At 74.5% G+C, this 56,155-nt stretch carries 50 protein-coding genes and 1 pseudogene (1 of these 51 cut by a window edge); 14 read left to right on the top strand and 37 right to left on the bottom strand.

From position 1 onward, the window contains the following. From KVS67_RS07595 to KVS67_RS07580, 4 genes are all read right to left on the bottom strand, one after another. A protein-coding gene (locus tag KVS67_RS07595; RefSeq protein ID WP_063190126.1) for a PPK2 family polyphosphate kinase crosses the window boundary here: on the bottom strand, positions 1-906 show its 5' portion. The gene continues 15 nt to the left of window position 1, outside the view; the window shows 906 of its 921 coding nt (coding positions 1-906); the start codon lies at positions 904-906; its stop codon lies off the left edge, out of view. Then, complete coding sequence (locus tag KVS67_RS07590) at positions 899-2,137, bottom strand: pyridoxal phosphate-dependent aminotransferase (protein ID WP_063190125.1); 1,239 nt, start codon at positions 2,135-2,137, stop codon at positions 899-901. The genes KVS67_RS07595 and KVS67_RS07590 overlap by 8 nt, the downstream gene beginning before the upstream one ends. A gap of 83 nt (positions 2,138-2,220) precedes the next feature. Continuing rightward, positions 2,221-3,342: a glycine betaine ABC transporter substrate-binding protein gene (locus KVS67_RS07585; RefSeq protein ID WP_063190124.1), complete on the bottom strand. Its 1,122-nt coding sequence runs from the start codon at positions 3,340-3,342 to the stop codon at positions 2,221-2,223. Then, on the bottom strand, positions 3,339-3,815 hold the full coding sequence (locus tag KVS67_RS07580) for an NUDIX hydrolase (RefSeq protein ID WP_063190123.1): 477 nt from the start codon (positions 3,813-3,815) through the stop codon (positions 3,339-3,341). Before KVS67_RS07580 ends, KVS67_RS07585 begins: the two co-directional genes overlap by 4 nt. Positions 3,816-3,974: 159 nt before the next feature. Here KVS67_RS07580 and KVS67_RS07575 point away from each other — a divergent pair, with 159 nt between their 5' ends. After that, positions 3,975-5,810 carry a hypothetical protein gene (locus tag KVS67_RS07575; protein WP_063190121.1) on the top strand — a complete coding sequence of 612 codons (1,836 nt, stop codon included), beginning with the start codon at positions 3,975-3,977 and terminating at the stop codon, positions 5,808-5,810. A gap of 51 nt (positions 5,811-5,861) precedes the next feature. On the opposite strand, the gene KVS67_RS07570 is transcribed toward KVS67_RS07575, so the two are convergent. From KVS67_RS07570 to KVS67_RS07560, 3 genes are all read right to left on the bottom strand, one after another. Beyond that, positions 5,862-7,097, bottom strand: coding sequence for a phosphotransferase (locus KVS67_RS07570; protein WP_063190120.1), 1,236 nt, complete (start codon positions 7,095-7,097; stop codon positions 5,862-5,864). Positions 7,098-7,119: 22 nt separating this feature from the next. Further along, complete coding sequence (locus tag KVS67_RS07565) at positions 7,120-8,028, bottom strand: hypothetical protein (RefSeq protein WP_217565198.1); 909 nt, start codon at positions 8,026-8,028, stop codon at positions 7,120-7,122. 76 nt (positions 8,029-8,104) lie between these two features. After that, positions 8,105-8,731: a GNAT family N-acetyltransferase gene (locus tag KVS67_RS07560; RefSeq protein WP_217565197.1), complete on the bottom strand. Its 627-nt coding sequence runs from the start codon at positions 8,729-8,731 to the stop codon at positions 8,105-8,107. A 57-nt stretch (positions 8,732-8,788) separates the two neighbouring features. On the opposite strand from KVS67_RS07560, the gene KVS67_RS07555 reads away from it, so the two are divergent. Both KVS67_RS07555 and KVS67_RS07550 read left to right on the top strand, forming a co-directional pair. After that, positions 8,789-9,454, top strand: a complete 666-nt coding sequence (locus KVS67_RS07555) for a 5-formyltetrahydrofolate cyclo-ligase (RefSeq protein WP_036384917.1) — start codon at positions 8,789-8,791, stop codon at positions 9,452-9,454. 87 nt (positions 9,455-9,541) lie between these two features. Further along, positions 9,542-9,820, top strand: a complete 279-nt coding sequence (locus tag KVS67_RS07550; RefSeq protein WP_036336931.1) for an FmdB family zinc ribbon protein — start codon at positions 9,542-9,544, stop codon at positions 9,818-9,820. A 20-nt stretch (positions 9,821-9,840) separates the two neighbouring features. Here the strand turns inward: KVS67_RS07550 and KVS67_RS07545 are convergent, their stop codons facing one another. The 7 genes from KVS67_RS07545 to guaB form a co-directional block, all read right to left on the bottom strand. Further along, positions 9,841-10,080, bottom strand: a complete 240-nt coding sequence (locus KVS67_RS07545; RefSeq protein ID WP_036336929.1) for a hypothetical protein — start codon at positions 10,078-10,080, stop codon at positions 9,841-9,843. Continuing rightward, positions 10,070-13,828, bottom strand: coding sequence for a hypothetical protein (locus tag KVS67_RS07540; protein ID WP_145951020.1), 3,759 nt, complete (start codon positions 13,826-13,828; stop codon positions 10,070-10,072). The genes KVS67_RS07545 and KVS67_RS07540 overlap by 11 nt, the downstream gene beginning before the upstream one ends. 98 nt (positions 13,829-13,926) lie before the next feature. Continuing rightward, the gene (gene guaA / locus KVS67_RS07535; protein WP_368669042.1) at positions 13,927-15,546 is read right to left on the bottom strand and encodes a glutamine-hydrolyzing GMP synthase; all 1,620 of its coding nucleotides are present in this window, start codon (positions 15,544-15,546) and stop codon (positions 13,927-13,929) included. Positions 15,547-15,568: 22 nt separating this feature from the next. Further along, entirely contained in the window at positions 15,569-16,117 is a 549-nt protein-coding gene (locus KVS67_RS07530; protein ID WP_010080440.1) for a DUF3817 domain-containing protein, read from the bottom strand. Beyond that, complete coding sequence (locus KVS67_RS07525) at positions 16,114-17,079, bottom strand: SURF1 family protein (RefSeq protein WP_144879440.1); 966 nt, start codon at positions 17,077-17,079, stop codon at positions 16,114-16,116. Before KVS67_RS07525 ends, KVS67_RS07530 begins: the two co-directional genes overlap by 4 nt. A 47-nt stretch (positions 17,080-17,126) precedes the next feature. After that, complete coding sequence (locus KVS67_RS07520; protein WP_036317609.1) at positions 17,127-18,263, bottom strand: GuaB3 family IMP dehydrogenase-related protein; 1,137 nt, start codon at positions 18,261-18,263, stop codon at positions 17,127-17,129. A 106-nt stretch (positions 18,264-18,369) separates the two neighbouring features. Continuing rightward, entirely contained in the window at positions 18,370-19,914 is a 1,545-nt protein-coding gene (guaB, locus tag KVS67_RS07515; protein ID WP_217565196.1) for an IMP dehydrogenase, read from the bottom strand. 184 nt (positions 19,915-20,098) lie between these two features. Between guaB and KVS67_RS07510 the strand changes: the two genes are divergently transcribed. Further along, positions 20,099-21,532 (top strand): dicarboxylate/amino acid:cation symporter, encoded by a 1,434-nt coding sequence (locus KVS67_RS07510; RefSeq protein WP_060973979.1) that lies wholly within the window; start codon positions 20,099-20,101, stop codon positions 21,530-21,532. Position 21,533: 1 nt separating this feature from the next. Here the strand turns inward: KVS67_RS07510 and KVS67_RS07505 are convergent, their stop codons facing one another. The 3 genes from KVS67_RS07505 to groES form a co-directional block, all read right to left on the bottom strand. After that, entirely contained in the window at positions 21,534-23,489 is a 1,956-nt protein-coding gene (locus tag KVS67_RS07505) for a BCCT family transporter (protein ID WP_081097746.1), read from the bottom strand. Between the two features lie 121 nt (positions 23,490-23,610). Beyond that, positions 23,611-25,218, bottom strand: a complete 1,608-nt coding sequence (gene groL / locus KVS67_RS07500; RefSeq protein WP_145951021.1) for a chaperonin GroEL — start codon at positions 25,216-25,218, stop codon at positions 23,611-23,613. 108 nt (positions 25,219-25,326) lie between these two features. Beyond that, entirely contained in the window at positions 25,327-25,623 is a 297-nt protein-coding gene (groES, locus tag KVS67_RS07495; protein WP_002857590.1) for a co-chaperone GroES, read from the bottom strand. 666 nt (positions 25,624-26,289) lie between these two features. Here groES and KVS67_RS07490 point away from each other — a divergent pair. Then, complete coding sequence (locus KVS67_RS07490; RefSeq protein WP_070708754.1) at positions 26,290-27,267, top strand: hypothetical protein; 978 nt, start codon at positions 26,290-26,292, stop codon at positions 27,265-27,267. 205 nt (positions 27,268-27,472) lie between these two features. Here the strand turns inward: KVS67_RS07490 and KVS67_RS07485 are convergent, their stop codons facing one another. The 5 genes from KVS67_RS07485 to KVS67_RS07465 all read right to left on the bottom strand — a co-directional run bounded on the left by KVS67_RS07485 (position 27,473) and on the right by KVS67_RS07465 (position 32,927). Next, on the bottom strand, positions 27,473-28,228 hold the full coding sequence (locus KVS67_RS07485; protein ID WP_044659446.1) for an ABC transporter ATP-binding protein: 756 nt from the start codon (positions 28,226-28,228) through the stop codon (positions 27,473-27,475). Next, positions 28,225-29,313, bottom strand: a complete 1,089-nt coding sequence (locus tag KVS67_RS07480) for an iron chelate uptake ABC transporter family permease subunit (RefSeq protein WP_044659445.1) — start codon at positions 29,311-29,313, stop codon at positions 28,225-28,227. The genes KVS67_RS07485 and KVS67_RS07480 overlap by 4 nt, the downstream gene beginning before the upstream one ends. Further along, positions 29,306-30,364 (bottom strand): ABC transporter permease, encoded by a 1,059-nt coding sequence (locus tag KVS67_RS07475; RefSeq protein ID WP_080695885.1) that lies wholly within the window; start codon positions 30,362-30,364, stop codon positions 29,306-29,308. The genes KVS67_RS07480 and KVS67_RS07475 overlap by 8 nt, the downstream gene beginning before the upstream one ends. Next, a complete protein-coding gene (locus KVS67_RS07470) occupies positions 30,361-31,425 on the bottom strand; it encodes a siderophore ABC transporter substrate-binding protein (protein WP_044659444.1) in 1,065 nt (354 codons plus the stop codon). The genes KVS67_RS07475 and KVS67_RS07470 overlap by 4 nt, the downstream gene beginning before the upstream one ends. Positions 31,426-31,595: 170 nt before the next feature. Then, positions 31,596-32,927: a methyltransferase gene (locus tag KVS67_RS07465; protein ID WP_217565195.1), complete on the bottom strand. Its 1,332-nt coding sequence runs from the start codon at positions 32,925-32,927 to the stop codon at positions 31,596-31,598. A gap of 69 nt (positions 32,928-32,996) precedes the next feature. Between KVS67_RS07465 and KVS67_RS07460 the strand changes: the two genes are divergently transcribed. From KVS67_RS07460 to KVS67_RS07440, 5 genes are all read left to right on the top strand, one after another. Next, a complete protein-coding gene (locus tag KVS67_RS07460) occupies positions 32,997-34,193 on the top strand; it encodes a glutamate--cysteine ligase (protein WP_217565194.1) in 1,197 nt (398 codons plus the stop codon). Between the two features lie 82 nt (positions 34,194-34,275). Further along, complete coding sequence (locus KVS67_RS07455; protein WP_217565193.1) at positions 34,276-35,451, top strand: alcohol dehydrogenase catalytic domain-containing protein; 1,176 nt, start codon at positions 34,276-34,278, stop codon at positions 35,449-35,451. Continuing rightward, positions 35,448-36,479 carry an NAD-dependent epimerase/dehydratase family protein gene (locus KVS67_RS07450; protein ID WP_060973710.1) on the top strand — a complete coding sequence of 344 codons (1,032 nt, stop codon included), beginning with the start codon at positions 35,448-35,450 and terminating at the stop codon, positions 36,477-36,479. Before KVS67_RS07455 ends, KVS67_RS07450 begins: the two co-directional genes overlap by 4 nt. A 5-nt stretch (positions 36,480-36,484) precedes the next feature. Then, positions 36,485-36,979: an ABC transporter substrate-binding protein gene (locus KVS67_RS07445; RefSeq protein ID WP_145951026.1), complete on the top strand. Its 495-nt coding sequence runs from the start codon at positions 36,485-36,487 to the stop codon at positions 36,977-36,979. Next, a complete protein-coding gene (locus tag KVS67_RS07440) occupies positions 36,976-38,007 on the top strand; it encodes a cation diffusion facilitator family transporter (protein WP_217565192.1) in 1,032 nt (343 codons plus the stop codon). Before KVS67_RS07445 ends, KVS67_RS07440 begins: the two co-directional genes overlap by 4 nt. A gap of 8 nt (positions 38,008-38,015) precedes the next feature. Here the strand turns inward: KVS67_RS07440 and KVS67_RS07435 are convergent, their stop codons facing one another. The 12 genes from KVS67_RS07435 to galE all read right to left on the bottom strand — a co-directional run bounded on the left by KVS67_RS07435 (position 38,016) and on the right by galE (position 50,754). After that, positions 38,016-38,546 carry a hypothetical protein gene (locus tag KVS67_RS07435; RefSeq protein ID WP_217565191.1) on the bottom strand — a complete coding sequence of 177 codons (531 nt, stop codon included), beginning with the start codon at positions 38,544-38,546 and terminating at the stop codon, positions 38,016-38,018. A 49-nt stretch (positions 38,547-38,595) separates the two neighbouring features. After that, on the bottom strand, positions 38,596-39,687 hold the full coding sequence (gene tsaD / locus KVS67_RS07430; RefSeq protein WP_155932650.1) for a tRNA (adenosine(37)-N6)-threonylcarbamoyltransferase complex transferase subunit TsaD: 1,092 nt from the start codon (positions 39,685-39,687) through the stop codon (positions 38,596-38,598). A gap of 26 nt (positions 39,688-39,713) precedes the next feature. Beyond that, a complete protein-coding gene (locus KVS67_RS07425; protein WP_217565190.1) occupies positions 39,714-40,307 on the bottom strand; it encodes a GNAT family N-acetyltransferase in 594 nt (197 codons plus the stop codon). Beyond that, positions 40,304-40,975, bottom strand: coding sequence for a tRNA (adenosine(37)-N6)-threonylcarbamoyltransferase complex dimerization subunit type 1 TsaB (tsaB, locus tag KVS67_RS07420; protein WP_155932646.1), 672 nt, complete (start codon positions 40,973-40,975; stop codon positions 40,304-40,306). Before tsaB ends, KVS67_RS07425 begins: the two co-directional genes overlap by 4 nt. Before the next feature lie 10 nt (positions 40,976-40,985). Beyond that, a complete protein-coding gene (gene tsaE / locus KVS67_RS07415; RefSeq protein WP_217565189.1) occupies positions 40,986-41,612 on the bottom strand; it encodes a tRNA (adenosine(37)-N6)-threonylcarbamoyltransferase complex ATPase subunit type 1 TsaE in 627 nt (208 codons plus the stop codon). Next, a complete protein-coding gene (gene alr / locus KVS67_RS07410) occupies positions 41,609-42,814 on the bottom strand; it encodes an alanine racemase (protein ID WP_217565188.1) in 1,206 nt (401 codons plus the stop codon). Before alr ends, tsaE begins: the two co-directional genes overlap by 4 nt. After that, the gene (locus tag KVS67_RS07405) at positions 42,811-44,388 is read right to left on the bottom strand and encodes an NAD(P)H-hydrate dehydratase (protein ID WP_217565187.1); all 1,578 of its coding nucleotides are present in this window, start codon (positions 44,386-44,388) and stop codon (positions 42,811-42,813) included. Before KVS67_RS07405 ends, alr begins: the two co-directional genes overlap by 4 nt. After that, positions 44,385-44,765, bottom strand: coding sequence for a holo-ACP synthase (locus KVS67_RS07400; protein WP_010080417.1), 381 nt, complete (start codon positions 44,763-44,765; stop codon positions 44,385-44,387). Before KVS67_RS07400 ends, KVS67_RS07405 begins: the two co-directional genes overlap by 4 nt. Beyond that, positions 44,762-45,493, bottom strand: a complete 732-nt coding sequence (locus KVS67_RS07395; RefSeq protein WP_063190077.1) for a hypothetical protein — start codon at positions 45,491-45,493, stop codon at positions 44,762-44,764. The genes KVS67_RS07400 and KVS67_RS07395 overlap by 4 nt, the downstream gene beginning before the upstream one ends. Further along, positions 45,490-47,619 carry a glycogen debranching protein GlgX gene (glgX, locus tag KVS67_RS07390; protein WP_036315853.1) on the bottom strand — a complete coding sequence of 710 codons (2,130 nt, stop codon included), beginning with the start codon at positions 47,617-47,619 and terminating at the stop codon, positions 45,490-45,492. Before glgX ends, KVS67_RS07395 begins: the two co-directional genes overlap by 4 nt. Before the next feature lie 157 nt (positions 47,620-47,776). Then, positions 47,777-49,648, bottom strand: a complete 1,872-nt coding sequence (gene glmS, locus KVS67_RS07385; protein WP_166437509.1) for a glutamine--fructose-6-phosphate transaminase (isomerizing) — start codon at positions 49,646-49,648, stop codon at positions 47,777-47,779. A gap of 50 nt (positions 49,649-49,698) precedes the next feature. Then, entirely contained in the window at positions 49,699-50,754 is a 1,056-nt protein-coding gene (galE, locus tag KVS67_RS07380; RefSeq protein WP_049146067.1) for a UDP-glucose 4-epimerase GalE, read from the bottom strand. Positions 50,755-50,864: 110 nt separating this feature from the next. Here galE and coaA point away from each other — a divergent pair, with 110 nt between their 5' ends. The 3 genes from coaA to mscL are packed head-to-tail and all read left to right on the top strand — an operon-like array spanning position 50,865 to position 53,068. Then, a complete protein-coding gene (gene coaA, locus KVS67_RS07375; protein ID WP_227717996.1) occupies positions 50,865-51,839 on the top strand; it encodes a type I pantothenate kinase in 975 nt (324 codons plus the stop codon). A gap of 3 nt (positions 51,840-51,842) precedes the next feature. Continuing rightward, entirely contained in the window at positions 51,843-52,586 is a 744-nt protein-coding gene (locus KVS67_RS07370) for a M15 family metallopeptidase (RefSeq protein ID WP_036337981.1), read from the top strand. A 59-nt stretch (positions 52,587-52,645) separates the two neighbouring features. Beyond that, a complete protein-coding gene (gene mscL, locus KVS67_RS07365; protein ID WP_036337978.1) occupies positions 52,646-53,068 on the top strand; it encodes a large conductance mechanosensitive channel protein MscL in 423 nt (140 codons plus the stop codon). A gap of 94 nt (positions 53,069-53,162) precedes the next feature. Here mscL and KVS67_RS07360 read toward each other — a convergent pair whose 3' ends face one another. Continuing rightward, on the bottom strand, positions 53,163-53,390 hold the full coding sequence (locus tag KVS67_RS07360) for a hypothetical protein (protein ID WP_010080407.1): 228 nt from the start codon (positions 53,388-53,390) through the stop codon (positions 53,163-53,165). An 8-nt stretch (positions 53,391-53,398) separates the two neighbouring features. Next, positions 53,399-54,754 (bottom strand): phosphoglucosamine mutase, encoded by a 1,356-nt coding sequence (glmM, locus tag KVS67_RS07355; RefSeq protein ID WP_029248315.1) that lies wholly within the window; start codon positions 54,752-54,754, stop codon positions 53,399-53,401. A gap of 160 nt (positions 54,755-54,914) precedes the next feature. Here glmM and KVS67_RS07350 point away from each other — a divergent pair, with 160 nt between their 5' ends. Further along, a complete protein-coding gene (locus KVS67_RS07350) occupies positions 54,915-55,715 on the top strand; it encodes a peptidoglycan recognition family protein (RefSeq protein ID WP_166437508.1) in 801 nt (266 codons plus the stop codon). Positions 55,716-55,780: 65 nt separating this feature from the next. On the opposite strand, the pseudogene KVS67_RS07345 reads toward KVS67_RS07350, so the two are convergent. Further along, positions 55,781-56,077: pseudogene (locus KVS67_RS07345) on the bottom strand (polyphosphate kinase 2); the annotation flags it as partial. Positions 56,078-56,155 lie beyond the last annotated feature (78 nt).

Below are 56,155 nucleotides of genomic sequence, written 5' to 3'. Positions count from 1 at the left end.
GCGACGGCGGGCGGCCGCGACGTCGAAGTCGGCCTTCGGCCAGTCCAGCCCCATCTCCTGCAGGGTCTCGATGATCAGCTGCTGCACCGCCAGCCGGGCGAACCACTTGCGGTCCGCCGGCACGATGAACCACGGCGCGTCCTCGGTGTCCGTCCGCTCGATCGCGATCCGGTACGCGTCCGTGTACTGGTCCCAGTACGCGCGGTCGTCGAGATCGCTCTCGCTGAACTTCCAGTGCTTCGTGGGGTCGTCCAGGCGGGCCAGCAGGCGCTCGGCCTGCTCCTCCGGCGAGATCCGCAGCATCACCTTGACGATCCGTGTCCCCGCGGCGCGCACGGCCGCCTCGAACTCGCGGATCGCCCCGTAGCGCTCCTCCACCTCGGCCAGCGGGGAGAGCCCGCGCACGCGGTGCACGAGCACGTCCTCGTAGTGGGAGCGGTCGAACACGGAGACCAGGCCGGGCCGCGGCAGATGCGGTCGGATGCGCCACAGGAAGTCGTGGGCGCGCTCCTCCGGGGTCGGCACCTTGAACGCGTGCAGGTGGACGCCCTGCGGGTCCATCGCCCCGATCACGTGGCGCATGATCCCGCCCTTGCCGGCGGTGTCCATGCCCTGCAGGATCACCAGCAGGGACGGCACCTCTCCCACGGGCGCGTCGCGCACCGACTGGGCGAACAGCAGCTCCTGCAGGTCGGCGAGCGCCCGGCCGCGCGCGGCCAGGTCCTTCTTGCCCTTCGCCTTGTCCCCGCCGTAGCCGGGCGTCGCGGCGGCGTCGACGTCGGCCGGGCCCCGGACCTCGTCCCCGCGGCGGGCGGCGAACAGCTCCCGCGCGGGGGCGTCGAAGACGCCGTCGTCGTCGGTGGCGCGGGCGGGCCGGCCCGCCGCGGTGGCCGGGGTGTCAGCCATGGCGCTCCCTCCAGTCCTCGAGGAAGTCCTCGAGGCGGTCCAGGGCCACGTCCAGGTCCTTCACGCTGGGCAGCGTGACGAGCCGGAAGTGGTCGCTGTGCGGGTAGTTGAACGCCCCGCCGTGCGAGACGAGGATCTTCTTCGCCCGCAGCAGCTCGATGACGAACGCCTCGTCGTCGTCGATCGCGTAGACCTCCGGGTCCAGCCGCGGGAACAGGTAGAGGGCGCCGTGGGCCGGCTGCACGGACACGCCGGGGATGGCGTTCAGGCGGTCCTGGGCGAGGTTGCGCTGCTCGAGCAGCCGGCCGCCGGGCAGGACGAGGTCGTCGATGGACTGGTAGCCGCCCAGTGCCACCTGGATGGCGTGCTGCGCGGGCACGTTGGCGCACATCCGCATGTTGGCCAGCAGGGTCAGGCCCTCGAGGAAGTCCGCGGCCCGGTGCTTCGGCCCGGACACGGCCACCCAGCCGGAGCGGTAGCCCGCCACCCGGTACGCCTTGGACAGGCCGGAGAACGTCAGGGTGAGCACGTCGTCGGACAGGCCGGCGGCGTTGATGTGGCGGGCGCCGTCGTAGGTGATCTTCTCGTAGATCTCGTCCGCCATGAGGACGAGGTGGTGGCGGCGGGCCACGTCCACGATGCCCTGCAGCACGGCGCGGGAGTAGACCGCGCCGGTGGGGTTGTTCGGGTTGATCAGGACGATGCCCTTGGTGCGCTCCGTGACGAGGGACTCGATGTGCTCGAGGTCGGGCTCCCAGCCCTCCTCCTCGACGCAGCGGTAGTGCACCGCCCGGCCCCCGGCCAGGGTGGTGGCGCCGGTCCACAGCGGGTAGTCGGGCGAGGGGACGAGGATCTCGTCGCCGTCGTCGACCAGGGCCTGCAGGACCATCGTGATCATCTCGGACACGCCGTTGCCGATGAACACGTCGTCCACGCCGATGTCCCGGATGCCCCGGGACTCGTAGTACTGCGAGACGGCGGTGCGCGCCGAGTAGATGCCCTTGGAGTCCGAGTAGCCCTGCGCGTGCGGCAGGTGCTGGTGCATCGCCGCCAGGACGGCGTCCGGCGCCTCGAAGCCGAACGGGGCCGGGTTGCCGATGTTCAGCTTCATGATCCGGTGGCCCGCGGCCTCCATCCGCTGCGCCTCCTCCAGGATGGGGCCGCGCACGTCGTAGCGGACGTTCAGCAGCTTGGCGGACTGGCGGATCTGGCGGGGACGCGGGGTGGGCATGCCCCCATCATGGCACCCCCCGGGCGGTGTGCATCACAGTGGCGGTCATGCGACGAGGGCCGGCGCCCCTCCCTCGCGCGAGCTCAGAACCAGGAGCCGCGGGGCACGAACCAGTCCTCGGGCGCGTCCTCCAGGCCATGGTCCACCAGCCAGTACTGCGCGGCCTCGGCGGGCGGGAGCGGGTCGTCGCCCGTGGTGAGCCGTTCGAGTTCCCGCAGGCCGTCGCCGTCGAGGGCGGACATCACCTCGGCGATGCGCCGTTCGGCGTCGTCGTCCAGCGTCGCGGCGGAGCCGACGGCGGTCAGCCGCCCCTCGGGGAGCACGCGGCCGTCGTCCTCGAGCGGGACGAGCGTGCTCGCGTCGATCTCCGGATCCGTGCCGGTCAGCAGCGCGACCTGGGCCTCGTCCGCGACGACGGCGGCGGTCGGGTCCTCGGTGTCGGCCAGCCAGGTCTCGGGGCGGCAGCCGGCGAGCCGGTCCAGGCGGGTGCGCAGGGCCGCGTCCGCGTCCGCCGCGGCGGTCAGGGCCGGGGGTGCGACGGCGGTGAGCGACTCGCACCGGCCGTTGAGGTCCGTGATCGACTCGAGCTCGAGCCGGGCCGCGGTGGTCTGGGTGACGGCCGCGGTCAGGCGCAGCACGCCCGCCGACGAGGACAGCGCCGTCGGGGCCTCGGCCTGCGGCGTCCCCGCCGCGGCCGTCTCCTCGGCGAGCAGCGTCTCGAGGACGCGCCCGGCCGCCGGGGCGTCCGCCGCGGGGTCGCCGACGGGCAGCGCGGTGGGGCTCGGGGCGGCGGTGGAGGCGGTGGCCGAGGGGGTGGGCACGGTGCCCGTGGACGTGCCGGCCTCCGTCCCGGTCGGCGTCGGCGTGGGCGTCGGCGTGGGCGGGGACGGCAGCGCCGCTGCGGGGTCGGCGGCGGCGGCCAGGGCCAGGGTGTCCACGACGGCGACCGTGTCCCCGCCGGCGGCGGACCACGCGGGCTGTTCCACGGCGACGCCGTCCTCGTCCGCCACGGCGTGGCCGTGCAGGCGCAGGTGACGGGCCAGGACCGCCGCGACGGCGGCCTCCAGGCCCTCGCCGCCGTGCACGACCGTGATCGGCGCGCCTGACGCCGAGGGCGTCGGCGGGGCGTCCGCCTGCGGCGCGCACGCCCCCAGGGCCAGCGACAGCACGAGGGCGGAGGCGGCGAGGGCCGCGGGGCGGCTCACGCGGCCACCCCGGCACGGGCGAGCGCCTCGGTGACCCAGGAGGCGGTGCGCAGCCCGCTGAGCTCCGCGAGGTCGAACCAGCGCGCGTCCGTCGAGGATCCCCCGACCTCAGGGCGCAGGACGCCGCCCGTGATGCGGGCGGTGTAGAGGACCTGCACGGTGAGCAGCGGCAGCGGCTCGCCCCGCAGGCGCTTCTCCGCCGGGATCGTCCCGGTCGTGACGCCCAGCAGGCCCGTGAGCTCGGCGGTGTGGCCGGTCTCCTCCCAGACCTCGCGCAGGCACGCCTCCTCCGGGCTCTCGCCGAGCTCGATGCCGCCACCGGGCAGCGTCCACTGCAGGAACTCGGGCCCCTGCCACGAGCTGAGCAGGACGCGGCCGCCGTCCACGATCAGGGCGTAGGCGCCGGCGCGCGTCTGGAACGGGCCGGCGGGGTGCACTCCGGCGGCATCCGGGGCGGCGGGGGTGGTGCTCATGGCTGCGGGCTCCTGGCGGCGGTGGGACGGCCCGCGGCGGGCGACGCCGGGGCCCGGCCAGTCTACGAGCACCGCCCACCGCGAACAGCGGCACGCTCCACCGACCCGCGCCCTAGGCTGGAGGACCACCCCCGTCCCACCCCGGAAGGAGCAGCGCCCGTGGACACCCCGCAGGACCCGCCCCGCCGGGACGGCCCCTCCGGCGGCCCCGTGGAGCCGACCGTCGACGCCGCCCTGGACCGGGTGCGCGCCCTGCTCCGGCAGGCCCGCGGCACCGCCGCGCCGGACGCCCCGACCGCCCTGGACGCCCGCGGCTGGTGGGAGCTCTCCCTCGAGGCCGCGCTGCGCGACGAGCCCCGGGAGTCCGCCCGCCTCGCCGACTCCGGACTCGCCGCGCTCGTGCCCGGTCAGGACGACGTCCGCCTCGCCCTGCTGCGGGCGCTCGCCGTCGCCGCGGGCCAGGTCGGGGACGAGGCCGCCCTGACCCGCTGGGTGGAGGCCCGGGCGGCGCTGCTGCGCCACCTCGGCAGGCCCCGGCAGGCCGGGCTCGAGTCCCAGCTCGGCGCCGCCCTCGTGCGCGATCCGGACACGGTCGAGGCGGCGGTGCTGGCCGGCGTCGTGGAGGACGAGCCGGGCACTCCCGGCGAGGACCCCGGGGACACCGTCCTGCCCGAGGCCGCCCTGGCCCTGGCCGTGCACCGCGTGCACACCGGGGACCTGGACGCCGCGCTCGAGCTGACCCGCCGCGTCATCGCCGTCCTGGGCGGGCTGCGCGCGGCCGGTGCCCTGCTGCCCACCGGCTCGTGGTCCAGCGCACATCTGCTGCTCGCCCGGCTGCACCTGTGGCGGGGCGAGCACGCCGAGGCGGACGCGGCGGCCGCCGTCGTCACCGCGCTGCCCGCCGCCCGGGCCGTCCTGGCCTCCGCCACCACGGTGCGGGCGATCGCCGCCCACGAACTGGACCGTCCGACGGCGGCCCTCGACCTGGCACTCGAGGCCGCGGAGCGGATGGCCTCGGTCGGGCTGCGGCGCGGCGCCGCCTCCGCGGCGGCCCTGGCCGGGCGCGTGGCCGGCGACCTCGACGGGTACGAGGAGGTCGCCGTGGCCGCGTGGGAGCTGGCCTCCGTGCACGCGGAGAAGGCCGAGGCGCCGGAGGCCTCGAGCCTGAGCTACTGGTGGGCGCACCAGCTCGTGCTCGCCGGCCGCGCCGACGAGGCCGAGCCCCTGCTCGCCCGGCTGGTGCGCCGCGAGGCCACCCACGGCCGGGACGTCGAGCAGGCCCGTGCCCTCGTGGACCTCGGCCACGCCCACCACGACCAGGACCGCGCCGAGAACGCGCTGCCCCTGTGGCGGGAGGCGGCCGGCCTGTTCGAGGCCCACGGCCAGTGGGAGGACGCCGCGCGCACGCTCCTGGCCGCCGGCGCCCTCGTGAACCGCGAGCGCGACGAACGCACCCGGCCCGCCGCCCTCGACCTGTTCGAGCGGGCGGTCGCGGCCGCGCGCCAGGCGGTGGACGAGGACCCGGCGGTGCTGCCGGCCGCGCTGCACGCGCACGGGTACCTGCTGTGCGAGTCCGGCCAGGCGGAGGGCCTCGACCTCCTCGAGGAGGCGCTCGCCCTCGTGCGGGACGCCGGCGCCGACTGGCAGGTGGCCGACTACACGGACACCCGCGCCCGGGCCCTGTGGTCGCTCGAGCGGGGGCCGGAGGCGATCGCCACCGCGCTGCAGGCCGCCGACCTGTTCACCGCCGCCGGGGACCGCGAGGGCGCCGCGCAGGCCGAGCTCTTCGCCGCCTACGTGGTGGCCGAGGACGGCAGCCCCGAGCAGGCCGCGACGCTCTTCCGCCTGGTGTGCGACTCCACCGACTCCCCGCTCGTGCGCCTCGGCGCGCTCACGGGCCTGCACCAGTGCCTGTCCACCCTCGGTGACCACGACGGCGCCGCGCGCGTCCGGGACGAGCTCGACGCGCTCCGGGAGGGGCTCGGCGCGGACTGACCGCCGCTCGAGGCGGCGGCCCGGCCCGACGGTGGCGGCCGCCGACGCGGGTCAGAGGCCGACGCGGGCCAGGGCGGCGTCGGCGGCGGCCCGGCGGGCGGCCCGCACGGCGCGGGGCGCGGTCGGCTGCGCCGCGAGGGCGGCGAGGACGATCGCGACGCGGGCGGCCAGCGCCACCTCGTCGACCTGGGTGCGGACGTGGCGTCGGAACCGTTCGGCCACAGCCCGCAGCGCGGCGCCGCCGACGCCGAGGTCCGCGGCGCCCGCCTCGAGGTGGGCGATCAGGACGGCCCAGTCGTCCACGCGGTGTCCCATGCCCAGGTCGTCGGCGTCCAGCACGCCGGTGATCCGCTCCCCCGCCGCGTCCACGTGCAGGTTCCCCGGGTGCAGGTCGCCGTGCACGGGCACGCGTGGGCCGGGGTCCCCGGCCGCGAGCGCCGCACGGAGCCGGTCGGCGCGGGCGGCGGCCTCGTCCTGGGCCTCGGGGTCCAGCACGACGGCGGCCCACGTGGCGTGCTCGAGCAGGACGGCGGGTCGGCCGGCGTCCGCGCCGGCGCCCCCGGCCGCCCCGGCCGTGCGGCCCGCCGGGCCGGGGGGCTCCTCGGGCACCGGCGGGAGCCGGTCCAGCAGCGCGGCGACCCGCGCGGGGTCGAGTGCGGCGGCCTCGGGCCCGGCCAGCAGCGCCCGCCAGGGCAGGCCCGGCACGCTCGCGAGCGGGAGCACCCCGTGCTCCGGCTCCGCGAGGACGGCGGGCACCGACACCCCGGCCGCCCCCGCCGCGGCCATGCGCCGGGCGACCCGTGCGGCGCGCGCGGGCGGGAGCACCTTCAGGAACGTGCGGGCCACGACGCCGTCGTCGCCGGTCGCCTCGACGGCCAGGACCGCCCGGTCCCGCGGCCGGTAGCCGCGCCACGTGAGGCGGGCCCGGCCCGGCGCCGTGCCGAGCAGGTCCCCGAGCGCATCCGGGTCGACGGTCAGCGCGAGGCCCGGCAGGGCGGGGTCGGCGGGGGCCCACCACCACAGGGTGCCGTCCTCCAGGATTCCGCGCTCGCCCAGGACGGGCGGGCACGCCGCGGCAGGGGTGGCGGGGTGTCGGGGGTCGCAGGCGAGGACGAGGGTGCGGGATCGCACGCGGGCGTCGCCGGCGCGTCCGGTCATCACGTCCAGGTCCAGGACGCGCGCGAGCCGACGTCCCCGCTGCAGGTGCAGGGCGTCGGCTCGGGTGCGCAGCCAGCGCTCGCCCGACGCGCGGACGGCCTGGCGCGCGGCGGCTCGGTCGATGCTCACGGGCGCGCCCGCCCGGCCGGGCTCAGCCGGCCCGGCGCCGCGCCAGGACGTTGTCCAGGTCCAGGGCGGCGATGTCCTGCTCGGCGGCGGCGCTGATCTGGTCGTCCGCCGTGCGCGCGGCGTCCTGCAGCCGGGTGTCCGCGCCGGTGGGGGCGGGGGTCTCGAGCGGCGCCGGCAGGGGGCGGGCCATCTCCGGGGCGTCCAGGTAGGTGGGGCGCGGCACCGCGGGGATGGTCACGGCGCGGTCCGCTGCGGGGGCGGCGGAGGAGGCGGTCACCACCACGGGCTCGACCCGGGGTGCGGCGGGCGCGGCCGGACGCGGCGCCTCGGTCTCGAAGGCCAGCACGGTCTCCAGCACGCGGCGGTCCCGCTCGGGGTCAGCCGCCGGGGCCTGCCGCTCCTCGGCCACCGGGGCGGTGGAGCGCGCCGGGACGACGACGGCGGCGGGCCGGGCACGACGGGTGCGGTCGCGGACCGCGAGGGCCCGCAGGCCGGCCAGCCCGGCCACGGCGAACAGGAGCGACCAGCCGGCCAGGGACAGCGTGCCCGCGCCGAACGCCGCGGCGAGACCGGCCACGAGGAACACAAGCAGGGCCACGAGGGCGGCGAGGAACAGCGCCGTGCGCCCCCACCGGATGTGCAGGCCGGCCCGGCCGCGAGCGGTGCGCGCCGCGTCCGCGGCGGCGCTCAGGCGGCCCGAGAACCGGGCGGTCAGGGCACGGACGGCGGGCGAGCTCTGCAGGCGGTGCATGAAGGACCTCGGCATCGACGGGCGGGCGGGGGCGGACGCGAGACGATGGCGGCGCAGCACGAGCCGCCAGGCCAGGAAGGCCACGAGGGCCACGATGACCAGCGACGCGCTCACCCGGGCGTCGGCCAGCGCGTCGAGCGCGGCCTGCACGGCCCTCGTCGGCGCGGTGGTCTCGTCCATGCGGTCAGCCTAGCGCCGGGGGCGGACCGGTCCGGCCATCGCGGCGTGTCCGCACGCGGCGTGTCCCGTCGGCCCCTCAGGGGCGCGGCCGCGAGGCCAGCCACCGGGCCAGCAGGCCGTCGGGGACCTCCTCGGCGGTCACCGCGAACGTCCGGTGGTCCCGCCAGGCGCCGTCCACGTGCAGGTACGCGCGCCGCAGGCCCTCGTCGCGCAGGCCGAGCTTCGCCACGACCCGCAGGCTGGCCGCGTTCTCCGGGCGGATGTTGACCTCGACCCGGTGCAGACCGGCGCTGCGGAACGCCCAGTCCGTCGCCATGGCCACGGCCGTCGGCGTCAGCCCCCGGCCGGCCTCGCGACGGTCGATCCAGTAGCCGATCGAGCCGGAGCGCACCGAGCCGTACTGGATCCCGCCCAGGGACAGCAGCCCCACCAGGCGGTCCCGGTCCGGGCGGTCGTCGTCGAGGGCCATGCCCCACGTGTAGGCGCTGCCGTCCCGGCCCTGGCGGCCGTGCCAGCGGACCATCTGCCCGAACGACGCCGGACCCGCGCCCGGCACGGGGCTCGTGGCGTCCCACGGCGTCAGCCACTCGCGGTTGTGCGCCCGCTGCTCCTCCCACGCCTCCCGGTCCCGCCTCCGCAGCGGCCGCAGGGCGAGGGTGCCGTGCCGCAGGGTCACGGGCCAGGGGGAACGCTGCCAGGACATGGCGTCGATCCTATGCGCGGCCGGGCGCGGCTCCGGTGCGGCGGGCATCATGGGGGCATGCGCACTCCCCCTCCCGAGCCCGAGCCCGCCGCCACGGGCCCCGTCGCCGGCGTCGACGACGTCGTGGACGCCAAGGCCGCCCTGCGTGCCCGCCTGCGCACCGCCCGCCGCGAGCGCTCCCCCGCGCGCCGCGCCGCCGAGTCCGCGGCCGCCGTCGAGCACCTGTGGGCGTGGCTGGGTCCGCGCGTGGCCGCGGCGACCACGGACGGGACCGCCCCGGTGGTGGCCACCGTGCTGCCGATGGCCACCGAGCCGGACACCGGTGTGCTCCGCGCCCGCCTGCTGGCCGCGGGGGCGCGGGTGCTCGTCCCCGTGATCGAGCCGGAACGACGCCTGAGCTGGGCTCCGTGGCACCCGGAGGCCGCGACGGCGCGCGCCGCGAACGCACCCGTGGACGAGCCCGTGGGCGAACGACTCGGGACCGACGCGCTGGCGGCGGCAGCCGCGGTGGTCATGCCGGCGCTCGCGGTGGCCGAGGACGGGATGCGCCTGGGCCAGGGCGGGGGCTACTACGACCGCTTCCTCGCCGAGCTGCCGCGGAGCGTGCCCACCGTGGCCCTCGTGTTCGAGGACGAGCTGCTGCCGGCGGGCGCCATCCCCGCCGAGCCCACGGACCGGCCCGTGGACGGCGTCGTCACCGCGGTCGGGCTGCGCTGGGTCTGAGCCCGGCCCGCGGCGCGGAGTAGCATCGGGGGTCGGATCCCCCAGAACCGCGCGCCCCGGCGCGCCCCGAGCGAGCTGGAGCTGAGCATGCCCACCTACGCCTACCGCTGCAAGGACTGCGGCCACGCCTTCGACGTCGTCCAGGCCTTCACCGACGACGCCCTCACCGAGTGCCCCGCGTGCGGCGGCGTCCTGCGCAAGCAGTACGGCTCGGTCGGCGTGAGCTTCAAGGGCTCCGGGTTCTACCGGACCGACTCGCGCTCCGGCACCGGGGGCACCGGCTCGTCCGGCGGCTCGACCTCGGACTCGGCCGCCGGGTCCTCGACGTCCTCGACGTCGTCCTCGTCCTCCGCCGCCGCGGACTGACCCGGCCGCATCGGGCCGGCTCAGCCCCAGTGGGGCGGGCGCTGCTCGCGCAGCCAGCGGTCGCGCTCGGCCTCGGCCGCACCGGTCTCGACCCCGGCCCTGTCCCCGGTCGGTGCGGTCGCCGGCGACGTCTCGGCCTGCCCGGTCAGCCGGGGCATCCCGGGCAGGCGCGGCTCGCGGCCGTCGGCGGCTGCCGGGCCGGTGCCCGGGGCGTCCGCCCGGCGCGGGCCGCGGCGGCGCGCCGCGCCGTCAGCGGGCATCGTCGTCGGCCTCGTCCGTCTCGTCCGCCGGCTCCACGCCCAGCCGGTCGGCCAGCCCGCGGGCCACGGACTCCGGGTCCGCGAACACGTCGATCGCCCACAGGGTCCGGGGCTCCCAGCCGCGGGCCTCGAGCCCCTCGGGCAGGGTCCGCGAGCGCTGCCGCACCGTGAGGGCGCGGTACACCTCGCCGCCGTCGCCGGCCAGGGCCAGCGGACGGGGCGCCTCGTCCGCGCGCGGATCGAGCACGGCCAGGTCCATGACGCCGGCGTAGCGGGGCAGGACGCGGGCGCGGTGCTCCTCGAGCCGGTCGCGCAGATCGGCCAGCAGCGGATCGCCCACCGTGCCCACCGGGTCCGCGGCGTCGTCGCCCAGGTAGGCCTCGAGCAGCCGCAGGAACCAGAGGGCGCCGCCGTCGAGCCGGTCCTCGTCCAGGTCCGCGGCGCGCAGCGCGGAAACGAGGTGCAGGCGCCGGCGGGCGCGGGTGAGCGCGACCGTGACCATGCGCTCGCCGTCCGGGTCGGAGAAGGCGCCGAAGTGGTGCACCACGCGCCCGTGCGGGGTGCGGCCGTAGCCGGGGGTGAGGATCACGGCGTCGCGCACCACGGAGGCGGCGCGCACGACCGGCACGATCACGAACGGCTCGGCCTCGGCGGCGTCCTCGCCGCGGCCGCGGGCGAGGAACTCGTGGGCCCACGGCGCCTGCGCGGCCGTGGCCTGCACGGCGGCGGCCACGCGGCGGGCGTGCTGCTCGGACACCGTGACCACGGCCAGGGACTGCTCGGGCCGGTCGCGGATGTGCTCGAACACGCGCTCCACGGTGCGGGCGACCTCGGCGTTCGTGGACTCGACCACGTCGCCGCCGGTCATCGGGATGCCGGTGCCCTCGGGCAGGTACTCGGCCGTGACGGCACGATCCCGGCCGGTGGCCTCGCCCGCGGTGGGCAGCGCGTCCAGGGCGCCGTCATAGGCGAGCGCGGAGAGCAGGCGCACCAGGCGCCGCTCGAGGGGACGGTGCACGGTGCGCAGCGGCAGGGTGGGCAGCACCTCGTCCAGCGCGTCGTGGGCCGAGCGCAGCGGGCGCAGGGGCCCGGCGGTCGCCGTCGGGTCCACGGAGACCTGGAACGACTGCGGGCGCCCGATCACCGGGTCGCCGAGGGCCACCACCTGGGGGGCGCGGGTGAGCGCGCCCATCGCGGTGGCCAGGGCGGTCGCGTCGGCCTCCAGCAGCACGACGACGTCGGCGCGCCACTCCGGGGGGAACTCGGACAGGGCCATGGGCGAGGTGGTGACCACCGGCACGAGCGGCTGCAGGAGCTCGGGGGTGATCGTGGCCAGGGACTCGACCGTGGGGCTGCCCTGCTTGAGCAGGGTGCGCAGCACGGCCGCGTCCGCGCGATAGGTGCGCAGCGCCTCCCGCCAGCGCGCGGCCAGCGCGGCGGAGAGCCGGGCGCCGCCGCGCTCGAGATGGGCGCGGTCCAGGTCGCGGAACCCGCGCTCGACCTCCGCCAGGTCCGTGCCGCTCATCATGGCCAGGAAGTCGTCCCCGGAGATCATCGCCTCGAGCGCGGACTGCCACCACGCCAACTCGAGCTCGGCGGTCAGGGCCTCGGTGGGCACCTCGCGGTCGCGCAGGTCCTCGAGCAGCTCCGCCAGGCCGTGGTCGCGCAGGCTGTCCAGCACGAGGGTGCGCTCGGGCAGCGTGGCCAGGGTGTCGCGGTCCGCCACGAGCCCGTCGACGGCGGCCACGAGGTCGTCCACGTCCCGCTCCTCCAAGGGCGCCTCGGCCACGGCCTCCGGGGCGAGGACGCCCTCGAGCCGGCGCAGGCGCTCGCGCACCTGGCCGACCTGGCCCATCACGTGCTCGCCCTGGTCCGGCACCTGCGGGGGCGTGCCCGGCTCGGCGGCGTGGCGGTTCCAGTCCTCCAGGACGGCGGCGGCGTCCACGAGGGCGCCGTGCAGGTCCGTGGGCTGCACGCCCGGGCGGACCGCGTCCTTCGCCGCGCGGCGCAGGCGGGACCGGGCCACCGAGGACATCTCGACCAGGTGGAGGCGCCGCCACGAGCTGGTGGCGGTCGCCGCGACCAGCTGCGGCACGTCGAGGGAGAACACCTCGGGGGTGAACTCGGTGAGGGTGCGGGCCACACGGCGGTAGAGGTCCGCCTGCTCCGCCCAGCCGGCCACCGTGCGCTCAGGGCGCAGGCCGGCCTGGGCGGCGGCGGTGTCCACGGCACGCCGGGTGGTGTGCAGGGCCGCCGCCAGCTCGTCGGCCAGCTCCGAGGCGGCCTCGGTCTCCTGCACGTTGCGCACGCGGGCGCCGAACCAGCGGCTCTCGGTGGCGGCGGCCGAGAACGCGCCGAGCTCCCCGGCGCGCACGAGCTGCTCGCCCACGGCCTGCCGGTTCACGGTGGAGTCCAGCACGGAGCGCTTGAGGCGCACGGTGGTGGCCGGCGGCGTCTCGAGCCCGGTCAGGGCGGCCAGGGCCTGCATCGCCTGGAACGGCGAGCAGCCCCAGCGGGGGCGGACGTGGTGCAGCGAGCCGACGTGCTCCTGCAGCCGGCGCCGCCGTTCGGCCAGCGCGGCCTCGTCCCGGGCGGTGTCGGGGTCCACGGCCCGCTCGGAGCGCAGGACGGCCTGCACGAGCTGGCGGCGGAGCAGCTCGGGGTCCGCGTTGGCGGGCACATCCAGCGCGATCGAGCGCAGGTCCGCCTCCTCGAGGCGGTCGAGCACGTCGGCCAGGGCGGCGGAGCGCTCGGCCACGACCAGCACGCGCCGACCCTCCCAGGCCAGGCGCGCGGCCAGGGCGGCGGCGGTCTGGGTCTGCCCGGTGCCGGGGGCGGCCGCCACCACGAGGGACTCCCCCGCCGCGGCGTGCTCGAGCACGCGCGCCTGGGCGGCGTCGACGTCGACGACGAGGCGCTCGTCCGCCGGGGCGACGTCGTCCTCCGCGGGCGCGCCCGTGGGCTGCAGCGCCGCCGGGCGCGGCACCATGCCGGTGCCGGCGTCGTACAGGGCCTGCACGACCGGCAGATCCTCGAGGGAGGCGGGCAGCGAGGCGGTCTCGCCGAGGTCCGCGAACGTGGAGACGAGCAGGCAATCCTCGATGTGCAGGTCCGCGATCGCGGCGGTCTCCTCGCGCAGGCGGGCGAACGCAGGGGCGGGCTCGAGGCGCGCCGTGGCGTAGGCGGCCTGCTGGTACGCCTCGGGGTCCAGGGCGATGCCGTGGTGCCGGCGCAGGTTCCGCACGAACGCCGGGTTCAGGCGGGCCGGCTCGGTGATCTGGACCTCCAGCTCGTCCCGGCCCCGGGCGCCGCGGCGCACCGTCAGGGCCACGCGGGCCAGCAGCACGGGGGCGGAGCGGCGCTCCCGCCGGCCGTCCTCCTCGGCCGTCCACGTGGCCACGCCCACGGCGAGCGCGCCGACGTCGATGCCGCGCTCCTCCGCCAACTCGCGGACCTTGGCGCGCAGGCCGAGGGAGACCTCGTGTGCCGCGTCCAGCTCCGGGCCGGCCGGCAGCAGGGTGGACAGGCGGGTGCGCCGCCCCAGCAGCAGCTGCGAGACGCCGGAGGAGTTCGCCTCCGTGAGGTCGATGCTGTTGGCCGCCGAGGGCGCGAACCGCAGCATCGTGTCGTTCTCGGCGCCCGATCCCAGGGAGGACACCCAGGCGGCCGGGTCGGGGCGGGTCTGCCCCTCGTCGGGGCGTGCGGCGGCGCGGGCGCGGGCCAGGCGCGGGAACTCCTGCTCGGTCACGTGCGTGCGGTCCTTCCTCCGTCGCCTGGGTCCAGGCGGTCTTCGTGCGGACGGCCGCCCCGGTCAGGGGCGGCCGGATGCGGCGCCGGACGCGCCGCTCACTCCCACTCGATGGTGCCCGGCGGCTTGCTGGTCACGTCGAGCACGACGCGGTTGACGCCGTCGACCTCGTTGGTGATGCGGTTCGAGATGCGGGACAGGACGTCGTCCGGGATCCGCGCCCAGTCCGCGGTCATGGCGTCCTCGCTGGTGACGGGGCGCAGGACGACCGGGTGGCCGTAGGTGCGACCGTCGCCCTGGACGCCCACGGAGCGCACGTCCGCGAGCAGCACCACCGGGCACTGCCAGATCTGGCGGTCCAGCCCGGCCGCGGTGAGCTCGGCGCGCACGATCGCGTCCGCGCGGCGCAGCAGGTCCAGGCGCTCCTGGGTGACCTCGCCGATGATGCGGATGCCCAGACCCGGGCCCGGGAACGGCTGGCGGTGCACGATGCCCTCGGGCAGGCCGAGCTCGGCGCCCACGGCGCGGACCTCGTCCTTGAACAGTTCGCGCAGCGGCTCGCACAGCTCGAACTCGATGTCGTCCGGCAGGCCGCCCACGTTGTGGTGGGACTTGATGTTGGCCGCCCCGTCCCCGCCGCCGGACTCGACGACGTCCGGGTAGAGCGTGCCCTGCACGAGGAAGCGGACCTCGGTGGCGTCCGGGTCGTGCTCGGACTCGAGGACGATGTCCGCCTGCGCCTTCTCGAAGGTGCGGATGAACCGCTCGCCGATGATCTTGCGCTTGGCCTCGGGGTCGGTGACGCCGGCCAGCGCGGACAGGAAGTCCTCGCGCGCGTCCACCATCACGAGGCGGGCGCCGCCGTGGGCCTCGCCGAAGGCCTGCTCGATCTCGGCGGACTCGCCCTCGCGCATGAGGCCGTGGTCCACGTAGACGCAGGTGAGGCGGTCGCCGATGGCGCGCTGCACGAGGGCCGCGGCCACGGCGGAGTCCACGCCGCCGGACAGGCCGCAGATGGCCCGCTTGTCCCCGATCTGCTCGCGGATGCGCTCGACCTGCTCCTCGATCACGCCGCTGGCCGTCCAGTCCGCGCCCAGGCCCGCACCCACGTGCAGGAACTGTTCGAGCACCCGCTGGCCGTGGGAGGAGTGGCCCACCTCGGGATGCCACTGCACGCCGTAGATGCGGCGCTCGCGGTCCTCGAACGCGGCGACGGGGGCGCCCGCGGTGGAGGCCGTCACGGCGAAGCCCTCGGGCGCCTGCGTCACGGCGTCCCCGTGGGACATCCACACGACCTGCTTGAGGTCCTGGTCCGCGAACAGCACGGAGTCGGCGTCCACCGAGTCCAGGCGGGTGGAGCCGTACTCCCGGGTGCCGGTCTTGGCCACGGTGCCGCCGAGGGCGTGCGCGATCGACTGGAAGCCGTAGCACAGGCCCAGCACGGACACCCCGGCCTCGAGCAGCGCCGGGTCCAGCTGCGGGGCGCCGGGCTCGTACACCGACGACGGCCCGCCCGAGAGGATCAGCGCCGCGGGTTCGCGCTCCAGGATCTGCGCCGCCGGGGTGGAGGCGGGCACGACCTCGGAGTAGACGTTGGCCTCGCGCACACGACGCGCGATGAGCTGCGCGTACTGGGCGCCGAAGTCCAGCACCAGCACCGTGGGCATCACGTCGCTGAGCGGGGCGGGGGTGTCGGGGTGGGGGGCGTTCTGCGTCACCCGTCCAGGATAGTCGAGGCGCTCAGTAGCGCCGCGCGGCGTCCGGGAAGCGGTGCAGCTCGTCCCGGACCACGCGGGTCATGCGCTTCTCCACCACGAAGGACAGGAACGGCACGACGCCGCCGCCGGCCATCGCCAGCAGGCGCAGCGGCTCCCAGCGCATCAGAGACCACAGGCGGAACGAGGCGAGCAGGTACACCACGTACATCCAGCCGTGGGCGATGAGGATGAACAGGGACAGGTTCACTCCCCCGGTCACGCTGTCCGTGGGGTGCAGCCCCAGGCCGTTGGCGTCCCCGTCCAGGGTGGTGCCGCCCGCGTAGAGCTCCACGTGCATGCCGTACTTCAGCACCATCTCCGCCACGAGCAGCAGGAGCATGATGCCGGTGATCCACGCGCACACGACGTAGAGGCGGGTGGCGGAGCGGATCTGCTGCTGGGTGCCGGCGAAACGGCGCTGCTCCCGGCCCGGCCGCGGGGGCGGCTCGGGCAGGTCGGCCTCGGTGATGTCCTCGGGATCCGGCAGGCTCGCCGGGTCCACCGGCTGGGGGCCGGGGTGCTGGGTGCTCATCGGCTCTGCTCCTCTCGGGGCCCACGGGGGCCCGGGTCGCGGGGGTCGGGGCGCGCGGCCCCGTCGTCGTCCTGGTCCTGGCGTGGGTGCGCCGCGGCCTGCGCCGCGAAGGCCCGCTCCTTGGCCTCGCGCGCGGCCGCCCGACGCCGCTCGAGCTCCTCGGCGCGCCACTGTGCGGCCCACTCCTCGTCGAGCCGGCGCTCGTGCTCGTCCCGGACGTGGTCGTCGCGGACGAACCGCCACCACAGGAACAGGGCGAAGCCGGCGAAGAGCATCCACTCCACGGCGTAGAAGACGTTGAGCCAGATGATCTGGGTCTCCTCCGGCTGCGGGGCCACCCACACCGGCTCGAGCCCGCCGGGGCCGGCCGCGCCCGTCTCGGCGCCCGCGGCGTCGACCATCTCGAACGCCGCCACGAACGCCGCGTAGGACGGCTCGTCCCACACGTTCACCAGCTGGGCCGGGGCCAGGCTGCGGTACAGGAGCCGGTCGGCGGTGTCCTCGGCCGCGGCCTCACGCGGCAGCGGCCCGTCCGGGGGCAGCAGGCGCCCGGTGACGGTGACCTGCCCGGCGGGCGCGGGGTCCACGACGTCGGCGTCGGCCGACCAACCGCGGACCACCGGGACGACCTCGCCGTCCGGGGCGCCGGCCACCCGCAGGGCCGTGACCGTCCAGTAGCCGTCGCGGCCGTTCAGCAGGCGCGGGCCGACCAGGACGTCCGTGCCGGGCACGAACTCCCCCTCGACCGTGACCACCTGGTCGGCCTGCGAGCCCAGCAGGGCCTCGTAGGGGCGCACGTGCTCCAGGAACGGCACGGCGTTCTCGGTCTGGGTGCGCGGCGGCGGCGCATTCGTCTCCGCGGACTCGAACTGCCACTTGGACAGCGCCACGAAGACCGCGGCCGCCACGAGGGCCAGCACCAGGGTGGCCAGCCAGACGGGCTTGAGGGCGGTGCGCAGCACGCCGTATCAACTCTTCCGGTCGGGGTGCCGCCACGCGGCGGCGGGGATCAGACGGTCTGGGTGGGGGTCACGAGGACCTCCACCTTCTGGAAGTCCTTGAGCTCGGTGTAGCCGCAGGTGGCCATGGCACGCTTCAGACCGCCCATCAGGTTGGACGTGCCGTCCGCGTGGCGGCCGGGCCCCCACAGGACCTCCTCGAGCGGAGCCACCTGGCCCACGTGGGTGCGGTGCCCGCGCGGCAGCTCCGGGTGGACGGCCTCGAGGCCCCAGTGCCAGCCGCCGCCGGGGGCGTCGGTGGCGCGGGCCAGGGCGGCGCCCAGGACGACCGCGTCCGCGCCCATGGCGATCGCCTTGACGATCTCCCCCGAGGTGGAGACGCCGCCGTCGGCGATCACGTGCACGTAGCGGCCGCCGGACTCGTCCATGTAGTCGCGGCGCGCCTCGGCGATGTCCGAGATGGCCGTGGCCATCGGCACGCGGATGCCCATGGCGCGGCGCGTGGTGGTGGACGCGCCGCCGCCGAAGCCGACGAGCACGCCGGCCGCGCCGGTGCGCATCAGGTGCAGGGCCGGCGTGTAGCCGGCCGCCCCGCCCACGATCACGGGCACGTCCAGCTCGTAGATGAACTGCTTGAGGTCCAGCGGCTCCTGGGTGGAGGAGACGTGCTCGGCCGAGACGGTGGTGCCGCGGATGACGAACAGGTCCACGCCCGCCGCCACGACGGTGCGGTAGAACTCCTGCGTGTTCTGCGGGGTCAGCGAGCCCGCGACGACGACGCCGGCCTCGCGGATCTGCGCGAGGCGCTCGGTGATCAGATCGGGGCGGATGGGGGCCGCGTAGGCCTCCTGCAGCATGCGGGTGGCCTCGGTCCCGGCCGGGCCGGCCTCGAGGGCGGCGATCTCCTCGAGCAGCGGGCGCGGGTCCTCGTGGCGGGTCCACAGGCCCTCGAGGTTGAGGACGCCGAGACCGCCCAGCCGCCCCATCGCGATGGCGGTCTCCGGGCTCATCACGGAGTCCATGGGCGCACCGATCACGGGCATGTCGAACGTGTAGGCGTCGATGCGCCACGTGAGGCTGACATCCTGGGGATCCCGGGTGCGCCGCGCGGGCACCACGGACACGTCGTCGAGGGAGAAGGCCCGGCGGCCGCGCTTGCCGCGGCCGATCTCAATCTGGTTCGTCACCGGGCCAGCCTAGCCCAGGCGCCACGGGGGCGGCTCCGACCGTGTCGTCGGCGCCGCCCCGTCCGGGGGCTCCCCCCCCCTCCCCCCCCCGGAACCGACGTGCGGGTCAGCGCGAACGGTAGTTCGGGGCCTCGACGGTCATCATGATGTCGTGCGGGTGGGACTCCTTCAGGCCCGCCGCGGTGATGCGCACGAAGCGGCCGTTCTCCTTGAGATCGGCCACCGTGGACGCGCCCGTGTAGAACATCGTCTGGCGCAGGCCGCCCACGAGCTGGTGGACCACCGAGGCGACCGGCCCGCGGAAGGGCACCTGGCCCTCGATGCCCTCGGGGATCAGCTTGTCCTCGTCCGGCACGTCCGCCTGGAAGTAGCGGTCCTTGGAGAAGGAGCGCGTGCCGTTGCGGGTCTGCATGGCGCCCAGGGAGCCCATGCCGCGGTAGGTCTTGAACTGCTTGCCCTGGTAGAAGACGAGATCGCCCGGGGACTCGGCCGTGCCGGCCAGCAGGGAGCCGAGCATCACCGAGTCGGCGCCGGCCACGAGGGCCTTGCCGATGTCACCGGAGTGCTGCAGGCCGCCGTCGGCGATCAGCGGGACGCCCGCGGGGCGCGTGGCCTTGGCCGCCTCGTAGATGGCGGTGATCTGTGGGACGCCGACGCCGGCCACCACACGGGTCGTGCAGATCGAGCCCGGGCCCACGCCCACCTTCACGGCGTCCGCGCCGGCGTCGACGATCGCCTTGGCGCCCGCGTAGGTCGCGGCCTGACCGCCGATGACGTCGACGTGCGCGGCCGCCTTCTCCTTCTTCAGGCGCGCGATCATGTCCAGCACGCCGTGCGTGTGGCCGTTCGCGGTGTCCACGACGAGGGCGTCCACGCCCGCCTCGACGAGCGCCATGGCGCGCTCCCAGCCGTCGCCGAAGAAGCCGACGGCACCGCCGACGCGCAGCCGGCCCTCGTCGTCCTTCGCGGCGTCCGGGTACTGCTCCGCCTTGTCGAAGTCCTTGATGGTGATCAGGCCGGTCAGGCGGCCCGCATCGTCCACGAGCGGCAGCTTCTCCACGCGGTTCTGGGAGAACAGGCGGATGGTCTCGGCGCGCGAGACGCCCTCCTGCGCGGTGATCAGCGGCATGCGGGTCATGGCGGTGTCCACCGTGCGGGTGGCCCACTCCTCGCGCGGGATGAAGCGGGTGTCGCGGTTGGTGATGATGCCCAGCAGCGTCATGTCCTCGGCCACCACCGGCAGGCCCGAGACGCGGTACTGGGCGCACAGCTCGTCCAGGTCGGCGAGCGTGGCGTCGGGGCCGATGGTCACGGGGTCCTTGATCATCCCCGACTCGGAGCGCTTCACGGTGTCCACGTGGCGGGCTTGGTCCTCGATGGACAGGTTGCGGTGGATGATGCCCATGCCGCCCTGGCGGGCCATGGCGATGGCCAGCGGGGCCTCCGTCACGGTGTCCATCGCCGCGGAGACGATGGGGATGTTCAAGCGGATGTTGCGGGTCAGCCGGGTGCCCGGGTCCGCGTCCGCGGGGATCACGTCCGTGGCGTTGGGCAGCAGCAGGACGTCGTCATAGGTGAGGCCGAAGAAGCCGAAGGGATCCGAGGAGGAGCGGACGGGCTCGGGGCTGGGACCGGTGCTGGTGGTGGTCACGAAGGCGCCTTTCGGGACGGGTGTTTCCGCGATTCTATGCCCGGGGCCAAACCGGCGACCCGGGTGCGGGCCACATCACAGGACCCCCGCGCTGGGCCACGCGGGGGCGAGACGGACGTCACCACGACGTCACATGGAGCAATCCGTTTCGGCGTCATGGTATTGGACCGCCTAACCTCCCCGGATGAGCACCGCACAGTCCTCCCCCGCACCGGCGCCCCGACGCCGGCTCCCCGCCTGGACGTCGAACTTCGGCTGGCAGATCGCCGCCGCCCTCGTCCTCGGCCTCGTCCTGGGCCTGATCGCCCGCGCGACGGGGCACACCTCCGAGCACCCGACCTGGCTCGGCGAGACGCTGGCCACCGTCGGCAGCATCTACATCAGCCTGCTGAAGGCCGCGGTCGTCCCGCTGGTCTTCTTCGCCGTCGTCGCCTCCATCGCCAACCTGGCCCAGGTGACCAACGCGGCCCGCCTGGCCGCCAAGACCCTGCTGTGGTTCGCCATCACGAGCCTGATCGCGGTGCTCATCGGCCTCGCCGTCGGCGTCGTGCTGCAGCCGGGCGTGGGCACCGGCCAGACCGCGCCGGCGTCGTACCAGGCCAAGGACGTCGGCTGGCTCGACTTCCTGACCTCCCTGGTGCCGGCGAACTTCCTCGGCCTGACCGTCAAGACCACGGCGGGCGAGGACGGCGCGCTGGCCTCCTCCCCCACGTTCAACGTGCTGCAGATCCTCGTGATCGCGATCGTCGTGGGCGTGGCCGCGCTCAAGGTCGGCGAGAAGGCCGCCCCGTTCCTCACGTTCTCCCGCTCGGTGCTCGCGATCATCCAGAAGCTGCTGTGGTGGATCATCCGCCTGGCCCCGATCGGCACCATCGGCCTGCTGGGCAACGCCGTGGCCTCGTACGGCTGGTCCACGATGGGCACGCTGGCCAAGTTCGTGGTGGCGATCTACGTGGGCCTGGCCCTCGTGATGCTCGTGGTGTACCCGGTGCTGGCGCGCTTGCACGGGCTCTCCGTCAAGCAGTTCTTCACCGGCGTGTGGCCGGCGTTCCAGCTCGGCTTCGTCTCCCGCTCCTCCCTCGGCACGCTGCCCGTCACCCAGCGGGTGGCCGAGCGCAACTTCGGCGTGCCCACCGGCTACGCCTCCTTCGCCGTCCCGCTGGGCGCCACCACCAAGATGGACGGCTGCGCCGCGATCTACCCGGCCGTGGCCGCGGTGTTCATCGCGCAGTTCTACGGGATCGACATGAGCCTGAGCCAGTACGCCCTCGTGGCACTCGTGTCCGTGCTGGGCTCGGCCGCGACCGCCGGCACCACCGGCGCCACCGTGATGCTCACGCTCACGCTGTCCACCGCCGGGCTGCCCCTCGAGGGCATGGCCCTGCTCCTGGCCGTCGACCCGATCGTGGACATGGGCCGCACCGCCCTCAACGTGTCCGGCCAGGCCCTCATCCCCGCGCTCGTGGCCTCCCAGGAGGGCATCCTCGACCGGGACCGCTACGACGCCCCACGCGGCGACATCTTCGGCGAGGACGAGGAGGAGATCGTCGAAGCCCGCGCCCACGCGACCGCCGACTCCCGCGCCCAGCTCGTCGGCACCCCGGAGCCGCGCGCCTGAGTCAGCGGCCGGACGGGCCTGCTCCGGCGGGCCCGTCCGCGCCGTCCCCGTCCCCCTCGTCCAGGTACTCGCCCAGCACGTAGTCGTAGTCCACGGGGTTCCCGTCCTCGTCCGTGCGGCGGTACCAGTCGGTGATCTCCGCGGCGGTGGAGTCGAACCCCTCGCCGGCCGCGTACCAGCTGCCCGGCGGGGTGCGCTCCACCGTGAACGCGAAGTCGTCCCCGTACTCCACCAGGCCCCGCACCGTCGCCTTCTCGACGGCGGCCCGCTGGTACCGGTCACGGATCGCGAAGGGGTCGTTGGCCAGTTCGCGCTGGAGCGCGACCGCCATGAGGACGAGCACCACGGTGAACGGCAGCGCCGTGATGGTGATGAGGTTCTGCAGGCCGGTGAGCGCGGTGTCGCCGCCGGTCAGCAGCATCACGACCGCGATGCCCGCCATGCACAGTGCCCAGAACACCGTGATCGTGCGGCGCGGGGCCGGGGCGCCGCGCTGCGAGAGCTGCGAATTCACGATCGAGGCGGAGTCCGCCGTCGTGATGAAGAAGACCGCCAGCATGACGATCACGACCGGGGCCACCAGCCCGCCGCCGGGCAGCTGGTCCAGGACCACCCAGAAGATCTCCGCCGGCGCGGGCAGCGACGCGGCTGTGCCGTCCGGCGCCACGGAGCCCTGGGTCCGCTGCAGCCAGATGGTGGTGCCGCCGATGATCGTGAACGCGCCGACGATCACCGCGGCCGGGATGAACAGGGCCCCGAGGACGTACTGGCGGATGGTCCGACCCTTCGAGATCTTCGCCATGAACACGCCCACGAACGGGGCCCAGCTGACCCACCACGCCCAGTAGAAGATCGTCCAGCTGGAGAGGAACTCCTGCATGTCCTCCCCCTGGGCCATCGAGGCGCCGAGGGCGTCCGGGGCGGAGGAGACGTAGTCCATCAGGACGCCGGGCACGATGTTCAGCAGGAACGCCGTCGGGCCGACGACGAAGAAGAACAGCGCCAGGCCGAGGGCGAGCAGCATGTTGATGTTGGACAGCCACCGGATGCCGCGGGCCACACCGGACACCGCCGAGAAGATGGTGCCGATCGTGAGCACCACGATGATCCCCAGCGCCACCGTGTTCCCCGGCGCCGACCAGCCCGAGACGATCTCCACGCCGCGGCCGATCTGCAGGGCGCCGATGCCCAGCGAGGCCGCCGTGCCGAACAGTGTGGCGATGATCGCGAGCCCGTCGATCAGGCGCGCGCCGACCGAGTCGCTGCGCTGGGAGTCGCCGAACAGCGGCGCGATGATCGAGCTCATCAGCGGCACCCGGCCCCGGCGGTAGGACACGTAGCCGACCGACAGACCGACGATCGCGTAGATCGCCCACGCGTTCACGCCCCAGTGCAGCGCGGCCTGGGCCAGCGCGCCCGTCACCGCCTCCTCGCTCCCCGCCTCGTACGCCCCCGGGCGCGGGGCCAGGTAGTAGGTCAGCGGCTCGTACGGGCCGAAGAAGATGATGCCGATGCCGATGCCGGCCGCGAAGAGCATGGCCGACCAGCTCGCCGTGGAGTACTCCGGCTTCTCCCCGTCCAGTCCCAGCGGGATCTCGCCGTACCGGGAGAACGCCAGGACGAGCAGGAACACCACCATCCCGATGGCCAGCAGGGCGAACAGCCAGCCGGCGTGGAGCATCACCCAGTCGAGGGCCGCGCTCGAGACGGCCAGCACGGCGTCCGGCTGCAGCACGCCCCACACCACGAAGCCGACCACCAGCAGGCCGACGACGGCGAGGATCACCCGGTCCACGCCGTAGCGCACCCGGCGGTCCTCCACGGACACGCCCGGCACGAGGGCCGGGTGGATGCCGTGCGGATAGGAGAACTCGCGGACGAAGCGGCGCAGCCGTGGCCGGGCCGGGGCCCGGGTCGGGTGGGACCCGGTGGGACGGGGCGGCGTGGGTGTGTCCATGGGCACACCATAGGGGGCGCCCCGGACGGCGGTCGTCTCCCGCCCGCACGACGACGGCCCCTCACCCGGGCGGGCGAGGGGCCGTCGTCGTCGACCGGCCGCGTCAGGGCCGACGGAGGGGTCAGTGCTGGTGGTCGGCCTCGTCCTCCTCGGCGGGCTTGTCCGCCACGAGGGTCTCGGTGGTCAACACGAGGGCCGCGATGGAGGCGGCGTTGGCGAGCGCGGAGCGGGTCACCTTGACCGGGTCGATCACGCCGTCGGCGATCAGGTCGCCGTAGACGCCGGTCTTCGCGTTGAAGCCGTGGTTCGGCTCCAGCTCGGCGACCTTGGAGACCACCACGTAGCCGTCCTCGCCCGCGTTCTGGGCGATCCAGCGCAGCGGCTGCTTCAGGGCCTTGCGGACGATGTCCACGCCCACGGCGGCGTCGCCGGTCAGGGCCTGGACGTCGGCGTCGGTGTCGAGCGCGGTCAGCGCATTGATGAGCGCGGTGCCGCCGCCGGCCACGATGCCCTCCTCGAGGGCGGCGCGGGTCGAGGACACGGCGTCCTCGATGCGCTGCTTGCGCTCCTTGAGCTCCACCTCGGTGGCGGCGCCCACGCGGATCACGCCGATGCCGCCGGAGAGCTTGGCGAGGCGCTCCTGGAGCTTCTCGCGGTCCCAGTCGGAGTCGGTCGCGGCGGACTCGGCCTTGATCTGGGCGACCCGGGCCTCGACGTCCTCGGCCGCACCGCCGCCGTCGACGATGGTGGTCTCGTCCTTGGTGACGGTGATGCGGCGGGCGGAGCCGAGCACGTCCAGGTCGGCCTGCTCGAGCTTCATGCCGAGGTCCGGGGAGACGACCTGGGCGCCGGTGAGGATCGCGATGTCCTGCATCATGGCCTTGCGGCGGTCGCCGAAGCCCGGGGCCTTGACGGCCACGACGTTCAGGGTGCCGCGGATCTTGTTCACCACGAGGGTGGACAGGGCCTCGCCCTCGATGTCCTCGGCGATCACGAACAGCGGCTTGTTGGCCTGCAGGACCTTCTCGAGCAGGGGCAGCAGCTCCTGCACGTTGGAGATCTTGCCCGAGTTGATCAGGACGTAGGCGTCCTCGAGCACGGCCTCCTGACGCTCGGCGTCGGTGACCATGTACGGGGACAGGAAGCCCTTGTCGAACTGCATGCCCTCGGTGACGTCCAGCTCGGTGGAGGTCGTGGAGGACTCCTCGATGGTGATGACGCCGTCGGTGCCGACCGTGTCGAACGCGCGGGCCAGCAGCTCGCCGACCTCGTCGTTCTGGGCCGAGATGGCGGCCACGTGGGCCACCTCCTGGCCCTCGACCGGGCGGGCGTTCTCCTGCAGGCGCCGCTCGACGGCGGCCACGGCCACCTCGATGCCCTTCTTGACCTCGCCCGGCGCGGCGCCGGCGGCGACCTGGCGCATGCCCTCGTTCACGAGGGCCTGGGCCAGCACGGTGGCGGTGGTGGTGCCGTCGCCCGCGATGTCGTTGGTCTTGGTGGCGACCTCCTTGGCGAGCTGGGCGCCCATGTTCTCGTACGGGTCCTCCAGCTCCACCTCACGGGCGATCGTGACGCCGTCGTTGGTGATGGTGGGGGCGCCCCACGCCTTGTCGAGCACCACGTTGCGGCCCTTGGGGCCGAGGGTGACCTTGACGGTGTCGGCGAGCTTGTCGATGCCGGCCTGGAGGGCGCGGCGTGCGTCGTCGTTGAAAGCCAGCTGCTTGGCCATGACGGACGCTCCTTTCGTTCAGGGAGTCAGGGGGTGCGGGGACGCGAGGGGCCCGGGGCGCGCGCACCGGTGCGGTGCGCGCCGCTCACCGGGCCCGTCGCGGCGGGGTCACTTGGTGACGACGGCCAGCACGTCGCGGGCGGAGAGCACCAGGTACTCCTCGCCGCCGACCTTGACCTCGGTGCCGCCGTACTTGGAGTACAGCACCACGTCACCCTCGGCGACGTCGACCGGCACGCGGTTGCCGTTCTCGGCGACCCGGCCCGGGCCCACGGCCACGACCTGGCCCTCCTGCGGCTTCTCCTTGGCGGTGTCCGGGATCACGAGGCCCGACGCGGTGGTCTGCTCGGCCTCCAGGGGGCGGACAACGATGCGATCCTCGAGGGGCTTGATGGAGACAGACATGCTGCACACTCCTTCTTCGTCGACGTGCGGCTCCGGCGGGCTCGCCGGTCCGCTGATGCTGTGGTCTGCGGGTGCGCCACGGGCGTCAGACCCTCCGTCGTCGCGGTGCCGGACGGTCCACCTCGGGCATTGGCACCCGGTACCCCCGAGTGCCAGTCCTGACTCTACTCCGGGTTCTGGCACTCCTTCAACATGAGTGCCAGCCGTGTCCCCGCCGTCCGCCGCGGGCGGAGGCGTGGGGCGCGGTGCGGTGGGGCACCGTGGGGCGGCGGGCGGGGCGGGTTCCGGGCCCGGGAGCACGCGGAGTGGTCACGACTGCGGCCGGGATCCTGTCCCTCCCCCACTCCCCACCCTGCCCCCCGCCACCCTCCGTGGGCAGAAACCGCACCCCCGCCACCCTCCGTGGGCAGAAACCGCACCCCCGCCCACCGCGTGGGCAGCATCCGCAGGTTTTCGATCTCCGTGGGCAGAAGCGCCCTCTCTTCTGCCCACGGATGTTGCGTGGGCGGAACTCCTCGCAGTTCTGCCCACCGAGCCATGACGACGTCGTCCCGACGGGACAACCGGCCGCCGCCGAGTCCTGCACAGCCGGCCCACCCCGCGCCGGTGTGCACAGACACGCGGCCCGTCCGGCCGCCGCCGGGCCGACCGCGTCAAGGTCGACCCATGTCCTTCGCCCCCGACCTCCCCCTCGTCCCCGTCTTCACCACCCGCGACGTGCTCGAACGCGGTCTACCGCCCAGCCGGGTGCGGCGGTCCGACGTCCTCCGCCTCGCCCGCGGCATCCACCGTCGCCGTGACATGCCGCTGCGCACCTGGGAGTCGGCCGGGCTCCCGCCGCCGCACCACGGGGTCGGCCTCGACCTGCTGACCGCCCTCCTGCGGTCCCGTCCCGACGCCGTCCTCTCCCACGAGACGGCGGCGCACCTCCACGGCCTCCCGCTTCCCCCGGGCGGGGCCACGCGACGCGCCGCCGTCGAGATCACGTTGCACCGCGGCACCGCACGGGCGCGGATCCCCGGCGTCATGGAGCACCGCAGACCCCTGCCCGCCGGCCACGTCACCTCCGTGCTCGGGCTACGGGTGACGACGCCGGAACGGACCTGGCTCGATCTGTGCTCGATCGGCCACCCCTGGGACGAGGCATCCCTCGTGTCGGCGGGTGACCACCTGGTCCGTCACCCCTGGTCCCCGCGCGGCCGGCGGCCTCCCATCACCACGGTCACCGCGCTGCACGAGGCGATGCGGCCGCTCGGGCGGTTCGTCGGAAGACCGCGGGCGACGGCGGCGCTCGAGCGCGTACGGGTGGGTGCCGACTCGCCGCAGGAGACCCGGCTGAGGCTGGCGCTCGTCGAGGCGGGGCTGGGCGAGCCGACGCTGCAGCACGTGTTCGACCCCGGGCGGCGGGACGCCCCCGAGGCCGATCTGTGGTTCGAGGACTGCCGGCTCGTCCTCCAGTACGACGGCGAGGTGCACCGGAGTGCCGAGCAACACGCCCGGGACGCCCGGCGAGACCAGTACTACGCGGAGCGTGGGCAGATGACCCTGCACGTCACGGGCCGGGACGTCGGCGAGGGATACGCGCGGGTGATCGAGGCCGTCCTCAGACGACGGGCACAGGTCTCGAACGGCTGGGATGCCTGACGTCGTCGTCGCGTATGGCCCTGCCGTCCATGCGCAGGGGTTCCGTGGGCAGAAGCGAGGGTGCTTCTGCCCACGGAACCTGGAAACACGCGGGTTCTGCCCCCGGAAGGCGAGACCCGGCGGGTTCTGCCCACGGAACGCTCGCGTCGGCCGGGCACCCGACCCCCGCCCGGACCGACCCGGGCCGGCCTCACCGTCGCCCCGCTCAGTAGTACACGGCCAGCGGCCCGTGCGGTCCGTCCACCACGCTGCAGGGGGTCTTGAAGATTCGCTCCAGCACCTCAGGGCGCAGGATCTCGGCCGGGGTGCCGGTCTCCACCACCTGGCCGTCGCCCATGGCCACGATCCGGTCGGCGTAGTGGGCGGCGAAGTTGATGTCGTGCAGCACGATCACCACGGTCCGGCCCAGCTCGTCGGCGGCCCGGCGCAACTGCTGCATCATCTGCACCGAGTGCTGCATGTCCAGGTTGTTCAGCGGCTCGTCCAGCAGCACGTACTCGGTGTTCTGCGCCAGCACCATCGCCACGTACGCGCGCTGCCGCTGGCCGCCCGAGAGCTGGTCGAGGTACCGGTTCTCGAACGGGCCGAGGTTGAGGAAGTCGATCGCGTCGGACACGTGCCGCTCGTCCTCCAGGGTCAGCCGGCCGCGCGTGTACGGGTAGCGCCCGAACCCCACGAGCTGTCGCACGGTCAGCCGCGTCACGAAGTGGTTCTCCTGCCGCAGGATGGACAGGGTCTGCGCGATCTTCCGGGACGGCGTCGTGGTGATGTCGTGCCTGCCCACGGCGATCGTCCCGGCGTCGGCGTCCTGCAGCCGGCCGATCATCGTCAGCAGCGTGGACTTGCCCGCCCCGTTGGGCCCCACGAGCGCGGTCACTCCCCCGGCCTGGATGTCCAGGTCCACGGGTCCGATGCACACCTCATCGCTGTGGCGCTTCACCACGCCGCGCAGCTCGATCACAGACGTCCCTTTCTCATCACGACGACCAGGAAGGTGATGCCGCCGATCAGCTCGATGACCACCGTGACCGCACCCCCCGCGTAGAACACGTGCCGCAGCACGAAGTAGGCGCTCGTGAGCACCGCGTACCCGGCCAGCGCCGCCACCGGGAGGATGAACCGGTGGTCGTGGGTGTCGACGAGGCTGTACGCCAGCGTCGCCACGAGGAACCCGAGGAACGTCATCGGGCCCACGAGCGCGGTGGTCATGGCCATCAGCACGGAGACCAGCAGCAGCGTCACCATGAGCTCGCGCCGGTGGTGCAGGCCCAGGTTGGTCGCGGCGTCGGCGCCGAGCGCCACCGTGTTCAGGCGGCGGGAGCGCAGCCACAGCAGCGCGCACACGACGACGGCGATGGGCGCGGCGATCGCCACGTACTCGGTCCGGGCGTTGGAGATGTTGCCGAAGAGCCGCGCGCTCAGCAGGTCGAACGAGTTCGGGTCCAGCAGTCGCTGCATGAACGTGCTCAGCGCGGCCAGCCCGCCGCCCAGCACCACGCCCACGAGCAGCATCAGATGGACGCTGCCGTAGGGCCGGGAGAGCAGCCACGAGTACAGGGCCGTCGCCAGCGCCACCATGAGCGCGGCCTGGGCGAGGAACGGTCCCACCCCGGTCAGCACCGCGACGCCCGCGGCCCCCAGCACGTACACGGCGGCGGTCGACACGGCGGTGTAGAGCGCCTCGAACCCCATGATCGAGGGCGTGATGATGCGGTTGCCCGTCACCGTGTGGAAGCTGACGGTCGCGAAGGAGTGGCACAGCGCCACGATGCCGATCACGCCCAGGGACTCCACGCGCATCCGCGCGATCATCCAGAACGCGCGCGAGCCGGGCTCGGCCTCGTTGCCCCACAGCAGGACCCCGGCGGTGGAGAGCACGGCGACGGCGGCCAGCACCGCGACGACGACCGCATACCTCCGGCGGTCGGCGGCGGTGACGAACGCGCCGGACCGGCGCGGGGCGTCGGCGTCGACGGGCCCGGCGGCGGTGGCGCCGCCGAGCGGGGCGGGGAGGCGACCCGGGGCGGTCGCGAGCGGCTCAACCATGCTTGGCCTGCCTCAGCAGCAGGGCGAGGAACACGATCGCGCCCACGAGGCCCAGGATCAGCGAGATGGGCACCTCGAACGGGGCGATCACGGTGCGCCCGATCAGGTCGCAGACAATCACGATCCACACGCCGACCATGACCACCCAGGGCAGATTCGTGCGCAGGTTGTCGCCACGGACCATGGACACGAGGTTGGGGACCACGAGCCCCAGGAACGGGAGGGCCCCGATCACCACGGTGACCACGCCGGTGGCCACGGCCACCATGGCCACGCCGGTGAGGATCACGGCGTCGTAGTTGAGGCCGACGTTCGTGGCGACGTCCTTGCCGAGGCCGGCCACGGTGAAGCGGTCCGCGATGACGAAGACCGCCACGCACACGATCAGCACGAGGAAGAGCAGCTCATACCGGCCGCGGACCACGGAGGTGAACGAGCCGGCGAACCACGCGCCCACCTGCTGCAGCATGTCCGTCTGGAGGGCGAGGAACGTCGAGGCGGCGCCCACGACGGCGCCGAGCATGATGCCCACGATCGGCACGATGAGGGAGGACTGCAGGCGCACACGCCGCAGGAAGAGGAAGAACACGAGGGTGCCGACGAAGGCGAAGAGGATGGCCCCGGCCATCCGGGTCACCAGGCCCGCCCCCGGCACGAGCACCATGGTCACCAACAAGCCGAGACCGGCCCACTCGGTGGTGCCCGTGGTGCTGGGCTCCACGAAGCGGTTCTGCGTCATGAGCTGCATGATCAGCCCGCACATCGCCATCGAGGCGCCGGCCAGCACGAGGGCGACCGTGCGCGGCACGCGCGTGATGGCGAACATCTCGCGTCCGCCCTCCGCGCCGACGTCGTACACGCCCACGAACAGCGAGACCACGACGAGGACCGCGGTCACCACGATGCCGGCCAGCAGCGGCCAAGTGCGCTGCCAGCGGGTGCGCTCGGGCCGCAGGACGGCGGGCGGGACCCAGCACACGCGGTCGCCCCGCCCCGGCTCCTCGAGCCGGGGCGGGGCGTCGGCGACGTGGTGACGCACGTCGAGAATCACTGCGCGCCTTCGAAGGCCTTCGCGAGGTCTTCCATGACGGTGGTGTGGTTCTGGATGTCCTCGGCGACGTAGAAGTCGGTGGGCAGGTACACGATGTTGCCCTCCTTCACCGCGGTCACGTCCTGGAGGGCCTCGGAGCGCTCGATCAGCTCGGCAGCGGTGGCGTTCTCCTCGCCGACGGCGGCGTCACGGTCCATGACGATCAGCCAGTCCGGGTTCGACTTCGCGATGGCCTCGACGGAGATGTCGTCGCCCTGGTGGTTGTCGGTGCCCGACTGCTCGAGGGCCGGGGTCAGGTCCAGCATGTCGAAGAACGGGCCGATGGCGCGGCCGGCGCTGGGCGCGACGTACGAGAGCTCACCGCCCGAGGCGATGAGGCCCATGACGGTCTGCTCGGGGTCGTAGGCATCCTTGGCGCGCTGGGTGGCGGCGTCGAAGTCGGCGATGAGCTTCTCGGCATCGGCCTCGTGGCCGGTGGCCTCGCCCAGCAGGGTGGTCAGTTTCTTCAGGCCTTCGTCCATGGGGGTCTGCGTGACGTCGAAGTTCGTGTCCACGACGGCGGCGTCGCCGGTCAGCTCGTCGATCTCCGCCTTGCGCTCGTTGAACCGCTGGCCGTTGAACACGACGTCCGGCTCAGCCGTGACGAACAGCTCCATGTCCGGCTCCCGGTGGTTGCCGATGTCGGCGACCGAGTCGTCCTGGAGGTAGGAGGGCCCGCCCTCGCCCTTGTACATGATCTGCTTCGGCGCGGCCGACAGCTCGACGCCCCAGTCGTCCAGGGTGCGGAAGGTGCGGTTGTCCGTGGCGATGACGGAGTCGACCTCCTCCGGCAGGGTGACCTCGGCGCCGGACATGTCGGTGACGGTGACCCCGGCCACGACGCCGCCTGAGGCGGCCGAGGAGCCGCCGGCGGCGCTCGCGGAGGACGAGGACTCGCCGGCGGCGCTCGCGGAGGACGAGCCCGTGGCCGCGCCGCCGGCGGAGCAGCCGACGAGGGCGAGGGCCGCCACCGAGGTCAGGGCGAGCCTGGCGAGGCGGGGGGCGCGGGCAGAACGCGGCATGGTTCTCCTTCTGGGGGGCGGGGCTGTCCCGGGATGAGCAGTCGGGGTGGTGGGCGCGCTCCCGTGGAGGTGAGCCTTGCCTCAGTCGAATACCGTACACGAGGGTGCCGTAATCCCCCAACGGGAGTTCGACGGGTCCCGCCGCCCGGGGCCCGCGGCCTCGAGCCCCGTCAGTCCAACGGCGTCACCTCGAGGGCGAACCGCGCCCGACCCACGCGCGCCAGCACGAGGGTGGCGTGCCGTCCGGCCCCGCCACGCCGGCCCGGCTTCGCCCCGCCGAGGACGGCGCGACGCACCTCCTCGGGCGTCTCGCGGATGCCCCGCTTCTTCACGTCCAGCCGACCCACCCCGGTCTCCTTCGCCCAGCGCCGCAGGGAGGCCAGGTGGAAGCCGTGCACCGCCTCGATCCGATGGGCGCGGGCCAGGCCGTCCCGCACGGGCTCGGGCGCGACGAGGTAGGCCAGGTGGGGGTCCAGCTGCCGCGTCGGCACGGGCCAGGACGCGGCCAGGTCCGTCACGAGTCCGGCCCGGATGACGGCGCCGTCCGGCTCGTGCAGGACCGCGCCGACGAGCCCCGCCATGCCCTCCTCCCCCACGGCCTCGACCTCGGGCGAGTCGCCGAAGTCCGCGCCGGAGACGAGCTGCGCCGTCGTCGTCTCCCCGCCCCGGACGGTCATGACGCGCGCCGCCCGCCGCACCCCGGGGCGGGCCGCCGCGTTGAACCACAGGGCGGCCTCCACGACGTCGCCGTCGACGCTCACCCACTCGGCCTCGGCGCCCGCCGGCACGGCCTCGTGCGGGAGCCCCGGGCCGAGCTTGACACCGAGCGGGACGCCCGTCGCGGCGATGTCCGTCACGACGCTCAGGGGCGGGGAGAACGCCTCGGGGTCGAACACGCGCGCGGACCCGCCCCCGCCGACCTGACGGCGGGCGGGGTCCAGCCACACCGCGTCCGCCTCGGCGGGCACGTGGGCGCGGGCCCAGGCCACGGCGTCGCCGTGCACCACACGCGCTCCGCGGTGGCCGGCGAGGTTCACCTCGGCGGCCGCGGCGACGACGGCGTCCCGCTCCACCGCCACGACGTCCAGGCCCCGGTCGGCGAAGGCGCGCGCGTCCAGGCCGAGACCGCAGCCGAGGTCGGCGACGCGCCGGGCCCCCGCGGCCGCCAGCCGGTCCGCGTGCAGGCCCGCGACCAGCGGGCGGGTGGCCTGCTCCAGGCCGTCGCGGGTGAACAGCATCCGGCGCGCCTCCGGCCCGAGGCGGGCCTCCGCTCGGGACCGCAGCGCGGCCTGGGTCAGCGCGGCGGCCACGCGCTCCGGAGGATGCCCGGCCGCACGCAGGCGGGAGGAGACCGCGAGCGCGTCGGCCTCGCGGTACCCGGCGAGGGAGTCGAGCAGCGCGCGGCCCTCCGGCTCGAGGACGGGGGCCAGGGCGGTGGCGTCCGCCTCCGAGGCGGCGGCCGTGGGGCGCGGCGGGCGGGAGGCGGGGCGGGGGCGGGCCATGCGCCCCACCCTAGGTCCGAAGCGTGGACCCCGGGCGCAGACCCGGCACGGGCTTCTAGGATGGGCGGCATGACTCTGCCCTTCGCCGACTCCGCGCAGTCCACTCTCGGAATCGAGTGGGAGCTCGCGCTCGTGGACGCCGTGTCCGGCGAGCTGCGCTCCGAGGCCCCGGACCTGCTGCGCGCCCTGCATGTGACCGAGGGCCTCGCCGAAGACGACGTGAACCCGCACATGACCAGCGAGCTCCTGCAGAACACGGTGGAGCTCGTCACGGGTGTGCACGAGCGCGTCGACGCCGCGACGGCGGACCTCGGCCGGATCGCCGCGCGCGTGGCCGACGCCGCGGCTGCGCGGGGCATCTCCCTGTTCTGCCAGGGCACGCACCCGTTCGCGGACGCGATCGCGCAGCCCTCGACGCCCAGTGAGCGCTACGACCGCATGCTGGATCTCACCCAGTACTGGGGTCGGCAGCTGCTGATCTTCGGCGTGCACGTGCACGTGGGCCTGGACGACGTCTCCAAGGCCATGCCGGTGGTGAACGGCCTGGTCAACCGAGTGCCGCACCTGCTCGCACTCTCGGCCTCCTCCCCCTTCTGGGCGGGCACGGACACGGGCTACCAGTCCCAGCGCACCCTCCTGTTCCAGCAGCTGCCCACGGCCGGCCTGCCGTTCCAGTTCCAGGAGTGGGAGGACTTCGAGCGCTGCGTGGCCCAGATGGAGCAGGTGGGCATGATCGCGGACGTCACCGAGTGCCGCTGGGACGTGCGGGCCGTGCCCCGCCTGGGCACGGTGGAGATGCGCGCGTGCGACGGCCTGGCCACGCTCGAGGAGATCGCCGCCGTGACCGCCTACACGCAGTGCCTCGTGGATGACCTGTCCGCGAGCCTGGAGCGCGGTGAGACGGTCGAGGTCCTGCCGCCGTGGCACGTGCAGGAGAACAAGTGGCGCGCCGCCCGGTACGGCATGGACGCCACCGTGATCGTGGACGCCCGGGGCACCCAGGTCCCGCTGGCGGAGCACCTGCCGGCGGAGATCGAGCGACTGACCCCGGTCGCCGAGCGGCTGGGCTGCGCGGCGGAGCTCGCCGGCGTCCAGGCGATGATCGACGACGGTGGCGCCGCGCGTCAGCGTCGCGTGGAGGCACAGGCCCTGGCCGGCCCGCCGGCCGCGGGTGAGGACGCGGATGACGCGGTGGCCCCGTTGCGCGCGGTCGTGCTGGACGCCGCCGCCCGCACCCGCGCGTCGCTGGACGGCCGCACCGGCTGAGCGGCCGTTCCCCCGGCGAGGTGGCGGCCCCGCCGCCCCTGCAGGCTTCCGCCGGCCCGCCCGGCGCGGCTACGGTCGCACCATGCGAGCACTCACATGGCAGGGAAAGCGCAACGTCGCCGTCGAGGACGTCCCGGATCCTCGGATCCAGGAGCCGACGGACGCGATCATCGAGGTCACTTCGACCGGCATCTGCGGGTCGGACCTGCATCTGTACGAGGTCCTGGGGCCGTTCATGGACGCGGGGGACGTGATCGGTCACGAGCCGATGGGCATCGTCCGCGAGGTCGGGTCCGAGGTCACCCACATCCGGCCCGGTGACCGGGTGGTCGTGCCCTTCACCATCTCCTGCGGGCGGTGCTGGATGTGTCAGCGCGGGCTGCAGTCCCAGTGCGAGGCCACCCAGGTGCGGGAGCAGGGCTCCGGCGCCGCACTCTTCGGCTACTCCCGGCTCTACGGCTCCGTCCCCGGCGGACAGGCCGAGTTGCTGCGCGTGCCCCACGCGGACTACGGCCCCGTGAAGGTGCCGCACACCGGCCCGGATGAGCAGTGGCTGTTCCTCTCGGACGTCGTCCCCACCGCCTGGCAGGGGGTCCAGTACGCGAACGTCCCCGACGGCGGCACGCTCGCGGTGCTCGGCCTCGGCCCCATCGGCCAGCTGGCGGCACGCATCGGCGTGCACCTGGGGTACCGGGTGATCGGCGTCGACCCGGTCCCCGAGCGCCGCGCGATGGCGGCCCGGCACGGCATCGAGGTCCTGGACGCCGACGGCGGCGAGGCCGAGGTGCTCCGCGAGCGCACCAGCGGCCGCGGCCCCGACGGGGTCGTGGACGCGGTCGGCATGGAGGCGCACGCCTCCCCGGCGGGGCATGCGGCCCACACCGCCGTGGGCCTGCTGCCCGACGCGCTCGGCCGGGCGGCCATGAAGACCGCCGGCGTCGACCGCCTGAGCGCCCTCCACACCGCGATCGACGCGGTCCGGCGTGGCGGCACGGTGTCGCTCTCCGGGGTCTACGGCGGCATGAAGGACCCGATGCCGATGCTCACCCTGTTCGACAAGCAGGTCACCCTGACGATGGGCCAGTGCAACGTCCGTCGCTGGGTGGACGACCTGCTGCCCCTGCTCGACGACCCGTCCGACCCCCTCGGCGTGCTCGACCTGACCACGCACACCGCCCCGCTCGAGGACGCGCCCGCCCTCTATGGGACGTTCCAGAAGAAGGAGGACGGCTGCATCAAGGTGGTCCTGAAGCCGTGAGGATCGTCGTCCTGGGCGCGACGGGCAACGTCGGCACCGCTGTCCTGCACCGCCTCCAGGCCGCGGACGAGGTGAGCTCGATCGTGGGCGTGAGCCGGCGCGGCCCGGACCGGGCCGGAGCGCCCTACGACGGCGTCGAGTGGCACCGCCTGGACGTCGCGGAGCCCACGGCGGCGGGGCGGCTGCGCGAGATCGTCGCCGGCGCCGACGCCGTCGTCGACCTGGTGTGGGTGATCCGCCCCAACCGCGACCGTGACCACCTGCGCGCCGTCAACGTGGTCGGCAACGAGCGGGTGTTCCGGGCCGTGGCCGAGGCGGGTGTGCCCCACCTGGTCTACGCGTCCTCGGTGGGCGCGTACGGGCCCGGGCCGAAGGGCCGCGCCGTGGCCGAGTCCCATCCCACCACCGGGGTCCCCACCTCGCACTACGCCGCGCAGAAGGCCGAGGTCGAGTCGATCCTCGACCGCGTGCAGGCCGAGCACCCGGAGCTGCTGGTGACCCGGCTGCGCCCCGGGCTGATCTTCCAGTCCGCGGCCGGGCCCGAGATCAAGGACTACTTCCTGGGCGACCTCGTCCCCGCCCGGCTGGTCGCCCGCCTGCGCACTCCGGTGCTCCCCTTCCCGCGGGGCCTGCGATTCCAGGCGCTCACGGCCCAGGACGTGGCGGACGCGTACTGGCGCGTGATCGCCCACCGGGCGGGCGGGGCCTTCAATGTGGCCGCCGACCCCGTGCTGGACGCGCACACCATGGGCACCGTCCTCGGGGCGCGCCGCATCCTGGAGTTGCCCGTGGGCCTGTTCCGAGCGGCCGCGGCGCTGACCTACCGGGCACGGCTGCAGCCCACCGACCCGGGGTGGGTGGACATGGCCGCGGCAGCGCCCATCATGGACACCACGGCCCTGCGCGCCGCGACCGGCTGGTCCGAGACCACCGACGCCCGGGAGGCGGTCCGCCTCGTGCTCGACCATCTCGACGGCGCCGAAGGCCTCGGCAACGCCGGGCACCGCTCGCACTCGCCCACGGAATGAGGACGATGACCATCACCCGTCGGGCCGCCCTGACGGGCCTGCTCGGGGGCGTCGCCCTCGGGTTCACCGCCTGCACCTCCTCCGGCTACCCCGCCGACCCGGACGGCACCCTGGACCGCGTCACGGGCGGGGTGCTGCGCGCCGGCGTCGTGCACCACCCGCCCCACGTGGACGCCTCGGGCGCCGAGCCCGTCGGCCCCGAGCCCGACCTGATCCGCGGCTTCGCGGCGGCGCACGACGCACGCGTCGAGTGGACCGTGGCCGGGGAGGAGGCGCTCATGACCGCGCTGGAGAAGGGCGACATGGACCTGGTGGCCGGCGGCCTGACCTCGGCGTCCCCGTGGACGTCGCACGCGAGCATCACCCGCGACTACGCCGAGGCGGAGGGCCCGGACGGCGAGCCGGTGAAGCTCGTGATGGCCGTGCCCCTGGGTGAGAATCAGATGCTCACGGCCCTCGAGGCGTACTTCGACCAGCGCGCAGCGGAGGAGGCCCGATGACGCGGCGGGACACCCGGGAGACGGGGCCGAGCGGGCGCAGGTTCGGCGCCACGGAGCTGCCCCCGGAGATCGAGCGCGTGGTCCAGCAGGCCAAGCGGCTCGAATGGGCGACGCTGGGGGTGATCGTGGTCACGATCGTCCTCGTGGCGATCGTGATGGGCTCCTCGCAGGCCATGCGGGCCGCGTGGATCGAGGACCTGCTCTCCCTGATCCCGCCGATCGCGTTCCTCGTCGCCCTGCGCGTGGCCCGCATGGCCCCGACGCGGGCCCGGCCCTACGGCTCTCACCGGTCCGTCGGGGTGGGGCACCTCGTGGCCGCCGTCGCCCTGTCCGTGATGGGCGTGGTCCTCGTCGGCGACTCCCTCCTGGGCCTGGTGACGGCGGAGCACCCGCCCATCGGCACGTTCGACCTGTTCGGGCACACCGTGTGGCAGGGCTGGTTCATGATGGCCGTGATGGCCCTGTCCGTGCCCGGGCCCATGATCCTCGGCCACAAGAAGCTCACGCTGGCCGAGCAGCTCCACGACCGCGTGCTGTACGCGGACGCGGACATGAACAAGGCGGACTGGCAGACGGGCGTGGCGACCATCGTCGGCGTGGCCGGCATAGGCCTGGGCTGGTGGTGGGCGGATTCCGCTGCGGCGATCTTCGTGGGCGTGAGCATCGTGCTGGACGGCTGGAAGAACCTGAAGGAGGCCGTCACGAACCTGGCGGATCGCCGCGCCGCCACGATCGACGGCGCCCGGCCGCACCCGCTCATCGACCGTGCCGAGCGGGTCGCCTGGGCGGAGCCGTGGGTGCGCCAAGCGGGCGCCCGCGTCCGGGACGAGGGCCACGTGTTCCACGTCGAGATGTTCGTGGTGCCGCACGAGGGGGCGGACGTGACGGTGGACCGCTGCTGCGCGCTGCGGGACGCGATCGCCGCCCTGGACTGGAAGCTGCAGGACGTCGTCGTCGCCCCGGTGGACGAGCTGCCCGCCGAGGTGCACGGCGGTCGGTCCGGGGAGCATCAGACGGGCGAGGAGTAGCCCGGGCCTCAGCCGGTCAGGAACCGGCCCTCGAGGGTGGCGGAGGTGATGCGCTGGACCTCGCGCTGCTGGTCCGCGGCGTTCTCGCGCAGGGCGTGCATCTCGGCGGCGTCGACCGCCGGCAGGTGCGGAGCCAGCTGTTCGAGGACGTGCCACATCGCGGACTTGGCCTGGAGCATGCCCTGCAGCAGGTCCAGTTCGATCTGCGTCCAGCCGGAGCCGCGCGTGCGCAGCGCGTTCACGGGGTTGAGGCGTCCACCGACCTCGGCCGCCGCTCCGGCGGCCCGGTCCACCAGCGGGGTGCGGAGGCCCAGCTCGCCGATGAGCGCCTCGAGGCGGTCCTGGTCGTCCTGGACGGCGTCGCCGAGGCGGCGCAGCGCGGCCTCCTGCGAGGTGCCGGCCCAGGTCTGCTCGGCGGCGCGGAACGCCTTCACACCGGAGCGGGAGCCGAGCAGGTGCTGATTGAGGAAGTCCTCCAGCATCTGCTCGTCCACGGCGGCGGAGGTGGACTCGGGGCGGAGGTGTTCGTGACCGGTCATGGGCCCTGTCTACGGAGCCCCTGATTCGACGGCAAGAGGCCGGGCGCGCTCAGACGCTGACGACCTCGACCGGCTGTCCCGGGTCCGCGCCGAACCACGCGTCGGAGGGGGCGACGCCGTCGCGCACCAGGCGTGCGCCGAGCGCGGCGACCATCGCCCCGTTGTCGGTGCACAGGTTCACGGGCGGGACGGTCAGCTCGATGCCCGCGGAGCGGCACCGGTCGGCGAGCAGGGCGCGCAGGCGCGAGTTCGCCGCGACGCCGCCGCCGAGCATCAGGTGGGTGAGCCCGTGCTCGCGGCAGGCGCGGACGGCCTTGGCGGTGATCACGTCCGCGACGGCCTCCTGGAAGGAGGCGGCGATGTCCGCGCGCGGCACCTCGAGGCCGCGGGCCTCGAACTGCTCCACGGCCCGGGAGACGGCGGTCTTCAGCCCGGAGAAGGACCAGTCATGCCGATGCGGGCCGGGCTCCTCGGCGCTGCCGACGAACTTGCCCGCGGTGAGCCCGCGCGGGAAGCGGAAGGCACTCGGATCGCCCTCGGCGGCGAGCCGGTCGATCACGGGGCCCCCGGGGTAGCCCGCCCCGATGAGGCGGGCGACCTTGTCGTACGCCTCGCCGGCCGCGTCGTCGATGGTCGAGCCCAGCAGCTCGACCTCGGAGCTGATCCGGCCCACGCGCAGGATCTCGGTGTGCCCGCCGGAGACGAGCAGCGCGCCCAGGTCCGCGGGCAGGTCGTCCCACTGCGCGGGCCGCACGCCGTCCAGCATGCCCACGCCCACGTGCGCCACGAGATGGTTGATGCCGTAGAGGGGCGTGCCGAGGGCCGTGGCCAGCGCCTTCGCCCCCGCGACCCCCACCATGAGGGCGCCCGCCAGACCCGGGCCGGAGGTGACGGCGATCGCGTCGAGGTCCGCGAGGGTGACGTCGGCGGTGTCCAGGGCGCGGCGGATCGTGGGCACGAGGGCCTCGAGGTGGGCGCGGGCGGCGATCTCCGGGATCACGCCGCCGAAGCGCACGTGCTCCTCGACGGAGGAGGCGACCTCGTGGGCCAGCAGGGCGGTGCCGCGGACGACGCCGACGCCGGTCTCGTCGCAGGAGGACTCGATGCCGAGCACGAGGGGGGCTGCGGTGGCGGTGGGCATGGGCTCCAGTCTAGTGAGCGGCCCGGTCACAGGGGCTTGCGCATGATCACGGCGTCCTCGCCGCCCGGGTAGTAGCGGCGGCGCACGTGCAGCTCCTGGAATCCGTGGCGCGCGTAGAGCCGCCGGGCGGCGGCGTTGGAGGCCCGGACCTCGAGCATGAGCGAGCTCGCACCGCGCGCCGCGGCCTCCGCGGCCATCCAGCGCAGCTGGGCTGCTCCGATCCCCCGCCCCTGCGCCGCCGCGACGGTGCCCACGGTCTGCACGTCGGCGACGTCGCCGACCACCATGATCCCGCCGTAGCCGACGATCTCGCCGGGGGCGGGGCCGTCGTCGTCGGCGGCGACCTCTCCAGGCGCGGGCACGTCGCGGACGACCACGCGGTAGTCCCGGGTGGGCGGACGGCCGTGCACGTCCCGTCCGCCGGCGGGGCCGGTCTGGGCGAGTTCCTCCTCGTAGAAGTGCGCGGGCCAGGCGTCGAGCGGGAAGAGGGTGGCCTCGTGGGCGAGCACCTCGGGGATGTCCCACACGGTCATGGGGCGCAGCAGGTACCCGGGCGGCAGCCCGTGCTCGTCCTCGGCGGGGCTCCCGTCACCGGACGGGGCCGGCTCGGCCGGGCTCACGCGCCCGCCCGCTTGCGGGGGCCGGGGACCTTGGCGTCGGACTCGCGCAGGTAGAGCGGCTCGGCGGGCACGAGGCCGCGGCCGCGCCGCAGGGCGAGCTCGGCCACCTGCCCCACCCCGACGGCGGACGGCGTGGCCGACTCCCAGTCCGGCACCGCGCGCAGCGCCTCGGGGTAGAGCCCGGCCCCCGCGCCGTAGACGGGCAGCGGGGTGACCTCGTCCGCCGGCGAGACGAAGGGGCCGTGCAGCAGCGTCGGCTGCCCGCCGACCTGCGCGTAGTGGGCCCAGTAGACCTCGCGGCGGCGGGCGTCCGTGGCGACCACGAACTCCTCGATCCCGTGGCGGAAGGCGTCGACGCCGGCCGCGTGGGCGAGCGCGTCGAGGCTGCGGACCCCGTGCACGGGCACGTCCCACGCCAGGCCGAGGGCGGCCGCCGTCGCCAGGCCCGCGCGCAGCCCCGTGAAGGGTCCGGGGCCGACGCCGACCGCGAGCGCGTCCAGCGCGGTGCCGGTGACACCGGCCTCGCCGAGCACGGTCTGCACCGCGGGGGCGAGCACCTCGGCGTGGGCGTGGGTGTCGTCCGTGGCCCAGTGCGCGAGCTCCTCACCGTCCCGCAGGACGGCGACGGAGGCGGCGGCGGAGGAGTCGATCGCGAGGAGCAGGGCCATGGCCGCCAGTCTACGGAAGCACGACGCCGGCCCAGCGCGGGCCGCGGCCGGTCACGATGGCCGAGCGCAGCTCCTCGGCCTGGCTTCCGTCCTCGTCGGAGAAGTCGGTGACGATGCCGTCCTCGCCCTCCCCCGCGGAGGCGGCGGGGGCGTCCTCACCCCCGCGGGCCCGGACGATCTCGATGTCCAGCCACGAGGCGTCCGGGTCCTCGGGGAACCCGGCGAGGGACTCGGCCATGCCCCGGCCCCACTCGACGACGGTCACGGAGCGGTCCACGCTCGCGTCCAGGTCGAGGTCCGTGAGCTCCCCCGCCGAGCGCAGCCGGTACGCGTCCACGTGCACGAGGTCCGGGGTGCCCGCCGGGGCGTCGGCCGGGGCGGGGTGGACGCGGGAGAGGACGAACGTCGGCGAGACCACGCCGGAGGCCACGCCGAATCCGCTGGCCAGCCCCTGGGTGAAGGTCGTCTTGCCCGCGCCGAGGTCGCCCGTGAGGATCAGCACGTCGCCGGCGCGGAGCACCCCGGCGAGGGCGCGGCCGAACGCCCGGGTGCCGTCGGCGCCCTCGAGCGGGACCGTCGCCGTCAGCACGGGCTCGGGCAGGGTCGGGCCGGGGGCGGGGATCGCGTGGTCGCTCATGGGCAGGCCTCCTGGGTCGGCGTGGGGTCCACGTGCTGCCGGTCCACGCGGCCTCCGATGCGGGTCACCAGCTCGTAGTTGATCGTCCCGGCGGCCGCGGCCCACTCCTCCACCGGAATGCCGGAGGCCGGTCCGAACAGCTCGACGGCGTCGCCGGGCGCGTCCGCGGCGTCCGGGCCGAGGTCCACCACGAACTGGTCCATCGCGATGCGGCCCACCACGGGGACGGTCCGGCCGCCGACGTGGACGCGCGTGCCCTCGACGACGCGCGGGACGCCGTCGGCGTAGCCGAGGGGCACGAGCCCGAGGGTGGTGGGCTCCGCCGTGACGTGGCGGAACCCGTAGGACACGCCCTGCCCGGCGGGGACGGCCTTGACGTTGGCCAGGACGGTGACGAGGGACATGGCCGGGCGCAGTCCGAGCTCGGCGGCGGTGACGTCCGCGAACGGGGAGAGCCCGTACAGGCCCAGGCCGACGCGCACCATGTCCAGGTGCGTGTCCGGCCGGGCGAGGGCGGCGGGCGTGTTGGCCAGGTGCCGCAGCAGCGGGTGGCCGAGGGCCTCGGCGGCCTCGGCGGCCATCCGTTCGAACCGCAGCAGCTGCGCCGTGGTCTCGGCGGCCCGGTCCGGCTCGTCCGCCACGCCGAGGTGGGAGAACACGCCCTCCACCCGCACGAGGCCCGCGGCCTCGAGCTCGGCGGCGCGCGCGACGAGCGCGGGCCACCGCTCGGGCGTGCAGCCGTGGCGGCCCAGGCCGGTGTCCGCCTTCAGGTGCAGGACGGCGCGGACCTCGGGTCCGGCCCCGCCGCGGGCCCGCAGCCCGCGGACGGCGTCGGCGACGGCGTCGAGGTCCCAGCCCGAGACGCCGAGGGTCACCTCCGCCTCCACCGCGGCGGCGAAGTCCGTGGCCCCGGTGTGCAGCCACGCGAGCACGGGCAGGGGCACCCCCGCCGCGCGCAGGGCCAGGGCCTCGCGCACGTGGGCCACCCCGAGCCGGTCCGCGCCGGCGGCCGCGGCGGCGCGGGCGACGGCCACCGCGCCGTGGCCGTAGGCGTCAGCCTTGACGACGGCGGTCAGCAGCGGCCGGCTGCCGTCGGGGCGCCGGATCCGCTCCCGCAGCACGCCCACGTTGTGCCGGACGGCCGCCAGGTCGATGCGTACGGCGCGCTCGGTGTCGACCGGGCTGACGTCGGCGAGGCTCATCGGACGGCCTCCAGCTCGGCGTCGTCCGGCCACCACAGGCGCGCGACGCGCGCGCCCAGCGCGGTCGGCAGCGTGGCCGTGGTGATCCGCCCGGCGCGGGCCTGGCCGGCCCCGGCCTGGGCGTGCAGCCAGGCGGCGGCGGCCGCGAGCCGGGCCGTGGGCGCCGGGCCGGGATCCTCCCCGGCCCGGCGCGCCCGCGAGCGCCGCGCCACGTCCGCGGCCAGGACGGCACCGATCGCCCCGGAGAGCACGTCACCGGTGCCGCCCATCGCGAGTTCGGGCCCGCCGCCGGTCACGGCCCACGCCTCGCCGTCCGGGGCGACCACGAGGGTGCGCTGACCCTTGAGCAGGACGGTGGCCCCGTGCGCAGCGGTCCACGCCCGCAGCGCCGCGAGCGGGTCGGCGGCGTCGGCGCCGTCCGCGGGGACGCGCTCGTGCAGCCGGGACCACTCCCCGGCGTGCGGCGTCAGGACCACGGGCGTGCCGGCCGCGCGCAGCGCCCGCAGCTCGGCGGCGGTGACCAGGTCCAGGGCCGAGGCGTCGGCGACCAGGGCCGCCTCCGGCCGTTCCTCGAGCGCGGCGAGGACGCCGGCCCAGCGCCGCCGCGCGTCGTGCTCGGTGTCCAAGCCGGGGCCGGCCACCCAGGCGTCCGCGCGCGACGGCTCGGGCCCCTCCGCCGAGACCAGCGCCTCGGGGTGGGCGGCGAGCACCAGGTCCCGGGTGGTCTGCGGGCCGGAATGGTGCACCATGCCCGCGCCCGTGTGCAGCGCACCCGCGCTCGCGAGCACGGCGGCCCCCGGGTAGCGCTCCGATCCGGCGACGACGGCCACCACGCCGCGCGTGTACTTGTGGGCCTCGGCCGCGGGGGCCGGGTGGGCGGTCCGTGCGGCGGCCTCGTCCATCACGCCCAGCCGCGCGGCCGGCGACGTCGGCAGGTGCGGTCCCAGCCCGATGTCCGCCACGTGCACGGTGCCCGCGCGGCCTGCCCCCTCCCCGAGGACGAGGCCGGACTTGAGGGCGCCGAACGTCACGGTCGCGGCCGCGCGGAGGGCCTCCCCCCGCACCTCGCCGGTGTCCGCGTCCACACCGGAGGGCACGTCGCACGCCAGCACGAGCGCATCCGCCGGCAGCGCGCGCGCCGCGGCGGGCAGCTCATACTCGCCGGTGAAGCCTGTGCCGAGCACGCCGTCCACCACGAGCGCGGCCTCGGGCGGCACCGCGTCGGCGCGGCGTCCCCCGGCCGCTCGCAGCGCAGCCCAGCCCTCGGCGTGCCAGCGCGGGGCGCCGTCGTCGTCCCGGCGGACGGGCACGGCGACCGCGGCCACGCCCCGACGGCGCAGGAACGCGAGGGCGAACAGCGCGTCCCCGCCGTTGTTGCCGGGGCCGACGAGGGCGGCCACCGTCGTGCCGGCCACCGGGCCGCGCTCACGCAGCAGGGCCGCGGCGTGCTCGGCCAGGGCCCAGGCGGCGGCGCGCATCAGCTCCGGGCCGCGGCCGGCCGCGAGCAGGGGCTCCTCGGCCGTGCGCACGGCCGAGCCGGTCACGGCGATGCGGGTCAGGTCATCGGCGGTCATGCGGACTCCTCCTCGGCCGCGCGGCGTTCGGCGACCACGTAGGCGGTGGCGACGTCCCCGTCATGGCTGAGGGAGAGGTGCCAGTGGGTGATGCCCAGGGCCTCGGCCTGGGCCTGCACGGTGCCGGTCAGGTGCACGGTGGGGCGGCCGTCGCCGTGGTCCGGGCGCGGGATCCAGCAGTGGTGCCACATCATCCCGGGCGGGGCGCCCATGGCCTTGGCGATCGCCTCCTTGGCGGCGAAGCGCGCGGCCAGCGAGCGCAGCGGCAGGTCCCGCTCATCCTCGGTGAACAGGCGTGCGCGCAGCGCCGGGGTGCGCTCGAGCTGCGCCCGGAACCGCGGGACGTCCACCACGTCCACCCCCACGCCGACGATCACGCCGCCCCCGCCCGCCGGGCGCCCACGACGACGGCGCCGGCCTCGTCCCCGACGGGCTGCCCGCGCAGTCGCTTGGCCAGGTCGAGCGGCCACTGCAGCACGCCGGGCAGCTGCTGGTCGCAGCCCGGCGTGAGCATCGCCTTCCCGTAGGCCAGCACGCCGTAGACGCCGTGCTGCAGGCGGCCGAGCCGGTCGAAGCCGGCGTCGAACGCGTACAGGGACACACGGCCCTCCTCGGGTGTGAGGCACCGCTCCGCCAGCAGCCGCGCACGCTCCACGTGCTGGTGGAAGGTGAGCACGCCCAGGTGGTGCAGGCCCAGCTCGCGCATGCGGTCGGCCGCGTGGACGACCTCGCCCTGGGTGGTCACCGGATCGGGCGCGAAGCACTCGACGGTGACGCCTTCCAGCCGCGGGTCGCGCTCCTCCGGGCCGCCGCACAGCTTCTCGTGCCCGTCCGGCCCCAGGTACGCGGAGACGAAGAGCCGGTCGGCGACGCCGGACGCGGCGAGCTCGATCGCGGCGTCGTAGACGCGGGGCTGGCTGTAGAGGACGAGGAGGGCGTCCACGCGCGGTGCGTCGTCCGGGTGCGGATCCGTCACGGCGTGCGTGGCCCACCCCGCGCCGAAGGCCAGTCCCAGCGCCGCCAGGGTCGCCACGGTGGCGCAGAGGGCCCGCGCCCACCGCGGCAGGCCACGGCGGACGCGCCCCCGGTCCACCTGCGGGCTCATGCGCCCTCGGGGACCTGCCGCAGCACGACGGTGGAGCGGGCCGGGAGCTCAAGCACGTCCCCGGCACGCACGCGGGGGCGGGTGCCGTCCGGGGCGACGTGGGACGAGGTGTCCACGACGACCTCCCACTCCGCCGGGAACGTGGGCCCGGGCAGGGTGTACGGCACGGGCTCCCACCACGCGTTCATGAGGACGTAGAAGTCCCGGTAGGGCTCCTCCCCTTCCTCGTCCCCGCGGGTGAGCATGTGCCCGTTGAGGTAGAAGCCGATCGACCGGGCCTCGGCGCCCCAGTCGTCCTCCGTCTTGGCGGTCGCGTCCGGCTCGAGCCACACGATGTCCGGCAGGGGCGCCTCGACGTCGCGGGCCGCGGGGCGACCGTCGAAGTGGTGGCGACGGCGGAACACCGCGTGGTCACGGCGCAGCGCGATCAGGTCGCGGGTGAACGCCACGAGCGAGTCGTCCATGGCGGACCAGTCGATCCACGAGATCTCGTTGTCCTGGCAGTAGACGTTGTTGTTGCCGCCCTGGGTGCGGCCCAGCTCGTCGCCGTGGCTGATCATGGGCACGCCCTGGCTGATCAGCAGGGTGGCCAGGAAGTTGCGGCGCTGGCGGGCGCGGAGCGTCACGACCTCGGGGTCGTCGGTCTCCCCCTCCACGCCGCAGTTCCACGAGCGGTTGTGCGCCTCGCCGTCGTTGTTGTCCTCGCCGTTGGCCTCGTTGTGCTTCTCGTTGTAGGAGACGAGGTCGCGCAGCGTGAAGCCGTCGTGGGCCGTGACGAAGTTCACGGACGCACCGGGGCCGCGCCCGTCCCCCTCGTAGAGGTCGGCCGAGCCGGTCAGGCGGGTGGCGAACTCGCCGAGGGTGCCGGGCTCGCCGCGCCAGAAGTCGCGTACCGCGTCCCGGTACATGCCGTTCCACTCGGACCAGAGGCCGGGGAAGTTGCCCACCTGGTAGCCGCCCCAGCCCACGTCCCACGGCTCGGCGATGAGCTTGACGGTGCGCAGCACCGGGTCCTGGCGGACCACGTCGAAGAACCCGGAGAACATGTCCGGGCCCTGCTCCCCCTCCACCCGGGTGAGGGTGGTGGCCAGGTCGAACCGGAAGCCGTCCACGTGCATCTCGGTGACCCAGTAGCGCAGGGAGTCCATGACCAGCTGGAGGGCCTTGGGGCTGGAGAGGTCCACCGAGTTCCCGGTGCCCGTGTAGTCCATGTAGTGCCGCTCGTCGCCCTCGACGAGGTGGTAGTAGCCGGCGTTGTCCAGCCCGCGCAGGCTGAGCATGGGGCCCTTGTCGTTGCCCTCGGCCGTGTGGTTGTAGACCACGTCGAGGATCACCTCGAGACCAGCGGCGTGCAGGTCCTTCACCATCTGCTTGAACTCGCGGACCTGGCCGCCCACCTCCGAGGAGGAGGCGTAGGCGGCGTGCGGGGCGAAGAAGCCGAGCGTGTTGTAGCCCCAGTAGTTGCTCAGCCCCTTCTCCTGCAGGGTGGCGTCGTTGACGAACTGGTGCACGGGCATCAGCTCGACGGCGGTCACCCCGAGCTCGGTCAGGTGGCGGACCACCTCCGGGTGGGCCATGCCCGCGTAGGTGCCGCGCAGCTCCTCCGGGACGGCGGGGTGCAGCTTGGTCATGCCCTTGACGTGGGTCTCGTAGATCACCGTGTCCGTGAGCTCGACGGCGGGTGGGGCGTCATCGCCCCAGTCGAAGTCCTCGGCGACGACGACGCCGAGCATGCTCGTGCCCAGGTTGTCCGAGGTGTCGATGCGGTCCGGCTCGTCGAAGTCGTACGAGTGGTGCTGCTGGCCCCACTCGTAGTCGCCGGTGAACGCCCGCGCGTACGGGTCCACGAGGATCTTGGCCGGGTTGTGCCACAGGCCGCGGGCGGGGTCCCAGGGGCCGTGCACGCGGTAGCCGTAGCGCTGCCCGTGGCCGATGCCCGCCACGTGGGCGTGCCATGTGGTGCCGTGCCGCTCCTCGAGAGGGATGCGCGTCTCCGTGCCGTCGTCGGCGACGAGGCACAGCTCGACCGCCTCCACCTCGCGGGAGACCGCGAGGGCGAAGTTGGTGCCGGTCTCGTCCACGGTGGCCCCGAGGGGGTACGGCTGGCCGATCTCCACTGTGTGCATGACTCTCCGGGGTCTCGTCGTGCGGCCCGCCGGGTGCGGCGGGCCTCCTCGGGGAGTCTACTGGGGCGGGAGGACACCGTCCCGGACGCGTCGCGGGCCCGGCCGCTGTGTGGCGGCCGGGCCCGGCAGGAGAGGTCTCGGTGGCCTCAGCGGCGGATCACTCCACCGTGACGGACTTGGCGAGGTTGCGCGGCTGGTCCACGTCGTAGCCCTTCGCCGTGGCGAGCTCGAGGGCGAAGATCTGCAGCGGGACCGTGGTCAGCAGCGGCATGAGCATCGGCTGGGTCTCGGGGACCTCGAAGACGACCTCGGCCTGGCCGCGCACGGCCGCGTCGCCGCGCTCGGCGACGGCGAAGGTGCGGGCGCCGCGGGCGCGGACCTCCTGGATGTTCGAGACCACCTTGGCGTGCAGCGAGTGACGGTCCAGGGGCGAGGGCATGACCACGAAGACCGGCTGGCCGTCGTCGATCAGGGCGATCGGGCCGTGCTTGAGCTCGCCCGCGGCGAAGCCCTCGGCGTGGATGTACGCAAGCTCCTTGAGCTTGAGCGCGCCCTCCATGGCCACCGGATAGCCGACGTTGCGGCCGAGGAACAGGACGGAGGTGGCGTCGGCCATCGAGCGGGCGAGCTCCTTGACCTGGTCCTTGGCGGCGAGGATCTCCTCGATCTTGCCGGGGATCGCTCCGAGGTCCGCCAGGATGTCCTTGATCTGGCCGCTGAACAGCTTCTTGTTCAGCTGGGCCAGGTACAGGCCCAGCAGGTAGGCCGCGGTGATCTGCGCCAGGAACGCCTTGGTGGAGGCGACGGCGATCTCGGGGCCGGCGTGCGTGTAGAGCACGGCGTCCGACTCGCGCGGGATCGTGGAGCCGTTGGTGTTGCAGATGGACACGGTGCGGGCGCCCTGCTCCTTGGCGTAGCGGACCGCCATGAGGGTGTCCATGGTCTCGCCGGACTGGGAGATGGACACCACGAGGGTGTGCGGGTCGATGATCGGGTCGCGGTAGCGGAACTCGTGGGAGAGCTCCACCTCCACGGGGATCCGGCACCAGTGCTCGATGGCGTACTTGGCCACCGTGCCCGCGTAGGCGGACGTGCCGCACGCCAGGACGATGATCTTGTCGACGGCCTTGAGCTCCTCGGGGTCGATCCGCAGCTCGTCCAGCATCAGGGCGCCGGCGGCGTCCGTGCGGCCCAGCAGGGTGTCCTGCACGGCCTGGGGCTGGTCGTGGATCTCCTTCTCCATGAAGGTCTCGAAGCCGCCCTTCTCCGCGGCCGAGGCGTCCCAGTCCACGGTGAAGCGCTTGCCGTCGGCGGGGCCGCCCCGGAAGTCCGAGATCTCGACGGCGTCGGCCGTGATCGTCACGACCTGGTCCTGCTCGAGCTCGATGGCCTCGCGGGTGAAGTCGATGAAGCCGGAGACGTCCGAGCCGAGGAAGTTCTCCCCCTCGCCCAGGCCGACGACGAGCGGCGAGTTGCGGCGCGAGGCCACCACGCGGTCCGGGTGGTCCACGTGCACGGCCAGCAGGGTGAAGGCGCCCTCGAGGCGCTGGGAGGCCAGCTGCATGGCGCGGGTCAGGTCCTGGCCGGCCGCGTTCCGGTAGACGTCGGCGAGGAGGTGGGCGGCCACCTCGGTGTCCGTCTCGGAGAGGAACTCGACGCCCTTGGCGAGCAGCTCCTCGCGCAGCTCGGCGTAGTTCTCGATGATGCCGTTGTGGATCAGCGCCAGGCGGCCCTCGTCCGCCACATGCGGGTGGGCGTTGCGGTCGGTGGGGCCGCCGTGGGTGGCCCACCGGGTGTGGCCGATGCCGACGAGGCCGGTGGGGATGGGGTGCTCGGCGAGCTCCTCGGCGAGGTTGGCGAGCTTGCCCGCCTTCTTCCGGTGGTACAGCTGACCGCCGTCCACCACGGCCACACCGGCGGAGTCGTATCCGCGGTATTCGAGACGGCGCAGGCCCTCCATCAGGACGTCGAGAGCGCCGTGCTCACGATCCGACTGGGGCTGGCCGATGTATCCGACGATTCCGCACATGCGCATGAGAATACCGGGCCGGACCCGTCTTCCGCGCACGGCGGGCCGGCTCACTCCGTCCGGGACGAGAACCCCGCGGGATTGGCCTCCTGCCAGGCCCAGAGGTCCCGCACCATCGCGGTCACATCGCGCCGGGCGTGCCAGCCCACCTCGGCGCCGATCGCGTCCACGGCGGCGCACGACTCGGCGATGTCCCCGGGCCGGCGCTCGACCACGCGGTAGGGGATGCGGCCGCCCGTGACCGCCTCGAAGGCGCGCACCATCTCGAACACGGTGACGCCCTCGCCCCGGCCGATGTTCCAGACCCGGGTCGTCGTGCCGCCCCCGGTCGCCACGCGGGCCGCGAGCCATTCGAGCCCGGCCACGTGCGCCTCCGCGAGGTCCATCACGTGGATGAAGTCGCGCACGGCGCTCCCGTCGCGCGTGTCGAAGTCCGCGCCGAACACCCGCAGCTCGGGGTACGCGCCGGAGGCCACCCGCGCCACGAAGGGCATGAGGTTCGCCGGCACCCCGCTCGGGTCCTCGCCCAGCCGCCCGGAGGGATGCGCGCCGACCGGGTTGAAGTAGCGCAGCATCGCCAGCCCGCCGCCGTCGACCGTGGCGCAGACGTCGCGCAGCACCTGCTCCGCCATGAGCTTGGAGTGCCCGTAGGGCGAGACCGGGTCTGTGGCGGCGTCCTCGGCGACCGGCACCGGCGCGCGGTCGCCGTACACGGTCGCGGAGGAGGAGAACAGGACCGTGCGGGCGCCGGCCGCGAGCGCGGCCTCGGCGACGGCGGCCGTGCCGCCCACGTTCACGTCGTAGTAGGCGGCGGGGCGGGTCATCGACTCGGTGGGCGACTTCAGCCCGGCGAAGTGCACGAGTGCGGCCGGGCCGAAGTCCGCGAGCGCCCCGCGGTAGTCCTCGGGGCGGCGGATGTCGGCCACGTGCAGGCGCAGCCGCGACCCGCCCAGACGCGTTCCGGCGAGCTCGGCGACGCGCTCCAGCGACGTCGTCGTCGCCGTGACCAGGCTGTCCAGGACGAGGACGTCGTGGCCCGCCTCGAGCAGCGTGAGCACGGTGTGGGATCCGAGGTATCCGGCACCGCCGGTCACGAGAACGCGCATGGGCCGATCCTATCCGGGCCCTGTGACGTCACGCGGGGGCCCGCTCCGGGCGGGCCGCGGCCATAATGGATCGGGTGACCTACACCCCCCCGACCTCCGAGCTGCCCCTCGTGGGCCCCGAGGAGCCCGCGGACGCCGTGCCCGACGGCCACCAGCGCTCCCCCTTCGTGGAGCTGGACCGCCAGACCTGGGCCCGTCTCGCCTCGGAGATGGCGCAGCCCTTCGACCAGGCGGACGTGGAGCGTCTGCGCGGCCTCGGCGAGCATCTGTCCCTGCGCGAGGTTGCCGAGGTCTACCTTCCGCTCTCGCGCCTGCTGAGCATCAACGTGGAGGCCTCCGCGGCCCTGCGCAGCGCGACCAACGCGTTCCTCGGCGAGCGGACGGGGCGCACCCCGTACGTGATCGGGGTGGCCGGGTCGGTCGCCGTCGGCAAGTCGACGACGGCGCGCGTGCTCCAGGAGATGCTGCGCCGCTGGCCGACCACACCGCGCGTCGAGCTGGTCACCACGGACGGCTTCCTGCACCCCAACGCGGTGCTGCACGAGCGCGGCATCATGTCCCGCAAGGGCTTCCCCGAGTCCTACGACCGCCGCGCGCTGCTGCGCTTCATGGCGGACGTCAAGTCCGGGGCGCAGGAGGTGCGCGCGCCCGTGTACTCGCACATCACCTACGACATCGTGCCGGGCGAGGAACAGGTGGTGCACCGTCCCGACGTGCTGATCGTGGAGGGACTCAACGTGCTGGCCCCGCCGCGCACCCGGGCCGACGGCACCGCCGGGCTCTCCGTCTCCGACTTCTTCGACTTCTCGGTGTACGTGGACGCGCGCGCGTCCTGGATCCGGTCCTGGTACATCGACCGGTTCATGGGTCTGCGCTCGGGGGCCTTCGCCGACCCGCGCAGCTACTTCCACCGGTACTCCTCCCTGTCGGACGCCGAGGCTCAGGCGACGGCCGAGTCCATCTGGGACTCCATCAACGGCCCGAACCTCGAGCAGAACGTGCGCCCGACCCGCGGGCGCGCCCGGCTGGTGCTCACGAAGAACGCGCAACACGAGGTGACCCGCGTGCTGCTGAGGAAGGTCTGATCCATGCGTCGCACCCTCCCCCTCGCCGCGCTGGCCGCGCTCGCGCTGCTCGTGGCCGGTTGCGGCACGCCCGCCGCGGGCCCGTCCCCGGCGACGCCGGCTTCCGGCTCCGCGAGCGCGGCCGCGTCGTCCCGCGCCGCCTCGAGCACGGCGCCGTCGTCGAGCACGCACGCCGACCCGGCCGCCCTCGACGTCGTCGTGAACAAGACCCGCCCCGTGGCTCCGCCCGACTGGGCGCCCTCGGATCTGGTGGCCGTGCCCGGCAGCGAGCTGTCCCTGCGGGCGGAGGCCGCGACGGCGGCCGGTGACCTGCTGGATGCCGCCGCGGCGGCGGGTCACCGCCTCACCACCCTGAGCGCCTACCGCTCGTACGACTACCAGGTCCGGACGTACGGCCACTGGGTCGACGAGCTGGGCCGCGCCGAGGCCGACCGCGTCTCGGCGCGTCCGGGGTACTCCGAGCACCAGACCGGCCTGGCCTGGGACGTGGGCGACGCCGCGACCCCCGCGTGTGACCTGGAAGCGTGCTTCGGCGACACCGCCGCGGGCCGCTGGGTGGCCGCGCACGCCGCCGAGTACGGGTTCGTCATCCGCTATCCCGTCGGGGCCGAGGACGTGACGGGCTTCGCCCACGAGCCGTGGCACCTGCGCTACGTCGGGTCCGCGGAGGCGGCCCGGGTCGAGGCGGCCGGCGGCGTCCTCGAGACCGCGTGGGGCCTGCCTCCGGCGCCGGACTACGCGGACTGAGACGCACGACTCGCTCGACGGTGTACCGCGCCGAATTCGCCACACGTAGGATTCTCCCCATGCTCCAGGGATTCAAAGACTTCATCATGAAGGGCAACGTCCTCGACCTGGCCGTCGCCGTCATCATCGGCGCCGCCTTCGGCAAGATCGTGAACGCGCTCGTCGAGGCGGTCCTCATGCCGCTCATCGCCGCCGCCGTGGGCTCGCCGAACTTCGACTCGTTCGCCGTGCTGACGGTCAACGGCAACGACGTGAAGTTCGGCGTGCTGCTCACCGCCATCGTCAACTTCCTGCTCATCGCCGCGGCCGTGTACTTCGCCATCGTGATGCCGATGAACAAGATGGTCGAGGCCCGCAACCGCCGCCTCGGCATCGACCCCGCCGAGGAGGAGGTGCCCGCCGACGTCGCCGTGCTCACCGAGATCCGCGACCTGCTCGCCGAGCGCCGCGGCGGCCCCACCTCCGGGACCACCACCCTCTGATCGCCCCCTGTCCGACGCCGAAGGGCCCGGGACGACTCACGCGAGTCGCCCCGGGCCCTTCCTTCATGCCCTCGGCGGCACCGGGGCCGTGCCCTCAGGGCCGCGACGTCGTCCGGTCCGCGCTGGACCCGGCGTCCGGGGCGACCTCCGAGTCCTGCCGGTCCGGATCCAGGCACGGCAACCACTCCACGGGGGCGCTCTGCCGCGCACACACGGGCGCGTCCACGGCGAGGAACGCGGCCGACCACAGGACCGCCAGCCCCGCGAGCAGCCCCGCGAACAGGGTCCAGCGGCGGGGCCGGGGGGCCGCGTCCGACGTCATCGGTCCGGTCAGTCGTGCAGGCGCAGCTCGCGCTGCACGACGTCGGCCAGCACCTGGGCCTCCCGGCCGGCGGTCTCCTCGTCCGGGGCCTCGACCATGACGCGCACGACCGGTTCCGTGCCCGACGGGCGCAGCAGCACGCGGCCGGTCTCGCCGAGGCGGGCCTCCGCCTCGGCGACCGCCGCCTGGACGGCCTCGTCCTCGGCGGCGCGGGACTTGTCCACGCCGCGCACGTTCACGAGGACCTGGGGCAGCCGGTCCATCACCGCGGCCAGCTCGGAGAGCGGGGTGCCGGTCTCGGCGACGCGCGAGGCGAGCTGCAGGCCGGTGAGGACACCGTCACCGGTGGTGGCGTGGTCCGAGAAGATCACGTGGCCGGACTGCTCGCCGCCGAGCGAGTAGTCGCCGAGCTTCATGCCGGCCAGGACGTAGCGGTCGCCCACCTGGGTCTCGACGAGCTGGACGCCCTCCCGGCCCATGGCCAGCTTCAGGCCCAGGTTGGACATGACGGTCACGACCAGGGTGTCATCCCGCAGGACGCCGCGGTCCTTGAGGGCCACGGCCATGACGCCCATGATCTGGTCGCCGTCGACGACCTCGCCGCGCTCGTCCACGGCGAGGCACCGGTCGGCGTCGCCGTCGTGCGCGATGCCGAGGTCCGCGCCGTGCTCGCGCACGGCCGCCTGGAGCTTCTCGAGGTGGGTGGAGCCGTAGCCGTCGTTGATGTTGAGCCCGTCCGGGGACGCGCCGATCACGACGACCTCCGCGCCGGCGGCGCGGAACGCCTCGGGCGAGCAGCCGGCGGCCGCGCCGTGTGCGCAGTCCAGGACGACCTTGAGCCCGTCCAGCCGGTGCGGGAGGGTCTGCAGGAGGTGGAGGACGTAGCGGTCCTCGGCATCCGCGAAGACGCGCACGCGGCCCACGTCCGCGCCCTGGGGCCGTCGCGGCGTCACGCCCTCGAGGTGGCGGATGATCTCGTCCTCCTGCGCGTCGGTCAGCTTCTCGCCGCCGCGCGCGAGGAACTTGATGCCGTTGTCCGGGGCCGGGTTGTGGGAGGCGGAGATCATCACACCGAAGTCGGCGTCCAGGTCCCCCACGAGATAGGCGGCGGCGGGGGTCGGCAGCACACCCGCATCCCACACGTCCACGCCGGAGGACGCCAGGCCCGCCTGCACGGCGGCCGCGATGAACTCACCGCTGATGCGCGGGTCCCGGGCCACGACGGCGACCGGGCGTCGGCCGGCGTCGAAGGCCTCCGCGCCGAGGACGGGCGAGGCGGCCTGGGCCAGCTGGACGGACAACTCCACGGTGAGGGTCTCGTTGGCCAGGCCACGGACGCCATCGGTTCCGAACAATCTCGACATGATCAGTCAGTGTAGGGGCCGCCCCTGCGGCCTGCATCACGGGAGGGTCACGAAACGGGCCGGGGGGCGGTAGCATCGGACCGGTCGAGCCCCCGCGGCCACGCCCGTCCGCTCACATCCGCCCGGGAGGCCCCGCCCCGAACCCGAAGGACCTCGATCCATGCCCGACGTGACCCCGCCCCCGCTCCCCCATTCCTGGACGCGCCGCAGCGTGCTGGGCGGCACGGGCCTGGCGATCGCCGCCGGCGTGGCCGGCTGCGGGCGTGATGAGCAGGCCGAGCAGAGCTCGGAGGGCGACGAGCAGGCCACCCGCCTGCCCGCCCCGGACATCATCACCACCGCGCAGTGGGGCGCCATGCAGCCCAACTACTACCTGCAGACCCTGAACGAGCGCCCCTCCTACCTGGTGATCCACCACACCACCACTCCGAACGTCACGGACGGCTCCCGGGAGGCGGCGGAGAGCATCGCGCAGGTGGTCCAGAACGCGCACATGAGCCCCGCGAACGACTGGGGCGACACCGGGCAGCACTTCACCGTCTCCCGCGGCGGCTTCGCGATGGAGGGCCGCCACGGCTCCCGGCACGCGCTCGAGGGCGGACAGACGTTCATGCTCGGCGTCCACGCGCTCGGTTTCAACGCGTATGCGCTCGGCATCGAGTGCGAGGGGCTGTACATGCTGAACCCGCCGCCGCAGAGCCTCTACGCCGGCCTGGTGCCGCTCGTCGCCTACATCTGCCAGCAGTACGAGCTGCCGCCGTCCCGCATCATCGGCCACCGCGACGTCACCGCCACCAGCTGCTGCGGCGACGCGTTCTACGCCAAGCTGCCGATCCTGCGCGAGGACGTCCGCCTCTCCCTGGCCTCGGGCGAGTACCACGTCTCGAAGGGCTTCGGGGCGGACAACCTCTTCGACGACGCGCACGTCACCCCGGAGTACGTGGAGGAGGAGCGCGGCTGAACCCGCCCCCGCACACGACGGCGCCCCTCACCGGAAGGTGAGGGGCGCCGTCGCGTGCGGCCCGGTCAGCGCACGCGCGGGAACGATCCGCCCGAGACCTCGCCGTACTCGGCCAGCTCGTTGGCCGGGCCGCAGATCTGCGGGTCGGGGCGGTGGACGATGCGGTCGTCCTTGTCCGGGTAGGGCAGCGTGTGCCGCACATGGCGGATGGCTTCGAGGCGGGCGCGCTTCTCGTCGTTCGACTTCACGACGGCCCACGAGGCGTCGGCCGTGCGCGTGTAGAAGAACATGGCCTCCTTCGCGTTCGTGTAGTCGTCCCACTTGTCCAGGGAGGCCAGGTCGGTGGGCGAGAGCTTCCAGCGATGTCAAGGGCCATTGAGTTCTGCCCATAGGCGGCCAGTGTTTCTTCCCGCTGGTGGCCATCAGAACTGCCCACTGGT

The sequence above is a fragment of the Micrococcus sp. GbtcB5 genome, from assembly GCF_019091605.1.
Lineage (GTDB): Bacteria > Actinomycetota > Actinomycetes > Actinomycetales > Micrococcaceae > Micrococcus > Micrococcus luteus.
The sequence above is the reverse complement of the archived record's forward strand: the minus strand, read 5'-3'. Positions and strand labels throughout refer to the sequence as shown.

Bases quoted from the DNA above. Each gene is read 5' to 3' on its own strand.
- KVS67_RS07590 (WP_063190125.1), bottom strand. From the start codon at position 2,137: ATGCCCACCCCGCGTCCCCGCCAGATCCGCCAGTCCGCCAAGCTGCTG.
- KVS67_RS07580 (WP_063190123.1), bottom strand. From the start codon at position 3,815: ATGAGCACCACCCCCGCCGCCCCGGATGCCGCCGGAGTGCACCCCGCC.
- KVS67_RS07565 (WP_217565198.1), bottom strand. From the start codon at position 8,028: ATGGACGAGACCACCGCGCCGACGAGGGCCGTGCAGGCCGCGCTCGAC.
- KVS67_RS07560 (WP_217565197.1), bottom strand. From the start codon at position 8,731: ATGTCCTGGCAGCGTTCCCCCTGGCCCGTGACCCTGCGGCACGGCACC.
- KVS67_RS07555 (WP_036384917.1), top strand. From the start codon at position 8,789: ATGCGCACTCCCCCTCCCGAGCCCGAGCCCGCCGCCACGGGCCCCGTC.
- KVS67_RS07550 (WP_036336931.1), top strand. From the start codon at position 9,542: ATGCCCACCTACGCCTACCGCTGCAAGGACTGCGGCCACGCCTTCGAC.
- KVS67_RS07545 (WP_036336929.1), bottom strand. From the start codon at position 10,080: ATGCCCGCTGACGGCGCGGCGCGCCGCCGCGGCCCGCGCCGGGCGGAC.
- KVS67_RS07530 (WP_010080440.1), bottom strand. From the start codon at position 16,117: ATGAGCACCCAGCACCCCGGCCCCCAGCCGGTGGACCCGGCGAGCCTG.
- KVS67_RS07510 (WP_060973979.1), top strand. From the start codon at position 20,099: ATGAGCACCGCACAGTCCTCCCCCGCACCGGCGCCCCGACGCCGGCTC.
- KVS67_RS07505 (WP_081097746.1), bottom strand. From the start codon at position 23,489: ATGGACACACCCACGCCGCCCCGTCCCACCGGGTCCCACCCGACCCGG.
- groL (WP_145951021.1), bottom strand. From the start codon at position 25,218: ATGGCCAAGCAGCTGGCTTTCAACGACGACGCACGCCGCGCCCTCCAG.
- groES (WP_002857590.1), bottom strand. From the start codon at position 25,623: ATGTCTGTCTCCATCAAGCCCCTCGAGGATCGCATCGTTGTCCGCCCC.
- KVS67_RS07490 (WP_070708754.1), top strand. From the start codon at position 26,290: ATGTCCTTCGCCCCCGACCTCCCCCTCGTCCCCGTCTTCACCACCCGC.
- KVS67_RS07480 (WP_044659445.1), bottom strand. From the start codon at position 29,313: ATGGTTGAGCCGCTCGCGACCGCCCCGGGTCGCCTCCCCGCCCCGCTC.
- KVS67_RS07470 (WP_044659444.1), bottom strand. From the start codon at position 31,425: ATGCCGCGTTCTGCCCGCGCCCCCCGCCTCGCCAGGCTCGCCCTGACC.
- KVS67_RS07465 (WP_217565195.1), bottom strand. From the start codon at position 32,927: ATGGCCCGCCCCCGCCCCGCCTCCCGCCCGCCGCGCCCCACGGCCGCC.
- KVS67_RS07460 (WP_217565194.1), top strand. From the start codon at position 32,997: ATGACTCTGCCCTTCGCCGACTCCGCGCAGTCCACTCTCGGAATCGAG.
- KVS67_RS07455 (WP_217565193.1), top strand. From the start codon at position 34,276: ATGCGAGCACTCACATGGCAGGGAAAGCGCAACGTCGCCGTCGAGGAC.
- KVS67_RS07445 (WP_145951026.1), top strand. From the start codon at position 36,485: ATGACCATCACCCGTCGGGCCGCCCTGACGGGCCTGCTCGGGGGCGTC.
- KVS67_RS07440 (WP_217565192.1), top strand. From the start codon at position 36,976: ATGACGCGGCGGGACACCCGGGAGACGGGGCCGAGCGGGCGCAGGTTC.
- KVS67_RS07435 (WP_217565191.1), bottom strand. From the start codon at position 38,546: ATGACCGGTCACGAACACCTCCGCCCCGAGTCCACCTCCGCCGCCGTG.
- tsaD (WP_155932650.1), bottom strand. From the start codon at position 39,687: ATGCCCACCGCCACCGCAGCCCCCCTCGTGCTCGGCATCGAGTCCTCC.
- tsaB (WP_155932646.1), bottom strand. From the start codon at position 40,975: ATGGCCCTGCTCCTCGCGATCGACTCCTCCGCCGCCGCCTCCGTCGCC.
- tsaE (WP_217565189.1), bottom strand. From the start codon at position 41,612: ATGAGCGACCACGCGATCCCCGCCCCCGGCCCGACCCTGCCCGAGCCC.
- alr (WP_217565188.1), bottom strand. From the start codon at position 42,814: ATGAGCCTCGCCGACGTCAGCCCGGTCGACACCGAGCGCGCCGTACGC.
- KVS67_RS07405 (WP_217565187.1), bottom strand. From the start codon at position 44,388: ATGACCGCCGATGACCTGACCCGCATCGCCGTGACCGGCTCGGCCGTG.
- KVS67_RS07395 (WP_063190077.1), bottom strand. From the start codon at position 45,493: ATGAGCCCGCAGGTGGACCGGGGGCGCGTCCGCCGTGGCCTGCCGCGG.
- glgX (WP_036315853.1), bottom strand. From the start codon at position 47,619: ATGCACACAGTGGAGATCGGCCAGCCGTACCCCCTCGGGGCCACCGTG.
- glmS (WP_166437509.1), bottom strand. From the start codon at position 49,648: ATGTGCGGAATCGTCGGATACATCGGCCAGCCCCAGTCGGATCGTGAG.
- galE (WP_049146067.1), bottom strand. From the start codon at position 50,754: ATGCGCGTTCTCGTGACCGGCGGTGCCGGATACCTCGGATCCCACACC.
- KVS67_RS07370 (WP_036337981.1), top strand. From the start codon at position 51,843: ATGCGTCGCACCCTCCCCCTCGCCGCGCTGGCCGCGCTCGCGCTGCTC.
- mscL (WP_036337978.1), top strand. From the start codon at position 52,646: ATGCTCCAGGGATTCAAAGACTTCATCATGAAGGGCAACGTCCTCGAC.
- KVS67_RS07360 (WP_010080407.1), bottom strand. From the start codon at position 53,390: ATGACGTCGGACGCGGCCCCCCGGCCCCGCCGCTGGACCCTGTTCGCG.
- glmM (WP_029248315.1), bottom strand. From the start codon at position 54,754: ATGTCGAGATTGTTCGGAACCGATGGCGTCCGTGGCCTGGCCAACGAG.
- KVS67_RS07350 (WP_166437508.1), top strand. From the start codon at position 54,915: ATGCCCGACGTGACCCCGCCCCCGCTCCCCCATTCCTGGACGCGCCGC.